Raw genomic sequence first — 57671 nt, forward strand, 5'->3', positions numbered from 1 at the left:
GCTTTTTTTAGCTCTAATAAATGCTTAGATATTGTAGATTGTGCCAATGGAATTAATTCAACTATTTCACCACAAGTTCTTTGATCTCTTTTCCAAAGAAGAGTCATAATCTGAACTCTAGTCGGATGACCCAGTGCTTTACAAATGTCAGCTATTGCTTCTGTTTCTTCATCAAATTTTAGGGGCTTGGCCATTCTTATTAATTTACAAATTCTTTTATCGTTAATTGTCTATGACAAGAGACATATTCTGTCTTTAATCAATCAACAAATCTAAATACAATGTAAACTCTATAACTACCCCTGAAAGCCGTTAGAATAAAACAATAAGACATTTTATTCACGTAAGCTTTTAGTTATTCATAATAAAAACCGCATTCTTCGGGCTATCAACTATTTTTTACGATTATAAAATACTAATTGCCAAATTTCTTTTGATATGGATACGTCTCATAAATAGTATTATCCTCATTAATTGAAAATCCTTTTGCGGCATCTTTTCTTGCTACTTCAACTAGAGCTATAGCATCATCTCGAGATTTACCTTGCTTGAGCCAGCAAATCGCTTTATAATATTTAGCATCTGAGAATTCAGGATATATTTTTAATGCTTTATCAAAAATAGCAATTGCTTCATCCCATTTTTTAAGTTCATACTTTGCAATTCCCTGATAAAAATAAGCCGTAGGATGCTCCAACTGCTGTCTGTTTTTATAAATATCATTCACATAATCATCCAAAAGATTTTCTGCTTTTTCGTATTCATTTAATTGAAGATAGCATAGCGCTTTATAAAAATTAAAAGAATGGTCCATAACATAGCTGTTTCCGTATAATTTTATAGCTTCATCAAAATCAACAATGGCCGCTTTATAATTATGTGAAAAAATGCATTTCATAAAAGCGCGATAAGAAAGCCAGCGTTCTTTATCATATAACACTGCTTTATCTAAATAAGGCATTCCAACTTCATACTTTTTGCATTTAAAATATCAATCTCATCTTGTCCTTTGTTTTTAGACACTTGCCCAAACGATAAAAGAGTAAAAAATAAATTGAATCCTAGAATAATGTTTTTCAATGGGTACGTTTTTTAGTTAGATTTATTTGAAAGAAAAATCACTCTAAATAACGCTTTAATAAATGGGATTTTTGGACACTTTAAAATAACTTTAACATCTTCAAAAAAACTAGTCTCTTCATCTAAAAATTTGAAAATCAATTTCGGATTTCCTTTTCGAAATAAGGAAGAAAAAATAGGCCTTCCCAGTTCGTTATGACGATAGAGAATATCCAAAAGCAATAAATCGTAAAACCAAAACTTAGACTTGGCATGAAAGCTTTTCATTTCGAAATCTTTCTCTTGAATGAACTCTACCAAATCTGAAGATTTTTTATCTGCGTTTTTAAAAGTATAACCTGTACTGGCTTTTGTCCAGCCGCCAGCCGTGCCAATATTCAAAACCCGCTTGGTGTTTTTCTTCCAAAAAGGATAGCAAGTCATTGGGATGCTTCCCTCCTCTTTTTCGAGAATTTCGTAGTTTTCTGTCCCTAGTTTTTTCAGATAAAGTTGAATTGCTTTTTCGTACTCTTCTTTCGGAAGGAGTTTTTCCGAAAACAAAGTATATTCAACCAAAGCCTCTGTTTTTGAAGTCGGCAAAACATACATAAAGCGTGTATTTCCTTTTTGTTCAATAGAAAAATCCATGAAAGTGACTTCTTCTGGATTGAAAACTTCCTCTTTCGTTTTTACAAACCAACCCACAAAATGCTGTTGTAAAACGGGATATTTGTTTTGCCTTTCGGCGAACGCCTTAGTATAAATGCTATTGAAAAGGCAATTACAGGTATATCGATTCTCTTCTGTTCCGACAAAAACGTGCGTTTCCAATTCATTGATGTCGGTCACTTTTTCGTTTAAGAAAGTAATGTTTTGTTGTTTTGAAATGGCTTCAAAAACAAAATTATAGAAGTCTATACCACTTACTTTGTTGTATGAATAAGGCTTAATCGCTAAACTTCGATTAAAATCTTCATTGGCAAACAAAGCCAAATCCCATTTTTTTGAAATAACCGAATTCCAAACACTTTCTTCTTTCTCCCAGAAACACCAAGTTCTGTCATTGGTTTTCTTTACATCTTGATCTAATAATAAAATGGATTTATCGGAGAATTTTCCAGACAAAACCATTTTGTAAATCGTCATCAAAGATGCGAGGCCTGTTCCTGTAAAAATGTAATCGAAATGTTTGATTTGCGAAGAGTTCATTTTCAAAAATAAGAAATTTTATCCTTTTCCTTTTTCTAAAAAAATCAAAAAAGACTGCAATTTCTTATTCTGCTTTGCCTTATTAATTTTTAACCCTGATAAAAATGCTATTCTTTCAATTTATCCAAAAGAATTTTAAAATCTTTGGTAGCCATGTAAATGTTATATTGAAAGATGATTTCGTTTTTCTCATTCAAAACGCATAAAGTCGGATAGGCGATTTGATTGTTAATTGTCCCGAGCTGCAATGCTAATTCGTGAACTCCAACATTATTTCCTGTTGGCTGATATTTAAAGGTTTGTTTAAGGAAAGTAATATCTCGTTTTTCCTCTGCATTAAAATCAATAAAATAGAAATCGGAGTTTAATTTTTCTATAATCTCCTGATTTTTGAAAGTTGTCGCTTTCATTCGCTGACAAAATTGGCACCAATCGGTATGGATAAAAACAATGATTTTTCGTTTCTGAATCTGTTGCAAACTGTCTACTTCTTCGAAAGTTCTGTTTTTTAATTGGCAAAATCCCGTTGAAGTTATTCCGAAGAAGATAATAAGTAAAACTAGCTGTTTCATTTTTTTGTTTTGTTTGCCACTTAAAGGATTTTTTTAATCTTTGACTTATAAATTTATCTAAAAGTATATCGTAATCCTAAAAATCCTCTGATTGTTTGGTTCTGTCCATAAACATAAGTCGTATCAAATGTCAAACCGTATGGATTATCTGGCGTTACTACTACTTTTCCAGCTGAATCATATTGTACATTTTTATCAAATGGATCATTCGTTCTTGAAATCAAAAACGGATTATTTTGTTTTGGCGTAAAGTTCAGCAGGTTTTTAATTCCTCCATAAACTTCAAAATCTTTCCATCCTGAATAAGTAAACTGAATGTTCTGAATGCTATACCAAGGCGAATTGGGACTTCTTGGATCGGTTTCGCTCAACAACGGCAATTTCATCGGACTGTAAACATTTCCTGTATAGTCCATTGATAAATTCCAAGGCTGAATTTTGTATGAAACACTCCAAGTTCCGGTGAAATTCTCAGTCAAAAAAGGTCTTTCTGAAATGCCATTTTCGACATTTTTATTGTCTAAAACCGTTGCTCCAACAATAAATTTTAATCCCGATGGAAAGTTAAGATCTACATTGGTGCTAATTCCTTGACTTATCGCATAACCTTCAATGTTGTCATAAATAATTTCATTTGGATTGGTTTCGTAATCTGAAATGATCTTATTACTGAATCTTGTGTAAAAAGCTGTGGTTTCGATTCCCATAAACGTTCCATTTCCGAAATTAATTTTCTGAATGTAATTCAAATTCACATTTACCGATTGTTCTGGTTTCAAATCATTTTTGATAATAACATCTCTTGAACCCGTCAATGCCGCATGATCTTCGGTAAACAAATTCACAACTCTAAAACCCGTTCCAGCATTTAATCTAAAAATGGTGTTTTCGTTTGCCTTGAATCTATAGGCAAATCTTGGTGTAAAAATAGATCCGTGAATGGAGTTATAATCGTAACGCATTCCCAACAAAACCTGACTTTTAGGAGAAAAGGTAATTTCGTCCTGAACAAAAATTCCTGGGAGCCAAGTATTTTCCGCTTCTTTGGTGGCCGGCGTGTTATCGTCATAATAGGTGTATCGGCTTGCAATTCCAGCTAATAAATCATTTCTCCCGATTTTTTTATCCCAAGTCAATTGTAAAAAACCAATTTTCTGATTGGCAATATAAGATGTTGTTCCATACCGACTGTCTTGATAATGAACATTTCCAGAAAAAGAAAGCATCAACTTTTCTTCAAACGGCAATTGATAACTTCCAATTAATTCGGCTCTTTTTGTATAAATACTTTCTCCATAAATTTCATCGCCACCACGATATTTTTTCTCCCAACGAATGTCTCCGCCCCATCGATCTTCGTACATTCCGCGTGCTGCAATGGTAAATAATCGATTATGATTTCGTTTAAAACTCCATTTATTAAAAACCGAAATGCGTTCAGAAAGCGTAACATCGGTAAAATTATCTTTGTCTTTATCTATAACCTGATCGTAGTTGAAGTAATTAATTCCGATAAGTGAAATCGCTTTTTTTCCAACATTAAATTTCGTTGCTAAATCAAGATTGCTTTCAAAGTAAGAAGTCGTAAAATAATCGGCAGAAAAAGTCGGTGCATTAGTTGGATTTTTAGTGATAATATTAATTAATCCTCCAACGGCTTCACTTCCGTAAAGAGATGACGCGGGACCTTTTACAATCTCGATTCGTTCCACCAATGAATTCGGAATTCCAGACAGACCATAAACTGTTGACAGACTGCTTACGATTGGCATTCCGTCAATCATAACCAAAGTGTACGGTCCTTCCAATCCGTTTATATGAATATCTCCCGTATTGCATACCCCGCAATTGAGCTGGGGACGAACTCCATTTATGTTCTGAAGCGCATCGTAAATACTTGGAGTTGGGTTTTTCTTGAAGAAAGTTGGAGAATACACCTCAACAGGAACAGCACTTTCTAATCGTTTTACAGGTTTTAAAGTTCCTGAAACCACAACTTCATTCAATTCATTTTGGTCTTCCTCCAATTCAAAATCCAAATTCAGATTTTCACTTTCTAAAACTGAAATTCTTTGAGTTATGGGTTTGAATCCTGTTGAGGTTACATTTATTTTATACGTGCCGCTTGGGATATTTTCTAATTTATAAAATCCCAGAGAATCGATTTGTGTTTTAAAGTTTGTATTTAATAATCGAATCGTAATTTCCTGATCAATAGGAAGTACACTTTCTACTTTTCCAGAAATATTCTGAGAGAAAATGCTTTGCGTTGAAATTATTAATATTGTCAAAAATAAATATTTCATTATTATAAAATTAAATTTAGACAAAACTAAAAATTAAATTTGACAAATGATTATTCTTAAAACAAAATTTTCAGACTGATTGAAATCAAGATGTTATATTTTTTTTAAAACCATATAAGTTATATAAGATAATTTAAGTTTGTGCTAAAATGAACTTATATGGTTTAACTACTCTTTTCTATTGACTAAAAATCCTCGTCAATAAGTTCTTTATTAATTACCGCTCCAGCGAAAGAACCTGTAGAAACCGCAATGGCCACAGATCGCATTTGCGTTGTACAATCTCCGCTAGCAAAAACTCCAGCAATATTTGTTTTCTGCATGCTATCTACTTTTAGCAAACCTTGTTCGCTACTATCACATCCTAAAGTTTCAGGAATTTTACAATGCTGTTCAAAAGGCGGTCTGGCATAAATAGCTTTTACTTCCACTTTTTCCCCGTTCTTAAAAATGATGTTTTTAATATAACCTTCATGATGCTCAAAAGAATCTATTTCTTGTTCGAAAATCTGAACATCATGATTTTTAAGAATTTGCGTTTGTTCTAAACTCAATTCCGATTTTCCGTTAGTACATAATCTCAGGTCTTTTGTCCAATTGGAGATTAATTTTGCAAATTCAAATCCAATTTCACCATTGGCAATAATGGCCGTTTTTTCATTTTTTACTTCATAACCATGGCAATACGGACAATGCAAAACCGAAATTCCCCAACAAGCTGCAAAACCTTCGATTTCAGGAAGCAGATCCTTAACTCCCGTTGCAAACAATATTTTTTTCGAAGTAAAAATAACTCCTGATTCTGTTTCAATTTCGAAACCTTGTTCCGTTTTAGTTGCTTTTACAGCAAGCCCGTTATAGAATTGAACCGTTTTATAAATATTAACTTGTAATTTGGCTTTCGCCGAAATAACTGCCGGTTTCTCGCCGTCTTGTGTAATAAAATTATGTGAATGCGGTGTCTGTCTGTTGCAAGGCAAACCGCTATCGATAACCAAAACCTGACGTAATGAACGTCCTAAACTCATTGCGGCAGATAATCCGCTATAACTGCCGCCAATTATAATCACTTCAAAATGCTTCTGTTCCATATTTCTGTTTTTAATGATTCTCTTTTCTGTGTAATTTGTAATTGATTAAATGCCCGATGATCATTCCAATTCCTCCAAAATAAATCAGATCAAGATGAATTTCGAAAAAGAGTTCTGTCAAAATACTAATCCAAATCAACGCCATTGAAACAACCAAAATGGACGATACCAAAAGAGCTGATTTTTTTATAATTTTGAGAATTGCAAATAAACCTATCGAAGCAAATAGTAAATCTATAATTGGGTTGTGACTCAAGCCTAAAGGGAGAATCGTTAAAAGAGGAAAAATCAAACAATGGACCAGACAAATGGTCGCGCTCGAAATTCCTAAAATATCGTAAAAGGATGTGCTTATTTTCTTCATTATGTATACTTTTGCTTAATGCAATTTTGTTGCAAATATATACAATTTTATCAACTGCAACATTGTTGCGTTTAAATTTTAATTTCGTAAAAAATGAAGACTACACGTAATACAGCAGCAAAAACAGCTGTTTTAGATGTTTTTGAGAAATCTAAAACGGCTCTTTCGCATACCGAAATTCACAAACAATTAAATGATTTGTGTGATCGCGTTACCATTTACAGAATTTTGGATCGTTTGATTAATGAAGATTTAATTCATAAAATTTCAAATTTGGATGGAACGGTAAAGTATGCAAAATGCAATCATTCTCATCAACGTGTACACATTCATAACCATGCTCACTTTAGTTGTGAGAATTGCCATGAGATTACTTGTCTTGAAACTGTAAAACCGAGTTATATCATGCCGCACAATTATAAAGTAAACGAAATCAATTTTACCTTATCAGGATTATGCCCGAATTGTTTAAATTCTAACATTTAACTTTTAGACTCGTCTAAAAATATTGTTTCGCGAATATAATTTTTCTCTATATTTGTGAAAACAATACTTTTACAATGACCAAATCTCTAGAAGAAGTCCACGAATCGGTTGCTACACAAAACAAAAAAAAAGGTTTTAGAAAAATTTTAGCCTTCTTAGGCCCTGCATATTTAGTAAGCGTTGGCTACATGGATCCGGGAAACTGGGCGACTGACATTGCGGGCGGAAGCCAATTCGGATATACTTTAGTCTGGGTTTTACTGATGAGTAATTTAATGGCGTTGCTTTTGCAGAGCTTAAGTGCACGTCTTGGAATTGTAACACAGCGCGACCTTGCACAAGCCTCTCGAGAAACCTATTCCAAATACATCAACTACATTTTATACTTTCTTGCCGAAATTGCAATTGCGGCCTGCGATCTGGCAGAAGTACTCGGAATGGCAATCGGAATTAATCTACTTTTCGGGATTCCGTTGCTAGAAGCCGTTTTAATTACCGTTTTAGACACCTTTTTACTGCTTTTCCTGATCAATAAAGGAATTCGTAAGATGGAAGCCTTCATTATTGCTTTGGTGGCCATTATCGGCTTTTCTTTTATTTTTGAAATGATTTTTGCAGAACCAGAAATGGGCAAAGTTTTGCAGGGTCTTATTCCGTCGATTCCAAATTCGGCTGCCTTATATATTGCAATCGGAATTATTGGCGCAACTGTTATGCCGCACAACTTATACTTGCATTCGTCTTTAGTACAAACCCGAAAATTCGATAGAACACCAGCGGGAATCAAGCAAGCTTTAAAATACAATTTAATCGATTCTACAATTGCTTTAAATCTTGCTTTCTTCGTAAATGCAGCCATTTTAATTCTTGCTGCGGCGACTTTCCATAAAAACGGAATGTATGAAGTTGCCGAAATTCAAGATGCCCATCAATTTCTAGAACCGCTCTTGGGCACTAAATGGGCGCCTGTTTTATTTGCTGTCGCTTTAATCGCCGCTGGGCAAAGTTCGACTGTAACGGGAACACTCGCTGGACAAATCGTAATGGAAGGTTATTTGCATTTTAGAATTCAGCCTTGGGTACGTAGAATTATAACACGCTTAATTGCTATTATACCAGCTGTAATCGTGATTTTGATTTATGGAGAAAGCGTGACCGGAAAACTGTTAATTCTTAGTCAGGTCATTTTGAGTTTGCAATTGGGTTTTGCGATTATTCCGCTTATCCATTTTGTAAGTGATAAATCGAAAATGAATGGTTTTCACATTTCTAGAACGACTCAAGTTGTTTCTTGGATTATTGCCACTATAATTGTTTCTCTAAACGCGAAATTGGTTTATGACGAAATTACTTCCTGGTTAGAAAGTTCAAATCATCCAATGGTTCTTTGGTTCACGGTTGTTCCGCTTGCTATCGCATTCTCCGTTTTATTGCTGTACATCGTATTCAAACCATTTATTGCCAAATTCAAATCAAAAACCATAAATCACTCTCCACACAATTTAAAATTGAAGTTTTCGCCAAGAGAAAGCCAAAGCATCAAAAACATTGCAGTTTCTGTAGATTTCTCACATGCCGATGAAGCCGCTTTGAACAAAGCCTTTGAATTGGGTGGCATTGACACCGAATATACCCTCATTCACATTGTAGAAACGGTTGGAGCTTTAATGTATGGCGTTAATATTCACGATCATGAAACTACTATCGACGAAAAATTATTATTAAAATATAAAGAAATGCTTTCCGAAAAAGGATTCAAGATTAAAACCGAACTCGGATTTGGGAAACCAAACACCGTAATCCCTAAGATTATAAACGAAGGCAACTTTGATATCCTCGTTATGGGAACCCACGGCCACACTGGATTAAAAGATATTCTTTTCGGCACAACAGTAGATAAATTGAGACATAAAATTTCGATACCTTTGTTGATTGTTAAATAAAGTGGCTAAGATGCTAAGGTTCTAAGATACTAAGTTATTTAGTAAAAAACCCTTGAAAGAAAACTTAGAATCTCAGCATCTCAGAACCTTAGAACCTAAAGAAAAATGACCTTTTCAGAAGAAAACTACTTAAAATCGATATACCATCTGACAGCGGCTTTAGAAACTGAAGTGAGCACAAATGCTATTGCGGAAATTATGGAAACGAAAGCTTCCTCTGTAACCGATATGCTTAAAAAACTGGCAGAGAAAGATTTAGTAAATTATAAAAAATACCAAGGGGTTTCTTTAACCGAAAACGGAAAACTGGCCGCGAAAATGATTGTGAGAAAACATCGCCTTTGGGAAGTGTTTTTGGTGGAGAAACTAAATTTCAGTTGGGATGAAGTCCACGATATTGCAGAGCAGTTAGAACACATTAAATCGGAGCAGTTAATTAACCGTTTAGATGATTTTCTTGGAAATCCGACCGAAGATCCACATGGCGATCCAATTCCAGATGCAAATGGGCGAATTATTAAAATCGAGAAACACCTTTTATCAGAGCTTGAAGAGAATCAAACCGGAGTTTGTGTCGGCGTAAAAGATACTTCTTCAGAATTCTTAAAGTATCTGGATAAACAAGGAATTGCTTTAGGTTCTAAAATTGAATTTATATCTAAAGAATCTTTTGACTTATCGGTTAAAATTAAAGTGAATGAAAGAGAATTGTCTATTTCGAATAAGATTGCTTCGAATTTGTTTGTGAAGCTTGTGTAATATATTTGACTAATGGATTTCGATTTACTGCTTTATATAATTTTTCAAATTCCACTGGGTTTTATTATCTCCAAACAAGATCAATTACATAAGTCTGATATTTTTCTAAAGTTCTTTTCTTTTGCATTAGTTTTATTTATAGGAGGAGCATTCTTCCTTTATGACAAACAAAAACTAGCCTATTTGGGGTCGCAAACATCTTTGATATTCTTGTTTCTTTATAAAATTATTCGAAACATTTATTATCCTATTTTCCTGAGAGAACCTGAATTTTCAAAAACACCAAAACACAAAATTGACATAATTCCAACACTATTTATTTTTACAGGAACAATAGCATTACCTTTTATAATTGACACTTTTCTCGTTCAGAAACTTATAGCTAAAACCTAAACAATCCCTTTCTCAATCATTTCCAGCATGACTGGCGAAGCATTTTTAAATGTTGGAGGTTGCTCAATAATACTTCCTGCATTCTTTTTATTCACTTTGAAAGTCACATCATCATCAGTTGTAAATAAAAGTGCCGTTAAAAAAGGATTTTTGATATGTGAGCCTAAAACCAGCAAGGCTTCATCTAAAGTATGAATGCTTTCTATTTCTTCTGTTTTATATCTAAAAGTCAGTGAAATTGAGAATGTATTATCTTCATTGAGAACCAATCGGAAATAAACATTTTTAAGTTCAGTATCTCCCATGGTTTTGGCCAAAGTCAATTTTGCGAAAGTTCCTTTTTGGATGCTTTCTTTAACGCGTTCGCAAAAAAGAGCGAATATAGGTTCGTAGGACATGATTTTTATTTATTAGTTGCTATCCAGAAGCTTCGGATTAAGTTCCTAAGTAACTGAGTTTTTTAATTACTTTGAACAGCTTTGTGTTGTTTTACCGCAGAGTTACACAAAGATTTCGCAAAGTTACACAAAGCTTTGCATTAATGTTTTTTCTTTGTGACCCTCTGCGAAATCTTTGTGTAACTCTGTGATGTAAACTTTATTTTCCTGTAAATTCAGCTTTTCTTTTTTCTAAGAATGCTGTGGTTCCTTCTTTAAAATCCTCAGTTCCGAAACATTCTCCAAATGATTTTATTTCAGTATCAAATCCATTTTTACCGTCTTTAAAGTTGGCATTGATTGCTTTGATTGCTTTTCCAATTGCGAATGGCGCATTTTTGATAATTTTTTGAGCGATTACATTTGTAAACGACAATAGTTCTTCCTGAGGCACAACATTATTTACTAAACCGTAATCTTTTGCTTGTTCAGCGGTAATCATCGCTGCGGTCATAATCATTTCCATTGCACGGCCTTTTCCAATTAATTGCGGTAAACGCTGTGTTCCTCCATATCCAGGAATTAATCCTAATGTTACTTCTGGAAGTCCCATTTTTGCATTGTCAGAAGCAATTCTGAAATGACATGCCATTGCCAATTCTAGTCCTCCGCCAAGAGCAAAACCGTTAACGGCAGCAATAACTGGTTTCTTAAGGTTTTCAATAAAATCAAATAAAGATTCCTGTCCTTCAGCAGCTAATTGTGCACCTTCAACAACAGTATAATTGGCAAATTCCGAAATATCTGCTCCAGCAACAAAGGCTTTCTCTCCGCTTCCGGTTAAAACAACAACATGAACATCATCATTTTTAGATAAGGATTGAATAGCATTACTCAAATCACTAATGGTTGCTTTGTTTAAAGCATTTAATTTAGTTGGTCTGTTAATAGTAATGGTAGCAACTTTTTCTACAATTGAAATTAAGATATTTTCGTAATCCATGACGCTATATTTTATGAGTTGGTGATAGGTAGAGAAACTGTAAACGTAGTTCCTTTTCCGTAAGTTGATTCAAAGGTAATTGTTCCTTTGTAATTTTCGATAATGTTTTTAATAATTCCGAGCCCAAGCCCCATACCGCTGGTTTTTGTAGTAAACTTTGGTTCGAAAATTCTTCCGATATCTTGTTTCTGAATACCGATTCCGTTGTCTTTTACAGCAATTTCAACATCGTTATTTCGCCTTTTTACCGAAACTACTATCGATTTCTGGAATTGACTTTCTGGAATAGCCTGAGTCGCATTTTTAACCAAATTGGTAATCACACGAATCAATTGCGTACGATCCATTTTGGAGATGATTTCTTCTTCCTCTTTTTCAAAAACAATATAATCTTCGTTGAAAATATCCAAAGCCAATTCGACAACCTCAACCACATTCAAAGTTTCGTTTTGCTGTGCTGGCATCGAAGCAAAGTTCGAAAATGCGGAAGCTACCGCCGTCATCGTATCAATCTGCTGAATTAAAGTTTCGGAGTAATCATTCATCTTTTGCTTTACATCAGGATCATTTGGATCAAATTTTCTCTGGAAACTCTGAACCGTCAATCGCATCGGCGTAAGCGGATTTTTAATTTCGTGCGCTACTTGTTTCGCCATTTCACGCCATGCTTCTTCACGTTCGCTTTGGGCTAGTTTAATAGCACTGGTTTCTAATTTGTCTACCATTCCGTTGTAAGCTCTAATCAAGAAATTAACTTCTTTGCTGTTGGCTTCCAGAACAATTTTTTCGTTTTTCTGATCCAGATTAGTCTCCTCTAGTCTCTCTGAAATCGTTTTTAATGATTTCGTGATGTATGTCGAAAGGAAATACGCCAATGCAAAAGCAACAATCAGCATAAAAGAATAAACTTGGCTCAGACGAATTAAGAAAGTATTCAATTCGTTATCGTAATAACCATCATCTTCTAAATAAGGAAGATTCAAGATTCCAAGCGGTTTGAATTTTTCGTCTTTTATTAAACTGTATGAAGATCGGTTTTTAACTCCGTCGATCGTTTTAATGTCTACAAAGCGTTTCTCGATTGAAGACCGAACCAACTTAAGAATATATTCTGGAATTGGCGGTGCAATTTTATCAACAGCAAAAGATTCTTTAGAGGATTTTAAAAGTTTCCCATCAAGACTGTAAATATTAATTTCGATTTTATGAATCTGCGCCAATTCGTGGATTTTATCTTTAAAAATCAAATCCAAATTTTGCGTTTTCAGCGGATAAGTAGTAGTTGCCAGAACATAATTGATATGTTCTTTTACGGCATTTTCTTTTCGTTCTAAACGTTCTTGGTGGTATTCTTTGGCCTCCGTTTTAAACTGAATAATCGAAATTGAAGCCAATAAAAAAGATGCCACAACAATCAATACAATCATCGACAGGAAAATCCTGGTACGAAGGGAAAGCATTGACATTTTGAAGTTCTGCATCTGTTTTTGTTTTATTTGTTTCAGGTTTCAAGTTTCAGGTTACGTTGCATTTGACAACTTGAAACTTGAAACCTGAAACTAAAAAAACTATTTTTTTTCTCTAATTCTCTTATAAAATCGAAATCCTAACATAATTAAAACCGAGAATAAAATAATTCCGATTACGCCGAAAATCCAGTTGATGGCACTTTTTAAAACTACTAAAAAAACGACTGCAAACAAAATAATCGTTGCGCCTTCATTCCACAAACGCATAAAATTATTGGTATATTTTACCTCATCGTTTTGCAGTTGTTTAAAAATTTGATGGCATTTTCCGTGATATAAATATAAAAGAAAAACGAAGCATAATTTTACGTGCATCCATGGCATTTTCATCCATACATGACCTGCATCTGTAAAAAATAGCATCCAAAAAGCAAAAATACTCGCCAAAACCGCTGACGGCCATGTAATGATATACCACAAACGGTAGGCCATTATTTTGTATTGCGCCTGTAAAATCTCTTTTTCCGGCGAAGGTTTTTCGTTGGCTTCTATTTGATACACAAACAAACGCACAATATAAAACAAACCTGCAAACCAGGTGATCACAAATATAAGATGCAGTGATTTTAAGTAATTATAGTATTCCATTAATATTTAGTTTCAGGTTTCAGGTTTCAGGTTTCAGGTTATTTCTCAAAGTTGAGCATAACTTGAAACTTTAAACCTGAAACAAAAATTTATTTAGCCCAATCATTAATCCAATTAGAAACCGTCTGGCACCATTCATCATCATCATTCAAACACGGAATTGCCAAGAATTCTTCTCCTCCTTTTGCTTCAAAATCTTCTTTGGCACGCATTGCGATTTCTTCCAGAGTTTCTAAACAGTCTGAAACGAAAGCCGGCGTTACAACTGCCAATTTCTTGATTCCTTTAGCCGGCATATTATCAATTTCAACATCCGTAAAAGGTTCTAACCATTTGTCACCCGCTAAACGCGATTGAAAAGTCAGACTGTATTTATCTTCTGGAAGTCCCAATAATTTTACAACTTGTTTTGTTGTTTCATAACATTGGTGGCGGTAACAGAATTCATGAGCCGGAGATGGCGTGTTACAGCAAGAACCGTCAATTTTGCAATGTGATTTAGTTACATCCGTTTTGCGAATATGGCGCTCTGGAATTCCGTGGTAAGAAAACAACAAATGATCATAATCAAAACCAACTAAATGTTTTTGAATAGAATCGGCTAAATTCTTAATATAATCTGGTTTGTTATAAAATGCTGGAACATCTGTAAATTTCATGTTTGGAAATTTCTTTTTACGGATTTCTTCTGCTTTTACTAAAATCGTCAAAGTCGAAGCCATTGCATATTGCGGATATAGAGGAAAAAGCATTACTTCATCTACACCTTTATCATGCAATTCCTGAAGTCCTTTTTCAATTGTCATGCTTCCGTAGCGCATTGCTAATGCAACTGGAACATTTACTAAAGGCTGTACTTTTTTCTGCATTCTCTCAGAAAGAACTACTAACGGAGAACCTTCCTCCCACCAAATTTTCGCGTAAGCGTGCGCTGATTCTTCTGGTCTTTTTCTCAAAATAATACCGCGAACCAATAATGCTCTTAATAAATACGGAACATCGATCACGTATTTATCCATTAAAAATTCATCTAAATACGGTTTTACATCTTTCGTGGTTGGACTGTCCGGAGAGCCCAAGTTTACTAATAATACGCCTTTCATTTATTCTTTGCTTTAGGCTTTAAGCTTTAGGCTTTAAGCATTTAATTTGTTTTTAAAAATTTCGTCAAAAGTAGGACTTGCTGCTTTTTAGAAATATGATAATTATTACTTTTTAATTATGTTCTTATTTATAAAATTGATGTTTTTAACTTGCTTATATGTATTAAATAATGTTGCTAACGATTCATAATCTTGTTCTGTTCCAAAGTCTTCTGTTTGAATTCCTTTTTTAGAACCAATAAAATAAAATTGCCCACACGAAAGACAAATTTTAGCAATACCTGAAATTTCGTTATTTTTCCTAAAAACCAAAATATCCCTATACTCTGGTGCGCAGGCTTTATTTAATTCAAACATCTTTAGAGAAAATTTCTCGACAAAAACATCATTTCTTAAATACTCAACGTCTTTTTGGGATAATTTAAACTTTGAAAATCCCGTAGAATTAATTGTTTTATAAAAAACATTATTATCTAATTTATCTGGAAATTCAGAGTAAACAATATTATTTAGAATAGAATCTTTAACACCTTTTCTATTATTCTCGACTATTTCTACTTCTTTATCTTTATTTAATGAATGATATTCAACACTATCAAAATCAAAAAACATTTTTTCTTCTTTTGATTTGCAAGACAGCAATAAGAAAAGTAACAATACTATTGAATATCTATTAACCATTACACATTCGCATTAATCGACATCAAATATTTTTTGGGAGTCGTGGCAAACTTTTTCTTGAAAGCCGCTATAAAGTGACTTCCCGTGCTGTAGCCTATTTTCAGCCCAACTTCGTTTACATTATAAGAACCGCTATCTAAAAGTTTTCGAGCGAAATCCATTTTGTAATCGAAAAGGAAACCGTAAACCGTATCGCCGTAAATTTGCTTGAAACCCATTTTGAGTTTCTTCAAATTCAAACCAATTTCATCTGCCAATTCTTGCAATCCTGGCGGTTCGGCCATATTGGCGATGATAATTTCTTTGGCTCTTCGAATTTTCAAAACGTTATCTTCATCAATTAGAAACGGACATTGTTCTGCGTTTGGATCTTCGGTTCTGTTAAAATACAAACTCAACAATTCGTATCCTTTTCCTTTATAATAAAGATTTTTTATCGATGGATGAAGATTGTAATGAAACAACTGACTCAAGACAATTGCCATTGACGGACTTATATTTCCTTCGTTATAATACTTTTTATCCTTATTATCAGGACTTAGAAAAGTGATATAATCAGCTTCGGCAGAAAATAACGCGTGAAATTTTTTGATGGACACAATTACAGAAATTGCCCAAGAATTTGGCGCCAATTCTAAATTAAGCGGTAATTCTTTCTGCGGATTATATAAAAGCAGCGATTTTTCTTCTTTCAATTCTAAAGCATAATTGCCTTGGTTGAACAAAAATTTGGCGTTGCCCTTTATCCCGAAGTGAAACTGTATCAGGCCAGTACCTATTATTCCATGCTGTGCATAAAAAGGTTCTGGTCCATCATTTTGAAAACGAATCAGCGTAAAGTCGTCTTCAATTTTTATAACTTCTTGAGAACTCATAGCGATATTTTTTTGAAACGAAAATCAGAACAAACTCAAAATGTTATTTAGAACGACTCTAAACTAATCACTTCAAACGAGTTGATTTTGCTACAAAAGTAGTCCTTTTTACTCAAAAACACCTATTTAGGTTTAAAAAAACATATAGCGACATAAAAAGTACTTTTAGCGTTATTTTTATCAATGCTATAGTAATAATTTTGTTGCACTTTTATGAAAGTGAATTTATGGAAAACAATAACGCACCGAAACATCTTTATTTTTACTCAGTTGGTCTGAGTTATAAAAAAGCTGATGCTGAGGTCAGAGGTCAATTTAGTTTGGATGCAGTGGCGAAAACACGTTTGCTGGAACAAGCTAAAAACGATGGAATAGAAAGTTTAATTGTGACTTCAACCTGCAACAGAACCGAGATCTACGGTTTTGCAGAACACCCATTTCAATTAATCAAATTGATCTGCGACAACAGCAACGGTTCTGTTGATGCTTTTCAAAAGGTTGGTTTCGTTTACAAAAATCAGGAAGCAATTAATCATATCTTTCGCGTAGGAACTGGTTTAGATAGTCAGATTCTAGGTGATTTCGAAATTATATCTCAAATAAAAACCAGTTTTACACATTCAAAATCGATGGGATTGGCCAATGCTTTTATGGAAAGATTGGTGAATGCGGTCATTCAGGCAAGTAAAAGAATTAAAACAGAAACAGAAATCAGTTCTGGTGCTACTTCGGTTTCTTTTGCTTCAGTGCAGTACATTTTGAAGAATGTAGAAGACATAAGCAACAAAAACATTTTACTTTTCGGAACTGGAAAAATCGGGAGAAATACTTGCGAGAATTTAGTAAAACACACTAAAAACGAGCATATTACTTTAATCAACCGAACTAAAGATAAAGCTGAGAAACTAGCTGGAAAATTAAATCTGATTGTTAAAGATTATTCTGAATTACATTTAGAACTTCAAAAAGCTGATGTTGTGGTTGTAGCAACAGGCGCACAAAATCCAACGGTTGACAAAGCGATTCTGAATCTTAAAAAGCCAATGTTGATTCTGGATCTGTCTATTCCTAAAAACGTAAATGAAAACGTAGAGGAATTAGAAGGTGTAACTTTAATTCACATGGATTATTTGTCTCAATTGACAGATGAAACTTTGGAAAACAGAAAATTACACATTCCGGCAGCTGAAGCAATCATTGAAGAAATCAAAGAAGAATTTGTGATTTGGATGAAAGGAAGAAAGTTCGCTCCAACCATTAATGCTTTAAAAGAAAAACTAAACGCTATTAAAGCTTCGGAGCTAGATTTTCAAAGCAAAAAAATTGCCGATTTCAACGAAGAACAAGCAGAAATCATCAGTAACAGAATCATTCAAAAAATCACTACACATTTCGCAAATCATTTAAAAGATGACGATACTATGGTCGATGAGAGCATCGAATGGATCGAGAAAGTCTTCAAAATAAAAGCATCTTAAATAAAATTTTAAACCATTTAAGTTATATAAGTTCATTTAAAAACTGTGTTTTACCCAAACTACTTAAATTTACTTATATAACTTATATGGTTCAAGAAACAAAACATGGCTGAAAAAACAATCAGAATTGGAACTCGTGACAGCGAATTAGCACTTTGGCAGGCACATACTGTCGAAAAGAAATTAAACGATTTGGGTTATAAAACCTCAATTGTTGCTGTAAAATCTCAAGGCGATATTATTCTGGATAAACCGCTTTATGAATTAGGAATTACAGGAATTTTTACAAAAACCTTAGACATTGCTATGATCAATGGCGATGTTGATATTGCTGTACATTCTATGAAAGATGTTCCAACGGCTTTACCAAAAGGTATCGTTCAAGGTGCTGTTTTACCAAGAGCCAATGTTCTGGATATTTTAGTTCATAAAGGAAATCCTGATTTTACAAATCCAAGTACCATTGCAACCGGAAGTTTGCGCCGCCAGGCACAATGGTTCAACAAATACCCCAATCATACTGTGGTTGATTTACGTGGAAACGTAAATACACGTATGCAAAAACTTCAGGACAATAATTGGGATGGTGCTGTTTTTGCAGCTGCAGGTTTAGAGCGCATCAACTTAAAACCTGAAAATTACATCAACTTAGATTGGATGATTCCTGCTCCGGCACAAGGCGCAATGCTTGTCGTGGGAATGGAAAATGACAATTATACATTAGATGCGCTTTCTCAGTTAAATGATATCGAAACCGAAATCTGTACGTATATCGAGCGTCAGTTTTTGAGAACGCTTGAAGGCGGATGTACTGCCCCAATTGGAGCTTTAGTTACATATAATGAAGACGAAGATACTTTACATTTTCAAGGTGTTTTACTTTCCATTGACGGAAAACAAAAACTGGAAATCAACAAAACGGTTGATATTTCAGAATGGAAAAAATTAGGTTTCAACTCTGCTCAGGAGATTTTGAATAATGGAGGAACAGAATTAATGAAACAGATTAAAGAATCGCTGAAAAAATAATGGCAAATCCAATTCAGATACTATCCACTAAAATATTATCTCCTCTTCATAAACAAGAGCTGATGAAATATGGCGTCGAATTAATCGAAGCCGATTTCATTAAAACCGAAAATAAACCTTTCGAATTAAAAGACCTCAACCAAAGTCTGATTTTCACGAGTCAGAATGCTGTTCATAGCGTTTTATCTCATCCCGATTCAGAGCTGTTAAAGAAAAAAAATGTGTATTGTGTCGGCCTTAAAACCAAAACGCTTTTAAGCGATAATGGCTTTAATGTAGTAGCTTACACAGGTTACGCATCAGATTTAGCCGAAATTATCACTTTGATTTACGCGAATGAGAGCTACACTTTTTTTAGCGGAAATCTTAGACGAGACACTTTGCCAGAAGCTTTTAAAGAAAACGGAATTAAATTCAATGAAATTCAGGTTTACGAAACTACGCTTCAACCTCAGAAAATAAAGGCAAATCCTGAAGCGATTTTGTTTTTTAGTCCATCTGGAGTTAAAAGTTATCTGAAACATAATACCATCAATAAACAAATCTGTTTCTGCATTGGCGATACAACGGCAGAAGCTTTATCAAAAATAACAAAGAATATCATCGTTGCAGATCAGCCCACAATTGAAGATGTGATCGAAGATGTGATTCACGAATATAAATAAATTAAAGCTATAAGCTTTAGGCAGTAAGCCTTAAGCAAAAATAATTTGGCAATACGCTTTAAGCTTTATGCTTTAAGCAAAAAAGATAGACAAACACCGCTTAAAGCCTAAAGCTTAAAGCCTAAAGCAAGAAAAAAATGTTAAAAAACGACCTATTTTTAAAAGCATTAAAAGGAGAAACAGTTCAGCGCCCACCGGTATGGATGATGCGTCAGGCAGGAAGATATTTACCTGAATTTAGAGAGCTTCGTGATAAATATGATTTTTTCACACGTTGCGAAACTCCAGAATTAGCGGCTGAAATTACGGTGCAGCCAATTCGCAGAATTGCTCCAGATGCTGCCATTTTATTTTCGGATATTTTAGTAGTACCGCGCGCAATGGGAATTCATGTTGAACTGAAAGATAATTTGGGACCAATAATTCCAAATCCGATTCGTTCTTTGGCAGATGTTCACAAAGTGTATGTTCCAGATGTAAATGAAACTTTAGGCTACGTTTTTGACGCTGTGAAATTGACTAAGGAAATGTTGAACGACGAAGTGCCTTTAATTGGTTTCGCTGGTTCACCTTGGACCATTTTCTGCTATGCTGTTGAAGGAAAAGGTTCTAAAAGTTTTGATACTGCAAAAGGATTTTGTTTTTCAAATCCAGCTGCAGCACATACTTTACTACAAAAAATTACCGATACGACTATTTTATATTTAAAAGAAAAAGTAAAATCGGGAGTAAATGCCGTTCAGATTTTTGATTCTTGGGGAGGAATGCTTTCTCCTGTTGATTATCAGGAATTTTCATGGAAATACATCAACCAGATCGTTGATGCTTTAGCTGATATTACGCCAGTTATTGTTTTCGGAAAAGGATGTTGGTTTGCTCTTGGCGAAATGGGTAAAAGTAAAGCTTCTGCATTAGGAGTTGACTGGACTTGTTCGGCTAGAAATGCTCGTTATTTGTCTGGAGGAAATATTACTTTACAAGGAAACTTTGATCCATCAAGATTGCTTTCTCCAATTCCAACTATCAAGAAAATGGTTCATGAAATGATCGATGAGTTCGGAAAAGATAAATATATCGTAAATTTAGGTCACGGAATTTTACCAAATATCCCTGTAGATCACGCAAAAGCGTTTATTGACGCAGTGAAGGAATACGGGCAATAATAGTTGATCGTTTATGGTTGATAGTTGTTGGATAAAAATACTATCAACCATAAACCGACAACCAACCACTCAAAAAATGCTAAACAAAGGCCTAAGAGACGAAGAAAGCATTAGAATAGAGAATACTCTAAAGACTTTGCACGCTTTGGTTTTTGTTCCAAAGTTTTGGAATGCTGAAGATACAAGTCTGATCGATGAGCAGTTAAAAAGTTTTGGATTAAGTCTAGAAAGAACAATTGAAATTCCTGAAGAAGAATTGATTATTTTGTTACAGCGATGTCATTTAGACTGGAACCAACAAGAGCAATTTGCAGATATTCTGGTGAGTTTATCTCAGGAAAAGCAATTTGATTTCTTAGGAAAATCACTTGCCATTTATCAATACATCCAACAAGAAAGCAAGGTTTTTTCTTTTGGGATAAACAATAAAATCGCTTTGTTAAAATTTAAATGAGCTATCTAGAAAAAATTTTAAACGATATTGCTGATTTTAATTTTGAAAAATTGAATCCATTGTATCAAGGTTTTTTTGTAATGGTGTTTTTTGCGGTATTTGTTAGTACTTGTTCTTATTTTTCAAATGAAGCCAAAATTAGTAAAGACGCATATAAAGAAATGTTTCATGAAAATTTCTCTGGGATAATTGTGAAAAAATTTTTAGATAAACATAACCATATGTCTCAAAAATTTATTCTAAAAGATTCGACTCCAATATATGTTTATCCTGTTCTTTGGGAAAAAGCTGAAATAGGAGATTCGCTATTTAAAAAAGTAAATTCAAGATTTGTAAAGATTTTAAAAAAAGATACTACAATAGTACTTGATATGAATGTTGCATTCAAATATCATGACACTTTACAAGAAAATGAAAAATAAAATCATGAAAGATAAATTTTACGCATACATACAACAATTACAAGATCAAATCTGCGCTGGATTAGAAGCTGTTGACGGAGCTGCAAAATTCCGTGAAGATCTTTGGAAACGTCCTGAAGGCGGAGGCGGAAGAACGCGGGTTATTGAAAACGGAAATGTTTTCGAAAAAGGTGGTGTCAACATTTCAGCCGTTCATGGAAAACTTCCAGAAACGATGCAGAAAATGTTTGGTGTTGGCGAAGCCGATTTCTTTGCCTGCGGATTAAGCTTAGTAATTCACCCGAAAAGCCCTATGGTTCCTACCGTCCACGCCAATTGGCGATATTTTGAAATGTATGACGAGTCTGGAAAAGTTATCGAACAATGGTTTGGCGGCGGACAAGATTTAACGCCTTATTATTTGTTTGAAGAAGATGCCATTCACTTTCATCAAACGTGTAAAACAGCTTGCGATAAACATAATTCGGAATTTTATCCGAAATATAAAAAACAATGTGATTCTTATTTTTGGAATGCACATAGAAACGAAGCTCGCGGACTTGGCGGTTTGTTCTTTGATTATTGCAAAGCAAATGAGCAAATGTCAATGGAAAATTGGTACGATTTTGTAACCGAAGTCGGCAATAGTTTCCTTGAAGCTTATGTCCCAATTGTGGAAAAAAGAAAAAATCTTTCATACACTCCTGAACAAAGAACATGGCAGGAAATCCGTCGTGGTCGTTATGTTGAATTCAATTTGGTTCATGACAAAGGCACTTTATTCGGCTTAAAAACCAACGGTAGAATTGAAAGTATTTTGATGAGTTTGCCTCCGCATGTGCAGTGGGTTTACGATCATCATCCAGAAGCGGGAAGCGAGGAAGAGAAGTTGATAAATATATTGCAGAACCCTATTGAATGGGTTTCTTAGTCTAAAAATTTATTTAACACATAGAAACATAGATTTAAAGACCTATCTTAGGGCTAATTTTAGAAAATTATATTTTTTTCACATAGCTCTCTTGAGAATTATTCAAATGAAACTTCTTTTAAATTATCTAAAACTATGTTTCTATGCGTTTAAAACTGATTTACATCACATTCTTTGTTGGCTTTTTTGGATGTTTCGCCCAAAACGATTCCCTGCAGAATCCGTATTTTAAATCTTATAATGATAAAATCACTGCCAGCGTTTATTATTTAGATACTTCAAATAGTTTCCAGATTGCTTCAGGCCAGGATTCGACAACGTATCTCAATCTAATTCCGAATCGGAGAGAACAGATAGGTTTTACCTTAAATTATAAAATCATTGATATTACAATTGGTTTCGCTCCCAAATTTCTAAGTCAGAACAAGGGCGATTCTCATTCTAAAAACTTTAATTTCAACACCCGTTTTTACTATAAAAAATGGATGCAGTCTTTCACTTTTATCAATCAAAAAGGATTTTACATTAGTGATGATAATATAACTGCACAGCTGCCAAACATGCGAACAACAAAAATAGGCGGATCGACAGCTTACATTTTTAATGATAAATTCTCTTTTAAAACTTTGGTAAGCCAAAACGAATGGCAAACCAAAAGCTCTGGAAGTTTTATCCCGTCATTTTCTTTTTATTATACCAATCTCGATTTAAATACTCCCGATTCGTCACCTGGGGATTTTTATGTGTTCACTTTGGCTCCCGCCTATTTTTACAATTTCGTAATCAGTGATCGAGTTTTAATTGGCGCGGGACTTGCTTTGGGTGGCGGGTTAAATATTATTGATAAAGAAACCTCAGCTTTATACCAAGCCGATTTCAATTTAAAACTGGCGTACAACAACGATCGTTTCTTTGGTTTTGCCAGTCTTAATACTGTAGGTTTTGCACAAGACGATAAAGTTGATCCAAGATTGAATGATAATATTTCTACGCTAAAACTTTCTGTCGGTTACCGATTTGATCCTCCAAAAAAAGTAAAAGAAGTCTACGACAATGTCAATAAAAAAATAGGTTTGTAAGAAATATTAACTCGAAATAAGCATGAAGCCCAATTAAAATGCTTAAATTACATAGATTTTATAAAAACTAAAATTCATTGTTATGAAAGGTATAAACAGCGAACAGTTACATCTCATGCATTCTGGAAAAGGATTTATTGCAGCATTAGATCAAAGTGGCGGCAGTACACCTAAGGCATTATCGCAATATGGCGTTGAAGAAAGTCAATATACAAATGATGAAGAAATGTACACTCTTGTACATGAAATGAGAACTAGAATTATCAAAAGTCCCGCTTTTGACAGCCAATATATTCTTGGTGCTATTTTGTTTGAAAACACAATGGATCGTAAAATTGACGGACAATGGACGGCAGATTATCTGTGGGAGAAAAAACGCATTATTCCATTTCTAAAAGTAGACAAAGGTCTTGCCGATCTTGCCAATGGCGTTCAGTTAATGAAACCGATTTCTAATTTAAACGAATTGCTTGATCGCGCTGTAGAGCGAAAGATTTTTGGAACCAAAATGCGTTCTGTTATAAAAGAAGCGAATCCAAAAGGAATTCAGGAAGTGGTGAAACAGCAATTTGAAGTTGGTCTGCAGATATTTAAGAAAGAACTTGTCCCGATAATTGAACCTGAAGTTGACATTTACAGTACCGATAAAGAAAAATCAGAACAGATTTTGAAAGATGAAATTCAAAAACAACTACATTCTTTAGACAAAGAGGTCAAAGTTATGCTGAAACTTTCTATTCCAACTATAAATAATTTTTACAGCGATTTAATGACTGATCCTCACGTGGTTCGTGTTGTAGCACTTTCAGGTGGTTATTCTCGAGAAGATGCCAATCAGAAACTAGCAGAAAATCATGGATTGATCGCGAGTTTTTCAAGAGCTTTATCAGAAGGGCTTAGCGCTGGGCAATCTGACGCTGAATTTAATTCGCAACTAGGAAATTCAATTAAAGAGATTTACGAAGCTTCCATTCAATAAAATCATAAAAAAATCCCTGAAGAGTTTCAGGGATTTTATTTTTCAATTATTTAGAAGTCATTTCTTCAGCTAAGTCTAAAGTCTGCAAAATGATGTTTTTATCAGACTTGAAAGAATTAAGCTTAAAAACAAATTTTAATTTATTATCGATTAGCTTTTTAGGTGATTCTATAGCAATATCCGAAAACTGAGAAGAAATTTTAGTCATTCGATCCAATTCTGAGTCTTTTGCATTTTTACCAAATGTTTTTACTGTTTGCGCAATATTCAGCTTTCCAGAAATATAGTTTTTGCTCAAATCTTTCTTGGTATCTTTTGTAAAAGATCCATTTTCTGCGCCAAAGTACTCTTTGGTATTGGCAACAATTACCACGTCTTTATCTTTCAGAATAAATATATTATCATATTCCTGAGTTCCAACAATAGTGTAGATATTTCCATTTTGAACTAATACTTTTTTACGAACACCCAATTGCAAAAGCTTGTCTCCAAATGTCGGATGCGTCGAAGTAAATATTACAGAAAACAGCGGAATTGATTTTTTCACTTTTTCTTCTGTCACCTTTTCTTCGTAATTTTCATCGTAACCGTATTTTTTAGTCATTACCTCAATCTCTTTCATACCATATAAAAACGCGCTTAAATCGCCATCAAAAAGCTTTGCTGTAGCTTCTTCATCGACGATTGTCGAAATTAAGTCTGTAATGATTGTAATATCTTCTTTGGCAAATTTCGGATTTTGAAATAAATCTGTCATTAATGACGGAAATTTTTCTAACGCCGCTTTTGTATTAGCATGATACGAAATGTAACCCAAAGGTTTCTGAGCAGGGAAATAATTAAAGATATTTTTATTGATTTTTCTATTGCTTATTTGGCTAACAACATTGGCAATCTCTGGAGAATATTCTACCTCTTCTTCGATTCGGGCATTATCACTATCAAAATAAAAATCCAAATTGATGCCTTTTATAAAATTCCCAAAATTATTCTGCATTGGCAAATATTTATCATAACCGCCAAATAACGAAAGTGGATAATTGTACATGGAATACAAACTCGACATCATTCCGCCATAATTTACCCATGTCGAAATATCTGCTGAAACATTTATTTTTGGAGAACTTGGTGGTGTAAATCCGTTTTCAAATAATGCTTTTATGATTGCTCGTTGTTTCTCGGCTAAATTTTTATCAAACTCTGCTTGTTCTGCAGTATACTCTTCATACGGATTTCCATCATACAAATGATCGCTTTCTGCAGGTTCATTAAATACTATTGGATCTATGTTTTTTGCAGCGGGTTCTTCAATTTTTAATGTATCAGCCATTGGAACTCCATAAACTGGCGCTTCAATTACAGCCGACTCTTCATAAGGCTCAGATATTGAAACAGAATCTGTTGCTACAGAAGTTTCTGCAACATCATAAAATTTTGAGGGAAGTCGTTTTGTCAATTCAATAACAACCAAATAATTGTCGTTCCAAACAAACGATCTTTTTAATCCATTTGGTGTATAAACTTCGTATTTTCCAAAATCTTCAATTGAACTGTTCGTTCCGTTTGCTCCCTGCTTTTCGATTAAATATTTTCTAACTGCTTCTTTGCTTTTTACCGGAATCGTAACTTGGTAAAACGGAACAGAATCTAAGAAATTCCCGTGAATGGTAATTTTTTCATTCAATTTAATAATAGCCGCATATTTACGAAGATCAAAATCAGGTTTTTTACTGATGTATTTGGTTAAAATCGGATGATTTAAAACCTCATCGATGCTGACTTTTTTAGAAAGCTGGCTTCCGTTAAACTGTACAAAATAATCGTATTTTTCTGGAACGGTCTGCCCAAAAGAGAAATACGTGGCGAATAGAAAAATTAGTGTGTAAAAATGCTTCATAAAATCAAGGCGTTAATTGGATGGTATTATTCATTAATGTTGATTTCCTTAAAACACTATACATGCTTTGCTTTAAAAAAACCGTCTTTTTATTTGTTGAAATTTTACTGTTTGCGTTATTTACCGACAGAATGTCTTTGTCAAAACTATAAATAGCGATAATGCTTGCTTCTTCAAGGTCTTTCTTTTTCTTTGGATCGTTTACGACTTTTTCTGGAATTGGATAAGAGGCAATTCGTTCAAAAGTTTTGCCGCTTCCGCTAAAGTGAATCTGATCGCGCTGATTGTTTATCGTATTGACAACAGCGTTCAATGCTTTCAAATTGGCATAATTGAGTTTGATGATAAAAACGTAATTGTCAAAATCTGTTTTTGTGGTTACATTTGAGATTCCGTCAATTTTTGAAGCTTTAGATTTAAAGTCTTCCAGTTTTTGAGTGATTTCCTGTTCGTTGGGGATTTTAACACCATCTACTTCTTCTAAAAAAATAGCCGATTTGGTTTTAAACCAAGATCGAGAAAAGTCGATCATAAGAGTATATTCGCCACTTTGATCGTCGTGGTGTTTGATTCTTTCTGTTATCTCAAAACAGCTTGTTAAGAGCAGACAGCAAAATAAAGCGAGAATTTTCTTCATTTAGCAAATTTAGATGGAATATTCTGAAAAACCATACTTTGGTTGAAACAATAAAAAATCCAAATTTTTAGATAATATTAACTCATTCTACAACAAGCTAAACGCCTTATTTTGTTCCTTTTTCTTTAACTTTGCGCCACTCATCAAAAATTGAGATAAACTTCAAAAAAAATAAAAACAACTGCAGTTTTAGAAATAGATTCTCAGTCTGATTTCAGAGAAATCAACTAAAAAATCTAAAATCTAAAATTTAAAATCTAAAATTATATGTTCCCATTACAAAGAGGCAGAAGATTAAGAGTAAATGAATCCATTCGTTCTTTAGTACGCGAAACCAGTTTAAGTCCATCGGATTTTATGTTTCCCATGTTTATTGCTGAAGGAGAAAATGTAAAAGTCGAAATTCCGTCAATGCCGGGAATTTTCAGAAGATCTATAGATTTAACGGTTGAAGAAGTAAAAGAACTTTATGATTTAGGAATTCGCGCTGTAAATATTTATGTAAAAGTAAGCGAAAACCTAAAAGACAATACTGGAAAAGAAGCTTGGAATTCTAACGGATTAATGCAACAAGCTATTCGTGCTATAAAAGCTGCTTGCCCAGAAATGATCGTTATGCCAGACGTTGCATTAGACCCCTATTCTATTTACGGTCATGACGGAATTATAAAAAATGGCGATGTAGAAAACGACAGCACAGTTGAGGCTTTAGTAAAAATGGCCGTTTCTCACGCTGAAGCTGGTGCCGATTTTGTTGCGCCAAGTGATATGATGGACGGACGCGTTTTACGCCTTCGCGAAGGTTTGGATGCTGCCGGATTTCAGAATGTTGGCATCATGAGTTATTCTGCTAAATATGCTTCGGCTTTTTACGGGCCTTTTAGAGATGCTTTAGATTCGGCTCCAAGAGAAGCTGATGTCGTTGTTCCAAAAGACAAAAAAACATACCAAATGGATTACGCTAATCGTATCGAAGCAATTAAAGAGGCTTTGTCAGACGTAGAAGAAGGTGCAGACATGGTTATGGTAAAACCAGGAATTGCTTATTTGGATATTGTTCGCGAAATAAAAAATACAGTACATGTTCCTGTAACCGTTTATCAGGTTTCTGGAGAATATGCCATGATTAAAGCAGCATCTGAAAGAGGCTGGCTTGACCACGACAAAATTATGATGGAACAATTAATGTGCATCAAACGTTCGGGTGCCAATCTTATTTCTACTTATTTTGCTAAAGAAGCAGCAATACTTTTAAAAAAATAAGATGAGAAAGGTTTTATTTTTAGCTGCTGTTTTAGCTTTTGCTTCTTGTAAAAAAGAAGGTTCTGAATCTACCAATACAGCAATAGAATCTATTTCTGAAGGCGAATCGGCGAAAGCCAAAAGTCCAGAAGAATTAGGAAAGCAACTTTTTGAAGGAGCTGGAAATTGTTTTGCATGCCACCAGCCAGATCAAAAAGTAATTGGACCAAGCATTAAAGAAATTGCGAAAATCTACAGAGACAAAAACGGCGATATTGTGACTTTCTTAAAAGGAAATGCAGAACCAATTGTAGACCCGAGTCAGTTTGAGGTTATGAAAACCAATTTTGCTATTACTCAGGCAATGTCTGACGAAGAATTAAAAGCAATTGAAACTTACATTTACAGTCAGTTGAAATAATCGTATTATGTTCCGTAGGAACATTTCATTGGTAGTAGAAAAAAAATTATATGGTTTGCATTTACGTTCGGTAGGAACGTAAATATGGCGTAAATATTTTACTACCAACCAAACATTCCTACTGAATGACAATTGATATCTCTAGTTTTAAAACCAAATAAAATAACACAAAAAAAGGGGAGGTTTCGAATTCGAAACCTCCCCTTTTTTATTTACTAATTGATTACCAGATTTTAACTCGTTTTTCTGGTTCAACATACATTTTATCCCCTTTCTTAATATCGAAAGCTTTGTAGAAAGCATCAACATTCTGAATTGGCACATAAGCTCTGTACATTCCTGGTGAGTGCGGATCTGTTTTTACTTGATTTTTGATTGCTTCATCTCTAGATTTTGTTCTCCAAACTGTAGCCCAAGAAATAAAGAAACGCTGTTCTGGAGTAAATCCGTCGATTAAACCTGGATTTCCATGAGCTTTCAAATACAATTGCAAACCATCATAAGCAGCGTTAATTCCGCCTAAATCACCAATGTTTTCACCTAAAGTAAAATTACCGTCAACGTGAATTCCTGGCAGAGGCTCAAGAGCGCTGTATTGATTTGCTAAATCTGTTCCAAGAGCAGTGAATTGTTTCAAATCATCTTCTGTCCACCAGTCAACCAAATTTCCTTCTGCATTGTAACGCGCACCAGAATCATCAAATCCGTGAGAAATCTCGTGACCAATTACAGCACCAATTCCACCATAATTAACTGCTTCATCAGCTTGGTAATTGTAGAATGGCGGTTGTAAGATTGCAGCAGGGAATACAATTTCGTTATAAGATGGATTGTAGTAAGCATTTACCGTTTGAGGAGACATATGCCACTCTGTTTTATCAACTGGTTTACCTAATTTTTCAATGCTTTTTTGGAAATTCCAAAGTGCAATATTTTTAGTATTATCAAAGTACGTTCCGCCTTCAGCAATACTTTTAATTGTTAATGCAGAATAATCTTTCCATTTATCTGGATACCCAACTTTTATGGTAATTTTATTCAACTTTTCGATTGCTTTTGCCTTAGTGTCTTTAGACATCCAAGTTAAATTGTTAATACGGTTTTGGTAAGCCGTGATAACATTATGAATCATATCAAGCGCTTTTGTTTTTGCTTCAGCAGGAAAAACTTTCTCTACATACAATTTCCCAAGCGCTTCACCAACACTACGGTTTACCACTGCAAGTGCTCTTTCATCTGCAGGAAGCTGTTTAATTGCACCTCTTAATGTTTTGCTGTAAAAATCGAAATTCGCATTATCAATTGCTGTTGTCAATTTACTTGCAGAGTTGTTTAATAAATCCCATTTTAGGTATTCTTTCCATTGTGCCACTTTGTTTTCTTTGAAAACAGTTTCTAAAGCCGTCATGTATTTAGGCTCAGAAACAATTACAGTTTCCAATTTATTAATTCCTAAACCAGCAAAATATTCGTTCCATTTGATAGCAGGAGTTAATTTTTGAAGTTCAGCAACCGTCATTGGGTTGTACTGCAAACGGCTGTCTCTTCTTTCAACTCTGTTTAATCTTGGCTTTGACAATTCTGTTTCAAGAGCTAAAACCTCAGCAGCACTTTGTTTTGCTTTTTCTGGAGATTCTCCAATAAACTGAAGCATTCTCGCAACATGCAATTCGTATTTTGCACGTTTGTCTTTAGAATCTTTATCATCAGAAGCGTAGTAATCTTTATCAGGAAGTCCTAATTGGCTTGGTCCTAAATTTACAGAGTTTTTAGAACTGTCTTTATCATCAGCTCCAATGTAAATTCCGAAGAAACCAGCATTTCCTTCTTTTTCCATTTCAACCAAATATTTCTGAACATCGGCAATGTTTTTAATTACATCAATTTTTTTCAGATATGGTTTTAATGGCTCGATTCCTTTTTTATTTCTACCAATAGAATCTAAATAAGTATTATACAGATTAACCGCTTTTCCTTGATCTGTATTAGATTTGTACTTTGGATTCTTTGAAGCGTCCTGTAAAACTGCCATAACATCTTTGTCAGTTTTCTTAATCAGTTCATTAAAACTTCCCCATGTCGTACGATCACTCGGGATTTCTGTTTTTTCTAGCCAAGTACCGTTTACATATTTGAAAAAATCCTGACTTGGGCTAATATTCGTATCCATATACGAAACATTAATACCTGGTTCTTTTGGAGCATTTTGAGCTTGGGCTGTGGTAATTGCAAACATTGCAGATATCACACCAAACACAGGTTTAGCAAATTGTTTTTTCATAAAAAATTATAGTTTAAGGGAAAATACAAACATATTGTTATTATTTCAAAAATTATGTTAAAATTTTAACTAGAAAACCTAAAAAGCGAATAAATTTCACAGATAGCGATTTAACATTGGCTATTTGTCTATAGTACCTAGTAAAAGTTACAAAAGCCTGTTAAAAAAATAATTCCGTAAACCATTTCAAACCTGCTTTTCGTATTTTTGCACCAAATTATTTTTATGAAATCGCTTTTATATAAATACCGAAAATTCTTTATTGTTCTAATAGTATTTTCGGTTGTTACCATATCTTTGTTTTATTCTGCTTTAAAACCCAAAAAAACACTTCCGATTTATAATCCAGCCGATGTTAATCCTGAATTGGTAGACAGCACTGTTCAATATAAAAGCAAGTACCACACAATTGCAGATTTTTCTTTTATTAATCAAAATGGCGATACCATTACCCAAAAAAATTACGAAGGAAAAATTTATGTTGCCGATTTCTTCTTTACCACTTGCGGATCGATCTGCCCAAAGATGTCAACCAATTTGGTTGAAGTTCAAAAAGCGGTTTTGAATAATCCGAAAGTAATGTTGCTTTCTCACACCGTTTTTCCTGAAGTTGACAGTGTTTCTGTTTTAAAAGCTTATGCCATTAAATATGGTGTTGTGGATAGCAAATGGAACTTGGTTACTGGAGATAAAAAAGAAATCTACACGATGGCCAGAAAATCATATTTGGCTGTGAAACTTGGCAGACCAGATCAGCTTTATGATATGGTACATACTGAGAATTTTGTTTTGGTCGATCAAAAGCGCCGCGTTAGAGGTTTTTATGACGGAACAAATAAAGAAGATGTAAAACGTCTTTTAGAAGACATCGAATTCCTTTCTCAAGAGTAAAAAGCCTTATTTTTAGAAACATTTAGCATTTGTGGAAGCGTTAAATATCTTGAAATAAAGAATAATTGCCTACTTTTGCAATCTAAATTCAATCTAAATAAGCTTGCAAAATACAATACACACTCTGAAAAAAGGCGAAAAAGCCATTATCAAAGATTTTGATATCGATCTTATTCCACTTAAATTATTAGAAATGGGTTGTCTGCCTGGCAGCTTAGTTGAATTACTACAGGTTGCTCCTTTTGGTGATCCGTTATATTTAGATATTAATGGCTCTCATGTTGCCATTCGTATTGAAACAGCTCGTGAAATTGAAGTTGAACTTATCAAAACCAATTTGTAATGAGTGTTCAGAATATAAATGTTGCCCTTATCGGAAATCCAAATACCGGAAAAACTTCTGTTTTTAATCAATTAACAGGTCTTAACCAGCAAGTTGGAAATTACCCAGGAATTACAGTGGAGAAAAAAATGGGTTTTTGCAAGTTGCCCAATAATATCAAAGCTAATATTCTAGACTTACCAGGAACGTACAGTTTGAACGCTAGTTCTATGGACGAAAGTGTGGTAATTGAACTTTTGCTAAATAAAAATGATAAATTATATCCAGATGTAGCAGTTGTTGTAACAGATGTAGAAAATCTGAAACGAAATTTACTGATTTACACTCAGATAAAAGATCTTGAAATTCCAACGATTTTGGTCATCAATATGTCTGATCGTATGGAGCGTAAAGGAATTTCTTTGGATATTCCCTATTTAGAAGAAAAACTAAAAACTAAAATTGCTTTAGTCAGTTCAAGAAAAGGTTTAGGGATTCAAGAATTAAAAGAACTGATTGTTTCTTATAAAACAATTCCGCACGAACCTTGCTTGAATGCGTCTGTAATTGATCCTGAATATTTTCAAAAATTGCAAAAAGCATTTCCAAACCAATTGATGTATAAATTGTGGCTGGTAATTACGCAAGATGTTAATTTTTTGAACTTAGACCGTAATGAAATACGAAGCACTTTTACCAAATCACATTCAGAATTAAAGCGTTTACAACAGAAAGAAACCATCAAAAGATATCAATTTATCAATGATGTTTTAAAAGAAGGTTTAAAGATTGATGCTTCGATGGCGAAAGATATTCGAGCAAAATTAGACCGTGTTTTAACACATAAGGTCTTTGGTTATGTGATTTTCTTTGCCATTTTATTCTTGATTTTCCAATCGATTTTTAGCTGGTCCACTATTCCAATGGATTTCATTGACAGCACTTTCGCTTCTTTGAGCAGCTGGGTTGCGGCAGAATTGCCAAGTGGTATTTTGACCGATTTACTTTCACAAGGAATTATTCCAGGAATTGGTGGAGTTATTATTTTTATTCCGCAGATTGCTTTCTTGTTTTTATTCATTTCGATTTTAGAAGAAAGTGGTTATATGAGCCGTGTTGTATTCTTAATGGATAAAATCATGCGCAAATTTGGACTTTCAGGAAAAAGTGTTGTGCCTTTAATTTCTGGAACTGCCTGTGCCATTCCGGCAATTATGGCTACTCGAAATATTGAAAATTGGAAAGAACGCCTTATTACGATCTTAGTAACGCCATTCACCACTTGTTCAGCGAGATTACCTGTTTATGCTATTATCATTTCGCTTGTAATTCCGAGCAAACGTGTTTTTGGAGTTTTAAATCTTCAAGGATTAACGCTTATGGCGCTTTATGTCTTAGGTTTTTTTACAGCCATTTTATCGGCATATATCTTGAATAAAGTTTTAAAGTTAGATTCTAAAACGTATTTCGTTGTTGAAATGCCAAGTTATAAAATGCCTCTTTTGAAAAATGTTGGAATCAACGTTGTAGAAAAAACAAAAGCTTTTATTGTTGGTGCAGGAAAAATTATCTTGGCCATATCTGTTATTCTTTGGTTTTTGGCCTCATACGGACCTGGAAAAGAATTCAATGAAGCAGAAACTATTGTAAAAGAAAGATTTGCCAATACCACTTTGGATGAAACTCAGTTTGAAAATGAAGTTAATTCTCAAAAACTAGAGAACTCTTATATTGGATTAATGGGACGCGCTATCGAACCAGCAATTCAGCCTTTGGGTTACGATTGGAAAATCGGAATTGCCTTAATCAGTTCGTTTGCAGCCCGTGAAGTTTTCGTAGGAACGTTGGCAACCATTTACAGTGTTGGAGATACCGATAACGAATCGACCATAAAAAGCAAAATGCAGGCAGAAGTTCGTCCAGATACAGGCAAAAAAGTATTTGATTTTGCAACCGGAATTTCTTTATTGCTATTTTATGCTTTTGCGATGCAATGCGCCAGTACATTGGCAATCACCAAAAAAGAAACCAATTCTTGGAAATGGCCTGCAATGCAACTATTTTTAATGAGTGGTCTCGCTTATTTTACCGCATTAATTGCGTATCAACTTTTAAAATAAAAAGTTATGTTTCAGGAAATAATAGCCTTTGCCATATTAGGATTTGCAGTTGCCTTTTTGATTAAAAAGTTCTTCTTTAAATCGAAAAAGAAAAAAGACTGCGGTAGTGGAACCGATTGTGGATGTCCTTAAAAGGGGCAAAAGAGCAAAGTTTCATAGGTACGAAGTAAAAAAAGCTGTTCAAAATGAACAGCTTTTTTTGTGGCCAAAAATACCTTATTATGTTACTTTTAAAACCTATAATAGCTTATTTGTATATTTTCTAAAGCTATTTTTGTCTTCTAAATTTATTAAAAAATGACACCCGAAGATAGAATGGAAGTAATACGAGACAACAGAGTTGCTCGATTATTATGGTTTGCAATAGGTTTTTTCTGTGCAACAATTATTACTTATTTGATAATGAAACATTCTCATTAGTTTTTTCTCTGCTGTTTTAATTATACTTTTATCTAATTAAAACATCCGAAAAAAGACTTTCAAAATGAATACAAAAAAAACTTTACTTTTCTTTTTATTTATATGTTTCTCGCTAAGCGGAATTAGTCAAACACCAACAGATTTAAAACGAGAAACAAATAACACTTTTATAACTTCAGATGGAGTCCCTTTATTTTTGAAAGTTTCTGGAAAAGGCGAAGTCTGCATTTTTGTGCATGGAGGTCCTGGCGCTTGGAGCAAATCTTTTGAAGAGTTTGGAGGAAATGTACTTGAAGATAAACTAAAAATGTGTTATTATGATCAAAGAGGCTGTGGCCGATCTGGATCTTCGACAGATAATAATTACAGTTTGGAGAGAATGATTGATGATATTGAGGAAATTCGAACTTATCTTAAAGCCTCAAAAGTATTTGTAATCGGGCATTCTTTCGGCGGAATTTTGGCTAGTAAATATGCGGAAAAATATCCTCAACGTGTAAAAGGTTTAATTCTGTTGAATGCTACTCTAGACATAAACAATTCCCTTTTGAATCAAATCGCTTTTATGGGAAAAACTCTTGGACAAGATTTTAGTGTAAAGGACAAAGATTCAATTCTAAGCACTTTCTTTGAAGCTAAAAAGAAAATTAAAAAAGCAGATTTGGATTATAAAATACTATCTGACAACAGAGTAAATGTCGAAAAACTGGACAGCATTGATAATAGCGAAAAAAGAAATTCTTCTTTTGCAAAGCACGCGTTAAGTGGTCCATTGTATTTTAGTGATTTTACAAAAGAAACCAGTTCGATTAAAGTTCCAACTTTAATAATCTCTGGGACAAAAGACCATAACATTGGTCCAGAACATTATCATTTATTTAAATTCCCAAATCAAGAAGTTCAAATTATTGATGGTGGGCATATTTTGTATTACGAACAGAATAAAGAGTTTAAGAATGCGGTTGAGAGATTTGTTCATGCTAGAAAGTAAAGATAAAAGAAGCAATAACAAAGACTTTAACTTTTACTGAGACAGAAAATGGTAATTGAAAAATGTCTTATAATAATGGTTTAAAAGCCTTTCGAGGCACAATCATACCTTAAGTAAAAATTATTTTTGAATTATTAAAAATACATTTGAAATGACAAGGTTTGAAAAAAGGGAAATGATTAGAAATATTAACATTACTAGGTTACTATGGTTTTCAATTGGGTTTTTATGCGCTTTTGTAATAATGTGCCTTTTAAAATCCCGAATATAATCCTGTATCAATTATCTCAAAATAAAAACAGCTCTAATCTAGAGCTGTTTTTATGTTTATAATCTGAATGAAATTTCTACTTTAACCCTTCCCATTCTGCATAGAATTGAGCAAGGAAAGTTTCCATAAAGTGATGTCTTTCTGCAGCGATTTCTTTTCCTTTTACTGTGTTCATTTTATCTTTCAAAAGCAAAAGCTTTTCGTAGAAATGATTAATCGTTGGAGCATTGTTCTTTTTATACTCCTCTTTTGTCATATTGGTAACAGGAGCAATTTCTGGATTGTACAAAGCCCTGTTCTTAAATCCGCCATAATTAAAGGCTCTTGCAACACCAATGGCACCAATTGCGTCAAGACGATCAGCATCTTGAACAATATCCAATTCAACAGAAGAGAACTTTCTTTCGAAATTTCCGCCTTTATAAGAGATATTTTCAATGATATTGACAACATGGGTAATTATGTCCTCAGAAACATTTTCGTTCTCTAAAAACACTCTTGCTGTTTTTGGCCCGATTGTTTCGTCTCCGTTGTGAAATTTACTATCGGCAATATCATGTAATAAAGCGCCCAATTGTACAATTGTAAGGTCACACTCTGTTTCTTTCGCAATCAAAATTGCATTTTTAAAAACGCGTTCTATATGAAACCAATCATGTCCACCTTCGGCATCATTTAGTTTTTCTTTGACAAAAGCAATGGTTTTAATAATCAGTTGTGAATCGCTCATATAGAGGTTTTTAAAGTTTATAAAAAAATGTTGATTGTCAAAGATTTTGAATCTCCAACAATCAACAAATATATTTTAAAGCAACATTGTTGCTATTTTGAAATTCCAAATTCCAAATTCCAAATTCCAAATTCCAAATTCTAAATTCCAAATTCTAAATTCTAAATTCCAAATTCTAAAATCTAAATTCTAAATTCTAAAATCTAAAATCTAAATTCTAAAATCTATATTCTAAAATCTATATTCTAAAATCTATATTCTAAAATCTATATTCTAAAATCTAAAATTTAAAGTCTCGCAGGTTCCACCCATTTAAAGATGTGAGATTCTTGCGGGATCACAATTCTTTCAGAAATTTTAGCCATACGAGATGGTAATTTCATTAAGTAGTCACGCGCTTTTTCTGCTTCATCTGTCAAATTAGAAATCTTATCAATTTCCCATTTGTTGATTAATTTCTGCATGATTTCAACATAATCGTTTGCTGTATAAACCCCTATACGTTGTGCAGAATCTGAAAACTGTTCAAAAGCAGTGCTTATCTTTTGACCAGATTCTCTCAAGAAGTGAGCAGGCATAACAATTTTCTGCTTCATCATGTATTGAAAAGCAAGCATCATTTCGCTTGGATCTACTTGGAAAATTCTAGTAACAAACTCGCTATAGGCATGGTGATGACGCATTTCGTCTCCTGCAATCATTTTGCACATTTTAGACAACTTGTTATCGCCAAATTTCTTAGCCATTTGCGCTACTCTATTGTGCGAAACATAAGTTGCTAATTCCTGAAAACTGGTGTATACAAAATTTTTGTATGGGTCACTTCCAGTTCCAATATCAAAACCGTCGTTGATCAAGTGTTGCGTAGTCATTTCGATTTCACGCATGTTCACACGACCAGACAAATACAAGTATTTATTTAAAAGATCTCCGTGGCGGTTTTCTTCTCCAGTCCATTGACGAATCCATTTCGACCAACCGTTTCCACCATTTTCTACTTGGTTTACCCCTTCTACATCCATTAACCATGACTCATATGTAGGCAATGCTTCCTCAGTGATTGTATCACCAACAAGCGTAACCCAGAAATCGTATGGAAGTTCTTTTGCAATCTCACGTAATTCTTTTACCTCTTCAAAGAAATTTTCTCCTTCAGAATTAGGCAAGAAATCAGATGGCTGCCAGATTTTTTCCACTGGAATTAAATACTGTTCAACGAAGCTATCCACGTTTTTTTCCAAAAACTGCATTACTTCTAATCTAATGTTTTTTATAGACATTACTTATTATAGATTTGAGTTGTACGTTTTAGCTCGGACTAAAACTTAAACTTGTTTATATTCATTTATTCCTTCTTTAACTGCTTTTTCAGTAATCTCCATAAGCTCTTCAAACTTGTAATCTTTGACAGCTAAAGCTTTGTGAGCTGTAAATTTTAGGTGATTTCCTAAACCAACAGGAAAAAAACCAAATTTTACCATTTTCCAAGAATTATTGATACTAACCGGTACAACATATGCAGATGGTGCATATTTGCATAAAATTTTTAAACCGCTTTGCGCAAATTCTTTTGGTACACCCGTTTTACTTCTTGTTCCTTCCGGAAAAATAACGGCAGATCTTGTGTTTTTTTCGATATATTCAGACAAGCTTTTAATAACGGGTATTGCTTGTTTAGGGTCTTTACGGTCAATTAAGACAGAACCGCCGTATTTCAAATTAAAAGAAACACTCGGAATTCCGCTTCCTAACTCCTTCTTACTTACAAATTTACAATGAAAACGTCTAAAATACCAAATCATTGCCACGATATCGTACATACTTTGGTGATTTGCCACAAAAATGATCGGCACACCTTTCGGAACGGTATCTGCGCCTTCAATCGTATATCTTGTTCCAACAAGATTGGTACATTTTAAAAGGCAGAAATTTAAATAATCAACACTTTTTTTGTGAGCTTGGTAGCCAAATACATTTAAACAAATCCACTGAATTGGGTGAAAAACAACCAAACATAAACCAAATAATAAATAGTAAATTACCGATATTGGATAAGAAATAATTTTTTCCATGCTTCAAAAATTAATGCGCAAAAGTAGTAAATAAATTTTTAGACTTATTAAAATTGAAAACAATAACTGTTTTTATGGTTTAATTGTACCTTTGCGTTAGAATTTGCAAATCTTTTCTGAATTAAATGAACTTTACTTACCCTAAAAATGAGCGTTTAAAAAGCAAAACGACAATTGGATTACTGTTTTCTAATGGAAAATCGGTGTCCAAATATCCGCTTCGTTTGGTTTACCGTCAAGCGGAAGCAAATTCAGAAGAACAAACCAAAATTGGCGTTTCAGTTTCTAAGAAATATTTCAAGAAAGCTGTTGATCGAAATTACTTCAAAAGAGTTTTGAGAGAAACCTATCGATTAAACAAACATTTGCTTTTGGACAATTTGGATCAGCCGTATTCGATAATGCTTTTTTATCAGACCAAAGACCGTTTATCTTACGAAGAAATCAATACTAAAATGATTCAATTGTTTGAGAAATTTACAGCTCAAATCAACAAACCTTTAGATTCTGAACCAAAAACCGAAGCGTAAATTTCAAAACGTAAGATTATTAATCAAGTTAGGCAAAAAAATCGTAGTTTTAGCTCTAAATTGAAATTTTATGCGATATATCTTTTCTTTATTTCTGTTTTTAGTTATTACACTATCTGCTTGCAGTAAGGCATCTGATGATAAAGTATATAACAGTTCGGTTTCTGCCATTACAATGTCAGCACCAGCATCAGTAGACGGTCCGCAAACAATTCCTCAAAAAATCATTAAATCAGCTAATCTAAAATTTGAGACAGCTGATATTGAAGAAACTTTTCAGCAAATTCAAAAAGCAGTTAAAGAAAGTCATGCATCCATACAATCTGATTCTGAAGGTAAAAACGATATTTCACTTTACAGAAACATAACTGTAAAAGTTCCGAGTCAGAATTTTGATGTTTTTTTACAATCAATTACAAAAGGTGTTTCTTATTTTGATCAAAAAGAAATTTCATCAGAAGATGTTACAGATCAATATATCGATCTGGATTCGAGATTAAAAACAAAACGTAAACTAGAAGAACGTTATATAGAGATTTTAAAAAAGGCAACTAAAGTAAGCGAGATTTTAGAAATTGAAAAACAGATTTCTGAGATACGAGAAGAAATTGAATCAAAACAAGGCCAGTTAAAATATTTAGAAAGCAGAATTTCTGAGAGCAGGGTTTTTATTCAATTTTACAAACCTATTGCCGAAAAACAAAGCGTAAAAGTTTCGTACGGATCAAAGTTGTTAACCGCCGTAAAATCTGGATTCAATGAATTGTCCGGCTCATTTATTTGGTTAATCAGCATTTGGCCGTTTATCATCATATTTTGTGTATTAGCCTATTTTATTAGAAAAAGATTTAAAAGAAGAAAAAAAGAATAATCATGTATCCGTATTTCAAGAAGAAATTTATTATACCAGTCGCTGCGGCGGGAATGTTATTTGTTGGAACCAGTTTTAAAGAAGATTTTTTTGAAATTGCCAAACAGATCGAGATTTTTACGACTTTGTTTAAAGCCGTAAATACCAATTATGTTGACGAAACCAATCCGGGAGATTTGATGGATAAGGCCATAAAGAGCATGTTGGCAAGTCTAGATCCGTACACGGTTTATTTTAACGAACAAGATGTTGTCAATTTTAAAATCAATAATACCGGAGAATATACAGGAATTGGTGCTTTGATTTCTAGAAAAAAAGACCGTTTAATTGTTCGCGAGCCTTATAAAAATTATCCAGCAGACAAAGCTGGACTTAAAGCAGGTGACGAAATTATCCAGATTGGCGATGTTTTGATTGCTGATTTTAATGATGATGCTTCTCAACTTTTAAAGGGAACAAAAAATACGAAAATCAACATCAAATATCTTCGTCAAGGAAAACCAAATACTACCGTTTTAGTTTTGGATGAAGTTGATATTAAATCGGTTCCCTTTTATGGAAAAATTGATGATAAAACGGGTTATATTGTTTTGGCCCATTTTAGCAGAAAAGCTTCTGCAGAAGTAAAAGAAGCGTTGGAAAAACTTAAAGCCGACGGTGCCAAACAAATAGTTTTGGATTTGAGAGGAAATCCTGGTGGTTTATTAAACGAAGCCATTGATATCTGTAATTTATTTGTTCCAAAAAATGAAGTTATTGTAACAACAAAATCTAGAATTGAAAAACACAATAATACTTATAAAACACAAAAAGAGCCAGTTGATACGGAGATTCCATTGGCCATTTTAGTAAACGGAAGAAGTGCCTCGGCATCTGAAATTGTTTCTGGCGCTTTGCAGGATTTGGATCGTGCTGTTATTCTTGGAAGCAGAAGCTTTGGAAAAGGTTTGGTGCAGCGTTCTGTCGATTTAACTTACGGAACACAATTAAAAGTTACCATTTCAAGATATTACACGCCTTCAGGAAGATGTATTCAGGCTCTTGATTATGCACACAAAGATAAAAATGGTGTCGCGCAAAAAACGGATGCCAAAAACTATAATGCTTTTAAAACTAGAAAAGGCAGAACGGTTTATGACGGCGGAGGGGTTTTACCAGATATAGAATTGGAAGAAGCAAAAACCAGTGCAATTGCTACTGCTTTAATCAAAAATGATGGTGTTTTTGATTATGCAACAACATACTATTACAAAAATCCAAATTTGGGCGATAAGATTCCGACTTTGACTGATACAGATTATACTGCTTTCAAACAATATTTGAAAACTAACAAAATCACTTTTGACACAGAAACCGAAGTGGCTTTGAAAAATACTTTAGCTGCAGCTAAAAAAGAAAAAATAGACGAGACCATTACTGCCGAATATCAGCAATTGTTAAATGCTTTAGAAAAAAGCGAAACTACTTTACTGGATAAAAACCAAAAAGAGATTAAAAACATGATCTTGGAAGAATTGATTAAAAGATATCAATATCAGGAAGGTTTGTATCAGTATTACTTAAAAAACAATTCTGAAATTAAAAGAGCAGTTAGCGTATTAAATAACCAAACAGAATATAAGACGATTTTAAAAATGTAGTGAATGAAGATAACTTTAGCCTTGGTTCTTTTTTCATATTATACAGTAAACGCACAACAAAAACCTGTTGAAACTATTTATTTTGAATTCGACAAGTATGATTTGACAGAAAAGCAAATCAGTGTGGTTTCTAACTTTATAAAAAGCATAGACACTTCTAGAGTTGAGTCTATTCAGATTTATGGCTATTGTGATGATCGTGGAAATGATGAGTATAACTTTAGATTGTCAAACAATCGAGCCAATACCATTCAGGATCTATTGATCAAAAAAGGATTCAATCAAAGTAAAATTGTTATTCTGGAAGGAAAAGGGCGTGTTGTCGTAAAAGCAGATACGATAGAAAATCTGTACGAAACGCGTCTCCGAAATCGGCGGGTTGACTTAATTGTTGTTAAAAAGAATAGTTTTGGAAAAGGAATTCACACTTCTTTCAAAGATAAGTTAAAAGTAGGCGATAAAGTTTGTCTAGAATCCATTTTATTTGAAATTGGAAGTGCCAAATTAACTCCCAATTCTAAAAAAGAATTGGATAAAATTGCAATAACGCTTCAAGATCATCGAAACTTAAACTTTGAAATACGTGGACACGTTTGCTGCACACCCGAAATTTACAGCGACGGAATTGATAAAGACACTAAAGAAAGGAGACTTTCTTGGAATCGCGCCAAAACTGTTTTCCATTATTTAATGTCCAAAAAAGTATCCAAAAGCCGCATGACCTATATTGGATGCGGCAATAAATATCCTTTAGGCCGAGGCGATAATTACGATCGGCGGGTAGAATTTGTCATTACTAAGATTTAGTTTTTAAAGTCTCTAAGATGCTGAGTTGCTAAGATTCTAAGATTTCCTCATTTTTATTATTCGAGAATCATTTCTATATGCGGAATATCATCTTCTAAATACATTTCGCTGGTTTGCACAAAACCGTGGCTTTCATAGAATTTCTTCAAATACAATTGCGCTCCTATGGTAATTTTATCTTTCCCAAAATTGGATTGAATTTGTGCAATAGCTTCTCGCATTAATTCGTGTCCCCATTTTCTGTCTCTGTAATTTTGATCTACAACGACTCTTCCGATCGAAGCATTATCGAAACTAATTCCAGCATCAAATAAGCGCGAATACGCTACGATTTTACCTTCAAATTCTCCTATAAGGTGCAATGCTTTCTTGTCTTTGCCATCAAGGTCTAAATAAACGCAATTTTGCTCCACTACAAAGATTTCACTTCGCAATCTGAGCAAATCATATAACTCATGAACCGTTAGTGCCTCAAAAGGCTTTATTTTCCATTTTAATTCCATTATTCTACTTTTTGCCACCAAGGCATGAAGGCGCTAAGTTATATTTTAAAATATAAAAGCACAAAGTTAAATTTCAGATAGATTTGAAAAAACTTTGCGCCTTTGTTGCTTTGTCACTTTGTTTCTATAGAAAACTACTTCTTCGTCATTACGATTTCCATGCTTTTATATTCTGTTCCATTTTTTGTATCGTACATTTCCATTTTTCGTGTTTTAGCATCTACGATAGTGTAAACTTCTCTGTACTTTGTATTTTTTGCTGTTACTGGATCGGCCATTTCTCCGTCAAATTCTATACTCTTGGCACTTTCATTATACTTTCCTCTGCCTATCATCATCCCAGTTCCCATATTATCAATAAATGTAGAGATGTATTCTTTACTCGCATTATTATAGCCTACTGTGCCTTTACCATCAAATGGCTGTCCCATCATAGTTCCTTTGTAAGTTGCCTCTTGAAAACGTCCGCCTAATATCATTTTGATTTCGGCTACACAAGTTTCTTTTTCAGGTTTTGCGTTTGCATCCGACCAAAATGTCATATCGCAGTTCCAAGTTCCAACTTCATCAGCCAGTATTTTATGTGGATTTCCTGGTGTTGCATATTCTTGCCAGGCTTTCATCTGCGCCGCAGAATCTAATGGCGCTTCAGCAACTGGTTCTTCTGTTTTAATAGAATCTGTCGCCGTTGTAGGCGTGGCTTCTTCCTTCACTTCTTTTTTACAAGAAATAAAACATAAGGTTATTATTGCTAAGGTTGCGGTTAATTTTTTCATAACTAATTGTTTTTATGTTTGTTATGAATAAAAGTACGAAAAATTTTGTTACAAGTTTAAAGTTTCAAATTTCACGTTTACACGCTGAAAGAATTGAAACTCAAAGAACTTGAAACATGAAACAAAAAACCTATCGTTTGTCTATTTTGACTGTTTTAATAATGGCTTCAAGTTCTAGCATTAGATCGCGTTCTTGATGTGAGGGCGAATAAGAGAATCCTTCAATAACCAAAACACGATTAAAGGTTGGGTCTATAATTGCATAATTGATAAATGGTCCTGTCATGAAATCATTTTTCAATTCCCATGTTCCTTTTGTTTCGAAGGCTTCTTTATTGTCCAATATTATTTTTGAGAAATAGGGTGCATAAGCTTCACTGGTAATCATTTGTGTATTGGGTTCACGGCCCTGAATGTATTTACCTATTGAATCACGCATTTTGACAATAGCATTTACAACGTCTTTTTTCTTCTTGAAATTATATAGCGGAATCTGATAAATTAACAGACTAGTATTACCACTTATAATTTCCTTCTTAAGCCAGATGAATTTCTTTTTATGCAACATGTATTCATATCCTGTCGGGATTTGAATATTGATGTGAAACTTGTTCTTAATAATCGCTTTATTTAACAATGAAGCACTGTTATCTTCTTGAATTTTCTGAATTTCGGCATCGTGAATAATTTTGATTATTTGCGGTGCGTTCAATTCTAGACTGCATATAATATCGTCTACCGATTTTCCGTAAATGCGAAAGGTATTGTGAGGAAGAGTTTTGCTTCGAATGATTTCGAATTTCTCTGCGTTTGTTTTTTTAACTACAATGATGCTTCGGCTATCTGTAACAAAACCTTCAAGCAACCTAGCAGGATATTGATTAATGGTAAAAAGCGGTTCTTCTTGAGTAAGTCCAAGAACCGGTGAGGCAAATTTATTTCTAATACTATCGCCTACTTCTCCGTACCACAACTGATCATCAATTATGACCGATATGGTATTGGTTTTTCCAGAAACTGTTTCGCTTTGTTTTTCACTCTTGAAACAAGAAGTCAGGAAAAATGGAACTAATAGCAATAAAAAATGGGTTTTATTCATTTTTTTAATTTATGAAATAAAACCCAAATTTAATAAGATTTTTCTATTATCCGTTTATTTTAAGTTTCATTCCCGGTTTAATATCTTCATCTTTAATGCCATTCCATTTTTTAATATCTGAAATTGTTACTCCAGGATATTTTTTAGAAATGCTGTATAAAGAATCTCCTTTTTTAACGTAATAATCTTCACTAACGTTTTTAGAAGGTGCTTTTTTCTTGAATGTATCAACCGAGTTTGATGCAATTGCTGTTGAAGCCGGCTCTTCTATAACTATTGCTGCTTTAGAAATAATAAGTGTTTTTCCTAAACCAATGTTATTTGAAGTTAAATCGTTAAGTTCTTTTAACTCCGCAATAGTCGTACCGAATTTCTTTGCAATGCTACCTAAATTGTCGCCAGCAACTACAACATAGTCCATATCGACAGCTGTTTTCTCTTTATTTTCAGCAGATGCGATTGCTTCTTCTTTTTTATCTACAATTGCATTTGCTTTAATAGCTGAAGGTGAAGACTCTTCAGGTTTAATTTTTAAACTTCTGCCAATTGCAACTGCATTTGTTTTTAAATTATTCCATTTTTTAATCTCGCCAATGCTCACATTATACTTGGAAGCGATTGCACCTAAATTATCTCCTTTTCTAACTTTATAAAATTCGAAATCTCCATTATCAATAGCCGCAGGTTTAACTGTTGCTGGTTTTGCTTTCGGAGCATATTTTACAGCTAATCTAGAAGAGGTCGATCTAAATTCTGTATTGTGTTTTACGTAAGCATAAATTTGCTCTTCGTTTGATACAAAAGTTGCTACTTTATCTTTTGGAAGTCTGATAAAATGCTGTTCTCCTTGATAAAAAGGAACAACTCCCATTTTGTATGACGGATTTAAAAGCTGAATTTGTGATTGTGGCATGTCTAACAAATCGGCAATCTGTTTGAAAGACATTTGATTTTTGATTGCTACAGTATCTGTTTCAAAGTTTTTAACCACAGCTCTTTCCGGATTGATTCCGTGTTCTTTGTGGTATTCAAAAAGGTACATTGTGGCTAAGAAAGCGGGTACGTAACCTTGAGTTTCTTTTGGAAGATAATTACGAATGTCCCAGTATTTTGTTTTTCCGCCAGAACGACGAATCGCTTTGGTAACATTTCCTGGACCTGAGTTGTAAGAAGCTAAAACCAGTTCCCAGTCGCCAAAAATATTGAACATTTTGGTCATGTACTCAGACGCTGCAGCCGTAGCTTTAAGAGGATCACTTCTTTCGTCGATATAAGAATCGATTTTTAAAGCGTATTGTTTTCCGGTTCCGTACATAAACTGCCAAAGTCCCGTAGCGCCCATTTTAGAAACTGCTTTAGGATTTAAAGCAGATTCTACAACGGCTAAATATTTTATTTCCAAAGGAACATTTTGTTTGGCAAAAGCATCCTCGAACATTGGGAAATAATATTCTGATAAAGCCATTAATCGAGAAAACGATTTTTTACGGTTCTTAAGAAATGACTTTATTATATTTTCTAAACCTTGATTGTATTGTATCTCAAAAGGTGATTTCTGATTCATTGCCGCCAAACGCTGTTTTAGCAGTTCGGTTGGGAGTTCTTCATCAACAGTAACATCTTTGTTAATGGTTTGAATGTCTTTGGTCAGATCATCATAAATATCTAGACTTACTAATTCATTCATCCAAAGACTGTCTACTTTTGTAGCTAAATGGTCTTTTTTGAATGTGCTTTTAATAGAGTCTAAATATGAAAGCTTAACCTCTGGCTTCAGTTCTAAATCTGCCTTTGCCGTTTCCTGTGCACAGACAGCTAACGAAAAGAAAGCGGAAACCACTAATGATAATTTTTTTACAATCATATAACATTATTTTAAAATTCTGTAATTCAATCTATTACAAGAGTTGTATTTTTGCAAATCTAAGCCCTTTATTGAAGAAAACTGTTTAAAAAAATGTTAATTGTGATATTTTAGTCTAAAATCGCAGCGATTCCAGGTAAAATTTTTCCCTCTAACATCTCAAGCATTGCCCCGCCACCAGTAGAAACGTAGCTCATTTTGTCTTCAAATCCGAACTGTTTTACTGCTGCAACAGAATCTCCACCACCAACTAATGAAAATGCTCCATTTTGGGTAGCTTCTGCGATATAATCTCCTAATGCAATTGTTCCTTTAGAGAAAGTTTCCATTTCAAAAACTCCTAATGGACCATTCCAAAGAATTGTTTTTGACTCTAAAATAACTTTTTTGAAGTTCTCTAAAGATTTTGGACCTGCATCTAAACCTTGCCAACCATCAGGAATTGCAGTTACGTCTACAACCTGAGTATTTGCATTATTTGAGAAATCGTCTGCAGCAATAACATCAACAGGAATATGTACCTGAACTCCTTTTTCTTTTGCTAATCTTAAAATTTCAAGAGCCAAATCTAATTTGTCGTCTTCGCAGATAGACTCACCGATTTTTCCTCCTTGAGCTTTAATGAAAGTAAAAGTCATTCCTCCTCCAATAATCATGTGATCTACTTTATCTAAGATATTTTCGATAACGGTGATTTTAGAAGATACTTTAGAACCTCCAAGAACAGCAGTTACAGGTTTTTCACTGTTTTTAAGAACTTTATTTAAACTGTCAATTTCTTTTGCCAATAATGTTCCGAAACATTTTTTGTCTTCAAAGAATTGTGCAATAATTGTAGTAGATGCGTGCGCTCTGTGAGCAGTACCAAATGCATCGTTTACATAAATATCTCCAAGAGAAGCTAATTCTTTAGCGAAAGCTACATCTCCTGCTTCTTCTTCAGCGTGGAAACGTAAATTTTCTAATAAAAGAACTTCGCCTGGTTTTAAATCTTTTGCTGCAGTTTGAGCTGGTTCTCCAACGCAGTTTTCAGCAAATTTTACTTGAACTCCTAAAATTTCAGAAGCTGTTTTTAAGATATGTTTTAGAGAGTATTTCTCTTCTGCTCCTTTTGGTCTTCCAAGGTGCGACATTAAAATCACACTTCCGCCTTGAGCTAAAATAGCATCAATTGTTGGCTTTGCTGCTTCAATACGTGTTGTATCTGTTACATTAAAATTCTCATCCAATGGCACGTTGAAGTCAACACGGATAATTGCTTTTTTATTTTTAAAATCGAAATCGTTTAAAGTTTTCATCTGCTAATTTTTTTAATTTTTTGAAAGAATAACAAATATAGAACTTTTACAGTAGTCTAAATTTCAAAAAAGCAAAAATAATCCATTAATAAAAACGAAAACGTTGTAAATTATGAAAACAAACAAAATAATTCTCAAAAATGATAAAAATTACTTGTCTAATCGTGAACTGGACTTTGTGTACAAGGACAGTTACTGATAGATTGTAAGAAATCGAATCCAATGGTGATGGAATGAGTTCCTGTGTTATACGTTCCAAGTCCGTTAAACATTAACTGATAAGAGTATGCAAAATAGAATTTAGATTTCATAAAACCGGCCATTGGTCCCATTGCCAAAGGTTTTGGGAACTGGTCATTTAAGAAACGGTAAGACACTCCAATCCAATAGTAATCTTCGTAACGATTGTAACGTCTGTATTTGAAGTTAAAATCGGTTGTCGAACGCTGGTCATTTGCAAAGTACTGTAAGAAAACCGATGGTTCGTATTCGATACGTCTGTTTTCACCATCTTTAAAAGTGAATCCAGAATATACCTGAAAGTTCGATAAAAGATCTGGTTCGTTTGTTCTTTCAAGACTAATATTCTTTTTCAATACGTTATTGGCATTGAAACTAAAATAAAATCCTCTGTTACGATACAAGGCACTAAGATCAAAGTTGTTGTTAGATGTACGACGATCGTCTGTTATCCCTCCGTCAGTCCCCGTAAAATTGTTGGTTTCTAAACGAAAAGTATTGATGTTATACGAAATACCAAATGAAAGGTATTGTTCTGTACGATAATCTAAGATCAAGTGGTGCGCAAATGAAACTTTGGCTCCTGTTTGTCTTGTATTACCATTGCTATCATTATACAATGACAAACCAACTCCAGAACGATCTAAAACACGAAAATCTGCATACAATGACTGGTTATCTGGTGCGTCTTTAATTCCGACCCACTGTGTTAAACCATTGGCTCTAATACGGAGATTATCTCCAATACCAGCATAAGCAGGAGAAAGAATAAAAGGGTTATCAGCTAAATACTGGGTAAACACCGGTAGGTTTAACTCTTGGCTGTAACTTGTTGTTACAGCCATGAGTACTAAGGATAAAATAAGCTTTTTCATTGTAATAATATTTTTAGATAACATCATTGGGGCTATAATTTTGTTATCTGTATAAAGTGAAATGTCCAACAAATTCTCTTGGATCTTTAGGATCATTTAATTTAAGAACATACCAGTAATCTCCTGTTGGCAATTCGTTTCCATGATATCTACCATCCCATTTTTGACCTACATGGTATTTCGCTACTACTCTACCATATCTATCATAAATATCGAACGTTAGTTCTTTGTATGCTAATGCACCACAATCTGGACCAATAGTATCGTTTTGTCCGTCACCGTTTGGAGTAAAGTAGTTTGGCAGACAGAAGTCATAGAATGTACCTTCAACATCGATTGTTGCCTCACAACCATTTTTATCTCTCACGATTACTTTATAAATACCTGTTTTATAGATTCTATAGCTATTAGATGATGAGAATGATTCACCATTGAAGCTATACTCGTATGGAGCAACTCCACCAGAAGCTTTTACAACAATTGTGTTGATGTCTTTGCTTTGGTTTGTAACGTCTATTAAACTTACTGGATCAACAGCTGCTACTTCAAATAAGTCAGTTGGCACCTCACATCCGTTAGTATGTCTAGCAACAATAAAGTGGCTTCCTGGAGCAACATTTGTGAAAATGTTACTTGGTTGGAATGTTCCATTATTGTCAAGAGAGTAATCCACCTCTACAGGGTTTGTGATAGAAGCATCAATTGTTACTACTACCATATTTGCCTGTTCATTGTTAACACAATCATATGTTACTTGTGCAGTTGGATTAAGAATTACAGCATTTGGCATATTCTCTTCAAAATCTACTGGACAGTTGTTTGCATCTTTCACATAAACTTTATGTGCTCCACCTTTAAGGTTTGTAAAGTCAAACACTGTTTGTGTTGCAGTACCTAGAGTAAATGGTCCGTTTGGAGCATCTAAACTAACGCTGTAAGGCAAAGTACCACCTTTAATTTCGATACTAAATGCACCATCTTTATCTCCGTCACAAACTTCTGGTATCATTGAGTTTGGAACTTCAGTTACAATTACAGGTCTTGGTTGAGAGATTGTGAAATCGTACAATACAAAACATCCGTTTTCGTCCTGAGCTATAGCTTGGTAATCACCAGGCGCTAATTTCTCAAATAATACTTTAGTATCAAACTGGTTCAGATTTGGAGAAATTGCATATTTAATAACTCCTGTTCCACCTGAAGCGATTACCTCCAGTTTACCATTGTTCTCACCGAAACAAGTAACATCAGTTGGTTTAAATTGGGCTTGTAAAGCTTCTTTTGGTTCATTAATGACAACCAATTCTGATACATCATCACAATCTACACTATTAACTGCTACTCGATATGTTCCAATTGGAAGATCAGCAAATACTCCATTGTCTTGAGCTGGACGAACAATTCCTCCTGTTCCGTTTAACAATGTATAAGAATAATGACCTAAACCACCCACTGCTTCTGCAGTGATTACCCCTGTAGCTTCTCCTGTACATTTTACAACTGCACTTGAAACATCCAATTTAACATCTAATGGAGTTAAAGCATAGATTGTAACTGTATTAGAGATAACACTTCTACATCCGTTAGCATCAAAAACAAAATACTTATAAGAACCTACTGGCACTTCAAATGAAACTGAAGATGTGAATGAACCTAATGGTGTTGTTCCATCTGCACTATAAGTATATGGTCCTGTTCCTCCTTCTGCACTTAGCGTAAGCTGAGTTAAAGTGTCACAAGTTTGTGCTCTAGATTCTACTAAAGTAGCTAATACTTTAAGTGGATCTTTTATTTCAACTTCATTAGTTGTAAACTCACAAGCAAATCCATCTGTAATTGTTACACTATATCTTCCTGCACCTAATCCAGAGAAAACTGGAGATGAGAATGGTCCTGATGAAATTACAGGATCTTCAGAAAGTATATTTAATGTATACATATAGTTACTTCCTTGACCACCTGTTGGAGGGCTCACGGTAACTACACCAGATTTATCTCCAAAACATGGTAACGTTGTAACGTTTGCACTTGCTGTAGCATTAATAGGAACTGGTACTATTAAAGTCTGACTTGTAGATGCCATACAACTTTTAGCGTCTTTAACGTTTATAGTGTAAACACCTGCTGTTAGACCTGTATAGTTAGTCTTACCTGAATAATTTTCTACAACATTTCCATCTTTTACTAATTCATATTGGTAAGATGTGTTCCAACCTCCTGTTGCACTAACAGAGATTTCACCGTCATTATTACCAGCAATACATGTAATATCCACTTTTGCTGATGTTGCAACTAATGCTTCGCTTGGTTGACTGATCGTAAATAATGTTTCTACTGAACATCTAGGATCACCTACTAAGGTAGCCACAACTTTGTATAAACCAGCTTTCAAATTAGAAACTCTTTCTGGACCTACAGATGCTGATCGATCTTTAGCTACTTCCGCTGTACTTGGCAATGGTCCAGTCACTACATAATCAAATATGCCTGCATCATCTGGATTTAATTGATTGTCTACAAAAGTTAAATCTACACTTCCATTATCAGCATCGAAACAAATTTCTCCATTTACTGCAACTGCTTGAATACTGAATGTATTTGGATCAAACACATTGTGAACTTTCTGTAATAAACAGCCAGTATCTTTATTCAGAACTGTGATGATATATTCACCTATTCCTAAATCTGTAAATACTCCATTTGCATTTGGCGCATTTCCTGGTACAGTAGCACCAGAAGAATAAGCGATTGAATATTCTAAGTTAGTTGGTGTACCTCCTGTTGCATCTACTAATACTGTAATGTTTTCTTTAGTAGGACAAGTGATTGCATTATCAACTCTTACATTTACTTTATCTAAACGGATGAATGGATCAATTACCCATGTTGTCGGATTAGTACCCTCACAACCATTTTCGTCATAAACTTTTACTACGAAATTTCCACCTGTAAAATCGGTTTGAGTATACACATTTCTTTCTCCTTTGTAAATGCTTACACCATTTCTAATAAACTCATAAGTGTACTTATCATAATTTTCAGAACCTCCAGTAACACCAGTTACTGTGATTGTTGCAAAATTGCTAGTGTTACCGCTAGTACATAAGTACTGCACCACAGCTGGATCTGGAACCACAATTGCTTTAGGTCCTCCTACTGTTATATCTAAAGAAGCTGGACAACCTCTTCCTGAGAATACTTCAACTTTGTAATCTCCAGCTGCTAATCCTTCAAACAATCCGCTTTCTTGAAGTGGACCGTTGTTGATTCTATATTTGTATATAGGGTTGTCGTTTACTCCTGGAGTAATACTTGCTCTAATTTTACCATCTGTATAACTGAAACATGTCACAGGAGTAGGAACTGCTTTGAAACCATCAATTTTAGTTGCTGGAGCAATAACCACCGTTGTTGAAATTGGACAGTTAGTCGTTGTGTCAATCACATCAATTGTGTGAGAACCAGAATTTAAACCTGCAAATATAGCTGGTGTAGTTGTAACTGCTGGTTGCCCATCAATTGAATAACTGTAATTTCCTGAACCACCAGTTGCTGTAACGCTAATTCTTCCATCTCCTTCATCACATGTTGTGAAATCTAAAATTTTAGTATCCAATTCTAGAGGCTGTAAAATAGTTACCAATGCTGGGAATTTAGTCTCACAACCAAATTTATCGCGTACTGTGATATCGTAAGCTTTTGCTACGTTCACTGTAAATGATTTAGAAATTTGGAATCCTCCACCAATACTATATGTAAATGGACCTACTCCAATAGCAGCAGAATCGTCTACTATAATTTCATAATTTCCATTACTATCCGCACAATGAGCTTTAACTTTAGCAGTAAAGTTATCTGGCAATGGCTCAGTTGCAATGTTTACTGTTATAGGTAGAGAGATACATCCGTTTTTGTCTTTTGCATATACATACCAACTAGGCGTAAGTGGATTTAATTCTCTTGTAGCTTCTGGTTCAAATGTACCATAAGCTGCACCTGCTACCACAAAAGAATAGGTATAATCTCCAGCTCCTCCGTGACCTAGAACTGTAACTACAGCTCCTGTCTTACAGTTAGCATTAACGTTATCTTCTTCTGTAACTGTTACAGCTATAGGATCTTTAACCTCTACACTGAAAGTTGTTGGGCAGGTTGTTATATCATCAACAACACTAATCTCATAAACTCCTATTGCTAAGTTAGCTAAAGTAACCTCTGTATTAGAAGTTATAACTGGTCCAGCGAAAGCAGCACCATCTTTAGTTACTGAGTAAGTATAAGTTCCTTTAAAATCAGACATTGTAAAGACTACTTTTCCGTCGTCTGTACCGATACAAGATTTCGCGAAAGCGTCACCTGTAGCTTGGATTTTAACAACGTCTTTTATAGTCAATATGTCACTGAATGAACAGCCAAAACTATCTGTTACTTCAAATTTGTATTCACCAAATGGCAATCCAGCGAACACTGCAGGAACTGCGCTTCCAGCTGTTGAAACTGGAGGGTAAAGCGTAGTTGCCACACCGTTGAATTCTATAATTTTAAATTCTAACGCACCTACACCGTTTGTAGCTGTTACTGTAACAGTACTAGTCGCGTTTGCAGGATTACAAGTAATAGCAGTTGCATCGAATGCTAAAGCTGTCGGTTTGTTTAATGGAACAATCGGAACAGTTACCGGAGCTGTTTCACATCCATTCTCATCTTTAACAGTATATGTAACTGATAAAACTGAACCATCGTTAGGTACTGAAATACGATCTAGAGAATCATATCCTTGACCATTAAAATTATATTGGTAATTAGTTCCTTTACCACCTTTACCTGTAACTACTATTTCAGTAGATGTACTACAGCTTGTATTTTGTGTAATTGCATATTCCTCTTCTAACAATGGTGGCTGAACAATTGTAATATCTATTTCAGCTGTACAACCTTTTACATCTGTTGCCACAACTTTGTAATCACCTTGAGGTAAACCAGTATAAATACCAGTTGTATCTCCTGAGTTGTTTGCACCAGTACCTGTACTTGTAAGTACAAATGTATATGGAGCAGCACCACCAGACGGTACAACAGTTAAGCTTCCGTTGCTATCTTTAAAACATATTACATCAGTTTGTGATGGCGTAAGAACAATTGTTCCTGGTATACTAACTGTTACAGGAACTGTTGTAAATGTACATGGTACGTTACTGTCTGAGATCTCAAAAGTGTAATCTCCTGCAGCAGTTACAAATTCTGTAAAGTCACCTGTAGCAGGTTTTACAGTACCTACTGCAACACCGTCTAAGTACATTTGATAAGTGTAGTCTTTTACACCACCCTTAACTTCAACAACAATTTTTGCTGCTTCATTACCTACTTCACAATAAAGATCTTTCTCTACTGTTGCAGCAGCTGTTAAACGTTCTTGGATAATATAAACTTTCTCATCTGAACAACCATGCTCATCTGTTAAAACAATTTTATATGAACCTGCTTTTGTAAATGTCGCTATAGGACCCGTTGGCAATCCATCAATCGTAAATGATTTCACGTTGTTGTACGTTGTAGAAAGAGCATCAAGATCTACAGTCAAGTCTACATCTACAAAACACTGTTGTGCAGGCATGTTAAGAACTGGAGCTGCGTCAAGATCAATATCTACTGGAATTGGCGCTGAAATACAACCATTCGCATCTTTAATATAAACATCCCACAATAGGTTTGTCAAATCTGTATCAACCACTAATGGAACCGAAGACGCTGTAAACGCTGTCGGAGCCGGTTGATTTCTTATAACTGCTGCATAAGAATAATTTGGCGTTCCTCCTACAATGTTTGTAATTGTAATTGTAGAGTTATCCTCAGAACAATATACATTGCTACCAGTTGCAGCAAATACAATCGGCGCAGGCATTGTAATGGTAACATCTGCAGATTTTGAACAATTTGTTTTATTATCTGTTACTGTCACAGTGTAAGTTCCTTCAACAAGACCTGTTACTGTAACTACATCACCTACTATTGTAGGAGGGTTATAAGCTAATCCAGTTGCACTTGTAACAGCAACGGTGTAACCAGCAGTACTAAAGTCAGAAACTGTGAAAGTTGCCTCACCGTTGTCATTTGTTCCGTTTGCTGAATTACAGCTTACATTGATTTGTGATGCTTTAACAATATCAATTTTATCTAATTTTTCAATTGTATACGGTCTTTCGATAGCACATCCTCTCGCGTCTGTTACTTTAAATATATAAGTTCCAGCAAGTAAGTAATCAAATACATTTGAAACTCCGTTATCTCTAGCGAATGGTGAAACAATTTCATATTTATCAATTGTATAACCACCTATTACTGTTAAAGTAACTTGTGTTTCTTCATCTGGACATGTTGCCTCTATCGTTTGATCGAAAGTGATATCATCTAATTTCGTAAACGGATTAACAATTGTAGAACCATTTGTTTTACAACCATTCTTATCGATTACATAGTAATTTACCGTATGAGGGTTTCCGTCATTTGGAATCGTTACTTTATTTTCTTTCGTATAATTTGCACTTCCATCAAAATTATATAGATACGGTGCTGTACCTCCCGTTCCAGTAATTGTAACTTCTGCAAGTTCTGGATCGCTTCCTGAAAGACATCCAAAATCTTTTAGAGCAACATCAGCTCCTAAAGCAATAGTTGGTCCTCCAATAGTATAATCTTTATATAATGAACATAATCTCTTAGAAGTCACCGTAATTCTATAATCTCCTTTTGGAAGATTGCTAAATACGTTATCTGTCTGTACAATACCTACTGGTAGAGGCGCTCCTGATACTAATGCTATTTCGTAAGTATACGGAGGTTCATTATTACCTGTAAGTAAATTTACTGTAATAGTTCCGTTTGCATCACCAAGACAAAGTACATCTGTAGTTACAGCATCAAAAGTAACTGGAGTTCCAGCCGGCAATTCAAATTCTGTTGTAGTAGAACATCCAACATTTACGTTGTCTATCATTGTTACTACATACTTACCTGCTTGTAATCCTGTAATTGTATTGCCAACTATAGATACACTTGGAAAACTTGGCAAAATACTATAGCCATAATCTCCTGATCCTCCACTTGGCACTAACGTTACTCCACCATTATCATCATTACAATCTGGCAGAACAAGATTTGAAGCTTCAAGTTTTAATGGAGCATCAATTGTTATCTTCTTAACATCAGTACAGTTGTTTTTGTCTTTTATCGTAATTTCATGCTCTCCAGAGTGTAAATTTTGTATGGTATACGGGAATGTTCCAGTATATGGTACAAAAACTCCATCGTCAACTTTTATAGAATATCCAGGCATTCCTGCATTAGACAATGTTACCACGATTCCGAAAGTATCCTCGCTAACACATTTGTTATCTACATCTAAACTAATTTCTGGACTTGGGTCTTTAGAAATTATTTGACCTAATTCTTTCTCACATCCATTAGCATCTATTACAACAATATTATAGTTTGTAGTGGTTAGAGAATAAGGCAACTCTAAAACATTACCACTTCCAAATGTTGCTGGTGCAGTAGCTGGTGCAGTATAGAAACCATAAGCATAAGGTCCTGTTCCTCCACCTGCGCTAACTGTTACAAAAGCATTTTTATCGCAAGTTGCATTCACCACTTTAGTAATACTAGCATCAAGTTCTGAAGCTGGCTGCTTAATTTGGAATTTCGTTGTAGTAGAACATTTAGTTCCGTCTATTTCTTTTACATAAAGAACATAGTTACCTGGCAGTAAACCTGTAATCGTTCCCGTGTAAGGAGCTGCAGTGATATCACCAAATTTAGGGCTTAGAATTGGCAGATTAGTCAAGTTATCTCTCACTTCATAATAGATATGAGTAGTTCCTACACCTAAATCTTTAACTTCAAACCTTAATTCACCATTTCCTGCATTAAAACATGTTACATCTTTTGGCGTAACGTCTGCCGTAATATCTGAAATCTTAGGTGTAGTATATTCTAAATACGATGGACATCCGTTCGCATCTACAACCATAAAATTATAAGTCGTATTTTGCTCTAAATGAGTAAATGTATACTCTCGATCTGGTATAGAACCTGATGACATACCAAGTCCATAAATAGAATATGTAAAGTTTGGCACACCTGAACCTGTTAACAATTCTAGTTTAACAGAAATTCCATCATCACAAGTTGCACCAATCACTTCAGCACCAAATTCCAAATAAGGAGGTGGTGCTATTCTTAATGCTGTGCTTTCAAACTTACATCCTTTAGCATCAACAATATTAATATAGTAATCACCAAAAAATAAATTAGGGAAATTATGTACTGTGGCTGCATCTGCTGCTGTAGCTGCAGTGTA

The 57671-nt window shown here is 34.2% G+C and carries 50 protein-coding genes (2 of these 50 running past the window's edge); 23 read left to right on the forward strand and 27 right to left on the reverse strand.

Features of this window, described 5'->3' with window-relative positions; genetic code table 11:
- The 7 genes from M0M44_RS04820 to M0M44_RS04850 all read right to left on the reverse strand — a co-directional run.
- Positions 1 to 194, reverse strand: partial view of an ArsR/SmtB family transcription factor gene (locus tag M0M44_RS04820; RefSeq protein WP_248728750.1) — the beginning only. 253 nt of this gene lie to the left of the window's left edge; only the first 194 of its 447 coding nucleotides appear in the window; the start codon lies at positions 192 to 194; the stop codon falls past the left edge of the window.
- Between the two features lie 221 nt (positions 195 to 415).
- Positions 416 to 961, reverse strand: a complete 546-nt coding sequence (locus M0M44_RS04825; protein WP_248728751.1) for a tetratricopeptide repeat protein — start codon at positions 959 to 961, stop codon at positions 416 to 418.
- Between the two features lie 131 nt (positions 962 to 1092).
- Complete coding sequence (locus tag M0M44_RS04830) at positions 1093 to 2268, reverse strand: lycopene cyclase family protein (protein ID WP_248729987.1); 1176 nt, start codon at positions 2266 to 2268, stop codon at positions 1093 to 1095.
- Positions 2269 to 2375: 107 nt separating this feature from the next.
- Positions 2376 to 2840 carry a thioredoxin family protein gene (locus M0M44_RS04835; RefSeq protein WP_248728752.1) on the reverse strand — a complete coding sequence of 155 codons (465 nt, stop codon included), beginning with the start codon at positions 2838 to 2840 and terminating at the stop codon, positions 2376 to 2378.
- A gap of 53 nt (positions 2841 to 2893) precedes the next feature.
- The gene (locus M0M44_RS04840; RefSeq protein ID WP_248728753.1) at positions 2894 to 5146 is read right to left on the reverse strand and encodes a TonB-dependent receptor; all 2253 of its coding nucleotides are present in this window, start codon (positions 5144 to 5146) and stop codon (positions 2894 to 2896) included.
- A gap of 185 nt (positions 5147 to 5331) precedes the next feature.
- Positions 5332 to 6237, reverse strand: a complete 906-nt coding sequence (locus M0M44_RS04845; protein ID WP_248728754.1) for an NAD(P)/FAD-dependent oxidoreductase — start codon at positions 6235 to 6237, stop codon at positions 5332 to 5334.
- Positions 6238 to 6247: 10 nt separating this feature from the next.
- The gene (locus tag M0M44_RS04850; protein ID WP_248728755.1) at positions 6248 to 6601 is read right to left on the reverse strand and encodes a MerC domain-containing protein; all 354 of its coding nucleotides are present in this window, start codon (positions 6599 to 6601) and stop codon (positions 6248 to 6250) included.
- A gap of 93 nt (positions 6602 to 6694) precedes the next feature.
- On the opposite strand from M0M44_RS04850, the gene M0M44_RS04855 reads away from it, so the two are divergent.
- From M0M44_RS04855 to M0M44_RS04865, 3 genes are all read left to right on the forward strand, one after another.
- Entirely contained in the window at positions 6695 to 7087 is a 393-nt protein-coding gene (locus tag M0M44_RS04855) for a Fur family transcriptional regulator (protein ID WP_248728756.1), read from the forward strand.
- 74 nt (positions 7088 to 7161) lie between these two features.
- On the forward strand, positions 7162 to 9030 hold the full coding sequence (locus M0M44_RS04860; protein ID WP_248728757.1) for an Nramp family divalent metal transporter: 1869 nt from the start codon (positions 7162 to 7164) through the stop codon (positions 9028 to 9030).
- 105 nt (positions 9031 to 9135) lie between these two features.
- Positions 9136 to 9789 carry a metal-dependent transcriptional regulator gene (locus M0M44_RS04865; protein ID WP_248728758.1) on the forward strand — a complete coding sequence of 218 codons (654 nt, stop codon included), beginning with the start codon at positions 9136 to 9138 and terminating at the stop codon, positions 9787 to 9789.
- A 389-nt stretch (positions 9790 to 10178) separates the two neighbouring features.
- Here M0M44_RS04865 and M0M44_RS04870 read toward each other — a convergent pair whose 3' ends face one another.
- The 7 genes from M0M44_RS04870 to M0M44_RS04900 all read right to left on the reverse strand — a co-directional run bounded on the left by M0M44_RS04870 (position 10179) and on the right by M0M44_RS04900 (position 16338).
- The gene (locus M0M44_RS04870) at positions 10179 to 10580 is read right to left on the reverse strand and encodes a hypothetical protein (protein ID WP_248728759.1); all 402 of its coding nucleotides are present in this window, start codon (positions 10578 to 10580) and stop codon (positions 10179 to 10181) included.
- Between the two features lie 199 nt (positions 10581 to 10779).
- The gene (locus M0M44_RS04875) at positions 10780 to 11562 is read right to left on the reverse strand and encodes an enoyl-CoA hydratase/isomerase family protein (protein WP_248728760.1); all 783 of its coding nucleotides are present in this window, start codon (positions 11560 to 11562) and stop codon (positions 10780 to 10782) included.
- Positions 11563 to 11573: 11 nt separating this feature from the next.
- Positions 11574 to 12989, reverse strand: a complete 1416-nt coding sequence (locus M0M44_RS04880; RefSeq protein WP_248729988.1) for a sensor histidine kinase — start codon at positions 12987 to 12989, stop codon at positions 11574 to 11576.
- A 141-nt stretch (positions 12990 to 13130) separates the two neighbouring features.
- Complete coding sequence (locus M0M44_RS04885) at positions 13131 to 13679, reverse strand: CopD family protein (protein ID WP_057115399.1); 549 nt, start codon at positions 13677 to 13679, stop codon at positions 13131 to 13133.
- Between the two features lie 89 nt (positions 13680 to 13768).
- Positions 13769 to 14782, reverse strand: a complete 1014-nt coding sequence (gene hemH, locus M0M44_RS04890; protein ID WP_248728761.1) for a ferrochelatase — start codon at positions 14780 to 14782, stop codon at positions 13769 to 13771.
- Between the two features lie 105 nt (positions 14783 to 14887).
- Positions 14888 to 15394, reverse strand: coding sequence for a hypothetical protein (locus tag M0M44_RS04895; RefSeq protein WP_248728762.1), 507 nt, complete (start codon positions 15392 to 15394; stop codon positions 14888 to 14890).
- 68 nt (positions 15395 to 15462) lie between these two features.
- Positions 15463 to 16338, reverse strand: a complete 876-nt coding sequence (locus tag M0M44_RS04900) for a helix-turn-helix domain-containing protein (RefSeq protein ID WP_248728763.1) — start codon at positions 16336 to 16338, stop codon at positions 15463 to 15465.
- Between the two features lie 227 nt (positions 16339 to 16565).
- On the opposite strand from M0M44_RS04900, the gene hemA reads away from it, so the two are divergent.
- From hemA to M0M44_RS04945, 9 genes are all read left to right on the forward strand, one after another.
- Positions 16566 to 17816 (forward strand): glutamyl-tRNA reductase, encoded by a 1251-nt coding sequence (gene hemA, locus M0M44_RS04905; protein ID WP_248728764.1) that lies wholly within the window; start codon positions 16566 to 16568, stop codon positions 17814 to 17816.
- Positions 17817 to 17921: 105 nt separating this feature from the next.
- Entirely contained in the window at positions 17922 to 18845 is a 924-nt protein-coding gene (hemC, locus tag M0M44_RS04910) for a hydroxymethylbilane synthase (RefSeq protein WP_248728765.1), read from the forward strand.
- Positions 18845 to 19510 (forward strand): uroporphyrinogen-III synthase, encoded by a 666-nt coding sequence (locus M0M44_RS04915; protein WP_248728766.1) that lies wholly within the window; start codon positions 18845 to 18847, stop codon positions 19508 to 19510. The genes hemC and M0M44_RS04915 overlap by 1 nt, the downstream gene beginning before the upstream one ends.
- Before the next feature lie 137 nt (positions 19511 to 19647).
- Entirely contained in the window at positions 19648 to 20673 is a 1026-nt protein-coding gene (gene hemE, locus M0M44_RS04920) for a uroporphyrinogen decarboxylase (RefSeq protein WP_129053423.1), read from the forward strand.
- Between the two features lie 76 nt (positions 20674 to 20749).
- On the forward strand, positions 20750 to 21127 hold the full coding sequence (locus M0M44_RS04925) for a hypothetical protein (protein ID WP_248728767.1): 378 nt from the start codon (positions 20750 to 20752) through the stop codon (positions 21125 to 21127).
- Positions 21124 to 21549: a hypothetical protein gene (locus M0M44_RS04930; RefSeq protein ID WP_248728768.1), complete on the forward strand. Its 426-nt coding sequence runs from the start codon at positions 21124 to 21126 to the stop codon at positions 21547 to 21549. Before M0M44_RS04925 ends, M0M44_RS04930 begins: the two co-directional genes overlap by 4 nt.
- Positions 21550 to 21553: 4 nt before the next feature.
- Entirely contained in the window at positions 21554 to 22459 is a 906-nt protein-coding gene (gene hemF / locus M0M44_RS04935; RefSeq protein WP_248728769.1) for an oxygen-dependent coproporphyrinogen oxidase, read from the forward strand.
- A gap of 143 nt (positions 22460 to 22602) precedes the next feature.
- Positions 22603 to 23538, forward strand: a complete 936-nt coding sequence (locus M0M44_RS04940) for a DUF4421 family protein (protein WP_248728770.1) — start codon at positions 22603 to 22605, stop codon at positions 23536 to 23538.
- A gap of 91 nt (positions 23539 to 23629) precedes the next feature.
- Positions 23630 to 24517 carry a fructose bisphosphate aldolase gene (locus M0M44_RS04945; RefSeq protein WP_420842775.1) on the forward strand — a complete coding sequence of 296 codons (888 nt, stop codon included), beginning with the start codon at positions 23630 to 23632 and terminating at the stop codon, positions 24515 to 24517.
- Between the two features lie 46 nt (positions 24518 to 24563).
- Here the strand turns inward: M0M44_RS04945 and M0M44_RS04950 are convergent, their stop codons facing one another.
- Together M0M44_RS04950 and M0M44_RS04955 are read right to left on the reverse strand one after the other, a co-directional pair.
- Positions 24564 to 26414 (reverse strand): hypothetical protein, encoded by a 1851-nt coding sequence (locus M0M44_RS04950; protein WP_248728772.1) that lies wholly within the window; start codon positions 26412 to 26414, stop codon positions 24564 to 24566.
- 4 nt (positions 26415 to 26418) lie between these two features.
- A complete protein-coding gene (locus tag M0M44_RS04955; RefSeq protein ID WP_248728773.1) occupies positions 26419 to 27051 on the reverse strand; it encodes a hypothetical protein in 633 nt (210 codons plus the stop codon).
- 267 nt (positions 27052 to 27318) lie between these two features.
- On the opposite strand from M0M44_RS04955, the gene hemB reads away from it, so the two are divergent.
- A complete protein-coding gene (gene hemB / locus M0M44_RS04960) occupies positions 27319 to 28314 on the forward strand; it encodes a porphobilinogen synthase (RefSeq protein WP_248728774.1) in 996 nt (331 codons plus the stop codon).
- A 1-nt stretch (position 28315) separates the two neighbouring features.
- On the forward strand, positions 28316 to 28714 hold the full coding sequence (locus M0M44_RS04965) for a c-type cytochrome (protein WP_248728775.1): 399 nt from the start codon (positions 28316 to 28318) through the stop codon (positions 28712 to 28714).
- Positions 28715 to 28937: 223 nt separating this feature from the next.
- On the opposite strand, the gene M0M44_RS04970 is transcribed toward M0M44_RS04965, so the two are convergent.
- Positions 28938 to 30995, reverse strand: coding sequence for a M13 family metallopeptidase (locus tag M0M44_RS04970; RefSeq protein ID WP_248728776.1), 2058 nt, complete (start codon positions 30993 to 30995; stop codon positions 28938 to 28940).
- A 225-nt stretch (positions 30996 to 31220) separates the two neighbouring features.
- Between M0M44_RS04970 and M0M44_RS04975 the strand changes: the two genes are divergently transcribed.
- The 5 genes from M0M44_RS04975 (at position 31221) to M0M44_RS04995 (ending at position 35739) form a co-directional block, all read left to right on the forward strand.
- Positions 31221 to 31886 carry an SCO family protein gene (locus M0M44_RS04975; RefSeq protein WP_095930204.1) on the forward strand — a complete coding sequence of 222 codons (666 nt, stop codon included), beginning with the start codon at positions 31221 to 31223 and terminating at the stop codon, positions 31884 to 31886.
- 103 nt (positions 31887 to 31989) lie between these two features.
- Positions 31990 to 32229, forward strand: coding sequence for a FeoA family protein (locus M0M44_RS04980; RefSeq protein WP_008465698.1), 240 nt, complete (start codon positions 31990 to 31992; stop codon positions 32227 to 32229).
- Complete coding sequence (feoB, locus tag M0M44_RS04985) at positions 32229 to 34328, forward strand: ferrous iron transport protein B (protein WP_248728777.1); 2100 nt, start codon at positions 32229 to 32231, stop codon at positions 34326 to 34328. The genes M0M44_RS04980 and feoB overlap by 1 nt, the downstream gene beginning before the upstream one ends.
- A gap of 6 nt (positions 34329 to 34334) precedes the next feature.
- The gene (locus tag M0M44_RS04990; RefSeq protein ID WP_248728778.1) at positions 34335 to 34460 is read left to right on the forward strand and encodes a FeoB-associated Cys-rich membrane protein; all 126 of its coding nucleotides are present in this window, start codon (positions 34335 to 34337) and stop codon (positions 34458 to 34460) included.
- Positions 34461 to 34812: 352 nt separating this feature from the next.
- A complete protein-coding gene (locus M0M44_RS04995; protein ID WP_248728779.1) occupies positions 34813 to 35739 on the forward strand; it encodes an alpha/beta fold hydrolase in 927 nt (308 codons plus the stop codon).
- Positions 35740 to 36086: 347 nt separating this feature from the next.
- On the opposite strand, the gene M0M44_RS05000 is transcribed toward M0M44_RS04995, so the two are convergent.
- From M0M44_RS05000 to M0M44_RS05010, 3 genes are all read right to left on the reverse strand, one after another.
- Positions 36087 to 36740, reverse strand: a complete 654-nt coding sequence (locus M0M44_RS05000) for an HD domain-containing protein (protein ID WP_248728780.1) — start codon at positions 36738 to 36740, stop codon at positions 36087 to 36089.
- Positions 36741 to 37027: 287 nt separating this feature from the next.
- Positions 37028 to 38020, reverse strand: coding sequence for an acyl-ACP desaturase (locus tag M0M44_RS05005; protein ID WP_248728781.1), 993 nt, complete (start codon positions 38018 to 38020; stop codon positions 37028 to 37030).
- 45 nt (positions 38021 to 38065) lie between these two features.
- Complete coding sequence (locus M0M44_RS05010; protein WP_248728782.1) at positions 38066 to 38812, reverse strand: lysophospholipid acyltransferase family protein; 747 nt, start codon at positions 38810 to 38812, stop codon at positions 38066 to 38068.
- A gap of 125 nt (positions 38813 to 38937) precedes the next feature.
- Here M0M44_RS05010 and rnpA point away from each other — a divergent pair, with 125 nt between their 5' ends.
- From rnpA to M0M44_RS05030, 4 genes are all read left to right on the forward strand, one after another.
- Positions 38938 to 39342, forward strand: coding sequence for a ribonuclease P protein component (gene rnpA / locus M0M44_RS05015; protein ID WP_248728783.1), 405 nt, complete (start codon positions 38938 to 38940; stop codon positions 39340 to 39342).
- A gap of 70 nt (positions 39343 to 39412) precedes the next feature.
- Positions 39413 to 40213 carry a DUF4349 domain-containing protein gene (locus M0M44_RS05020; protein ID WP_248728784.1) on the forward strand — a complete coding sequence of 267 codons (801 nt, stop codon included), beginning with the start codon at positions 39413 to 39415 and terminating at the stop codon, positions 40211 to 40213.
- Between the two features lie 2 nt (positions 40214 to 40215).
- The gene (locus tag M0M44_RS05025; protein ID WP_248728785.1) at positions 40216 to 41853 is read left to right on the forward strand and encodes a S41 family peptidase; all 1638 of its coding nucleotides are present in this window, start codon (positions 40216 to 40218) and stop codon (positions 41851 to 41853) included.
- 3 nt (positions 41854 to 41856) lie between these two features.
- Positions 41857 to 42660, forward strand: coding sequence for an OmpA family protein (locus M0M44_RS05030; protein WP_248728786.1), 804 nt, complete (start codon positions 41857 to 41859; stop codon positions 42658 to 42660).
- A gap of 56 nt (positions 42661 to 42716) precedes the next feature.
- On the opposite strand, the gene M0M44_RS05035 is transcribed toward M0M44_RS05030, so the two are convergent.
- The 7 genes from M0M44_RS05035 to M0M44_RS05065 form a co-directional block, all read right to left on the reverse strand.
- A complete protein-coding gene (locus M0M44_RS05035) occupies positions 42717 to 43163 on the reverse strand; it encodes a GNAT family N-acetyltransferase (protein ID WP_248728787.1) in 447 nt (148 codons plus the stop codon).
- 134 nt (positions 43164 to 43297) lie between these two features.
- Entirely contained in the window at positions 43298 to 43939 is a 642-nt protein-coding gene (locus M0M44_RS05040) for a DUF1579 domain-containing protein (RefSeq protein WP_248728788.1), read from the reverse strand.
- Between the two features lie 130 nt (positions 43940 to 44069).
- On the reverse strand, positions 44070 to 45038 hold the full coding sequence (locus tag M0M44_RS05045) for a DUF4837 family protein (RefSeq protein WP_248728789.1): 969 nt from the start codon (positions 45036 to 45038) through the stop codon (positions 44070 to 44072).
- A gap of 46 nt (positions 45039 to 45084) precedes the next feature.
- Positions 45085 to 46902, reverse strand: a complete 1818-nt coding sequence (locus M0M44_RS05050) for a LysM peptidoglycan-binding domain-containing protein (protein ID WP_248728790.1) — start codon at positions 46900 to 46902, stop codon at positions 45085 to 45087.
- A 110-nt stretch (positions 46903 to 47012) separates the two neighbouring features.
- Positions 47013 to 48200 (reverse strand): phosphoglycerate kinase, encoded by a 1188-nt coding sequence (locus tag M0M44_RS05055; RefSeq protein ID WP_248728791.1) that lies wholly within the window; start codon positions 48198 to 48200, stop codon positions 47013 to 47015.
- 158 nt (positions 48201 to 48358) lie between these two features.
- Positions 48359 to 49315 (reverse strand): PorP/SprF family type IX secretion system membrane protein, encoded by a 957-nt coding sequence (locus tag M0M44_RS05060; protein ID WP_248728792.1) that lies wholly within the window; start codon positions 49313 to 49315, stop codon positions 48359 to 48361.
- A gap of 43 nt (positions 49316 to 49358) precedes the next feature.
- Positions 49359 to 57671: the 3' portion of a T9SS type B sorting domain-containing protein gene (locus tag M0M44_RS05065; RefSeq protein ID WP_248728793.1), read on the reverse strand. 9321 nt of this gene lie beyond the right edge of the window; only the last 8313 of its 17634 coding nucleotides appear in the window; the start codon falls outside the window, past its right edge; its stop codon occupies positions 49359 to 49361.

It is taken from the genome of Flavobacterium humidisoli (genome assembly GCF_023272795.1).
Lineage (GTDB): Bacteria > Bacteroidota > Bacteroidia > Flavobacteriales > Flavobacteriaceae > Flavobacterium > Flavobacterium humidisoli.

Excerpts from the sequence above, each read along its gene's own strand:
- M0M44_RS05040 (WP_248728788.1), bottom strand. The coding sequence starts at position 43,939 with ATGAAAAAATTAACCGCAACCTTAGCAATAATAACCTTATGTTTTATT.
- M0M44_RS05035 (WP_248728787.1), bottom strand. The coding sequence starts at position 43,163 with ATGGAATTAAAATGGAAAATAAAGCCTTTTGAGGCACTAACGGTTCAT.
- M0M44_RS04860 (WP_248728757.1), top strand. The coding sequence starts at position 7,162 with ATGACCAAATCTCTAGAAGAAGTCCACGAATCGGTTGCTACACAAAAC.
- M0M44_RS05005 (WP_248728781.1), bottom strand. The coding sequence starts at position 38,020 with ATGTCTATAAAAAACATTAGATTAGAAGTAATGCAGTTTTTGGAAAAA.
- M0M44_RS04975 (WP_095930204.1), top strand. The coding sequence starts at position 31,221 with ATGAAATCGCTTTTATATAAATACCGAAAATTCTTTATTGTTCTAATA.
- M0M44_RS04865 (WP_248728758.1), top strand. The coding sequence starts at position 9,136 with ATGACCTTTTCAGAAGAAAACTACTTAAAATCGATATACCATCTGACA.
- M0M44_RS05025 (WP_248728785.1), top strand. The coding sequence starts at position 40,216 with ATGTATCCGTATTTCAAGAAGAAATTTATTATACCAGTCGCTGCGGCG.
- M0M44_RS05050 (WP_248728790.1), bottom strand. The coding sequence starts at position 46,902 with ATGATTGTAAAAAAATTATCATTAGTGGTTTCCGCTTTCTTTTCGTTA.
- M0M44_RS04965 (WP_248728775.1), top strand. The coding sequence starts at position 28,316 with ATGAGAAAGGTTTTATTTTTAGCTGCTGTTTTAGCTTTTGCTTCTTGT.
- hemF (WP_248728769.1), top strand. The coding sequence starts at position 21,554 with ATGAAAGATAAATTTTACGCATACATACAACAATTACAAGATCAAATC.
- hemE (WP_129053423.1), top strand. The coding sequence starts at position 19,648 with ATGTTAAAAAACGACCTATTTTTAAAAGCATTAAAAGGAGAAACAGTT.
- M0M44_RS05010 (WP_248728782.1), bottom strand. The coding sequence starts at position 38,812 with ATGGAAAAAATTATTTCTTATCCAATATCGGTAATTTACTATTTATTA.
- M0M44_RS04895 (WP_248728762.1), bottom strand. The coding sequence starts at position 15,394 with ATGTTTTTTGATTTTGATAGTGTTGAATATCATTCATTAAATAAAGAT.
- M0M44_RS05000 (WP_248728780.1), bottom strand. The coding sequence starts at position 36,740 with ATGAGCGATTCACAACTGATTATTAAAACCATTGCTTTTGTCAAAGAA.
- M0M44_RS04850 (WP_248728755.1), bottom strand. The coding sequence starts at position 6,601 with ATGAAGAAAATAAGCACATCCTTTTACGATATTTTAGGAATTTCGAGC.
- M0M44_RS04840 (WP_248728753.1), bottom strand. The coding sequence starts at position 5,146 with ATGAAATATTTATTTTTGACAATATTAATAATTTCAACGCAAAGCATT.
- hemA (WP_248728764.1), top strand. The coding sequence starts at position 16,566 with ATGGAAAACAATAACGCACCGAAACATCTTTATTTTTACTCAGTTGGT.
- feoB (WP_248728777.1), top strand. The coding sequence starts at position 32,229 with ATGAGTGTTCAGAATATAAATGTTGCCCTTATCGGAAATCCAAATACC.
- M0M44_RS04870 (WP_248728759.1), bottom strand. The coding sequence starts at position 10,580 with ATGTCCTACGAACCTATATTCGCTCTTTTTTGCGAACGCGTTAAAGAA.
- M0M44_RS04915 (WP_248728766.1), top strand. The coding sequence starts at position 18,845 with ATGGCAAATCCAATTCAGATACTATCCACTAAAATATTATCTCCTCTT.
- M0M44_RS04830 (WP_248729987.1), bottom strand. The coding sequence starts at position 2,268 with ATGAACTCTTCGCAAATCAAACATTTCGATTACATTTTTACAGGAACA.
- M0M44_RS04885 (WP_057115399.1), bottom strand. The coding sequence starts at position 13,679 with ATGGAATACTATAATTACTTAAAATCACTGCATCTTATATTTGTGATC.
- rnpA (WP_248728783.1), top strand. The coding sequence starts at position 38,938 with ATGAACTTTACTTACCCTAAAAATGAGCGTTTAAAAAGCAAAACGACA.
- M0M44_RS04825 (WP_248728751.1), bottom strand. The coding sequence starts at position 961 with ATGCCTTATTTAGATAAAGCAGTGTTATATGATAAAGAACGCTGGCTT.
- hemH (WP_248728761.1), bottom strand. The coding sequence starts at position 14,782 with ATGAAAGGCGTATTATTAGTAAACTTGGGCTCTCCGGACAGTCCAACC.
- M0M44_RS04835 (WP_248728752.1), bottom strand. The coding sequence starts at position 2,840 with ATGAAACAGCTAGTTTTACTTATTATCTTCTTCGGAATAACTTCAACG.
- M0M44_RS04995 (WP_248728779.1), top strand. The coding sequence starts at position 34,813 with ATGAATACAAAAAAAACTTTACTTTTCTTTTTATTTATATGTTTCTCG.
- M0M44_RS04880 (WP_248729988.1), bottom strand. The coding sequence starts at position 12,989 with ATGATTGTATTGATTGTTGTGGCATCTTTTTTATTGGCTTCAATTTCG.
- M0M44_RS04875 (WP_248728760.1), bottom strand. The coding sequence starts at position 11,562 with ATGGATTACGAAAATATCTTAATTTCAATTGTAGAAAAAGTTGCTACC.
- M0M44_RS04845 (WP_248728754.1), bottom strand. The coding sequence starts at position 6,237 with ATGGAACAGAAGCATTTTGAAGTGATTATAATTGGCGGCAGTTATAGC.
- M0M44_RS04930 (WP_248728768.1), top strand. The coding sequence starts at position 21,124 with ATGAGCTATCTAGAAAAAATTTTAAACGATATTGCTGATTTTAATTTT.
- M0M44_RS05030 (WP_248728786.1), top strand. The coding sequence starts at position 41,857 with ATGAAGATAACTTTAGCCTTGGTTCTTTTTTCATATTATACAGTAAAC.
- hemB (WP_248728774.1), top strand. The coding sequence starts at position 27,319 with ATGTTCCCATTACAAAGAGGCAGAAGATTAAGAGTAAATGAATCCATT.
- M0M44_RS04940 (WP_248728770.1), top strand. The coding sequence starts at position 22,603 with ATGCGTTTAAAACTGATTTACATCACATTCTTTGTTGGCTTTTTTGGA.
- M0M44_RS04900 (WP_248728763.1), bottom strand. The coding sequence starts at position 16,338 with ATGAGTTCTCAAGAAGTTATAAAAATTGAAGACGACTTTACGCTGATT.
- M0M44_RS04925 (WP_248728767.1), top strand. The coding sequence starts at position 20,750 with ATGCTAAACAAAGGCCTAAGAGACGAAGAAAGCATTAGAATAGAGAAT.
- M0M44_RS04855 (WP_248728756.1), top strand. The coding sequence starts at position 6,695 with ATGAAGACTACACGTAATACAGCAGCAAAAACAGCTGTTTTAGATGTT.
- M0M44_RS04950 (WP_248728772.1), bottom strand. The coding sequence starts at position 26,414 with ATGAAGCATTTTTACACACTAATTTTTCTATTCGCCACGTATTTCTCT.
- M0M44_RS05045 (WP_248728789.1), bottom strand. The coding sequence starts at position 45,038 with ATGAATAAAACCCATTTTTTATTGCTATTAGTTCCATTTTTCCTGACT.
- M0M44_RS05055 (WP_248728791.1), bottom strand. The coding sequence starts at position 48,200 with ATGAAAACTTTAAACGATTTCGATTTTAAAAATAAAAAAGCAATTATC.
- M0M44_RS05060 (WP_248728792.1), bottom strand. The coding sequence starts at position 49,315 with ATGAAAAAGCTTATTTTATCCTTAGTACTCATGGCTGTAACAACAAGT.
- M0M44_RS04955 (WP_248728773.1), bottom strand. The coding sequence starts at position 27,051 with ATGAAGAAAATTCTCGCTTTATTTTGCTGTCTGCTCTTAACAAGCTGT.
- hemC (WP_248728765.1), top strand. The coding sequence starts at position 17,922 with ATGGCTGAAAAAACAATCAGAATTGGAACTCGTGACAGCGAATTAGCA.
- M0M44_RS04990 (WP_248728778.1), top strand. The coding sequence starts at position 34,335 with ATGTTTCAGGAAATAATAGCCTTTGCCATATTAGGATTTGCAGTTGCC.
- M0M44_RS04970 (WP_248728776.1), bottom strand. The coding sequence starts at position 30,995 with ATGAAAAAACAATTTGCTAAACCTGTGTTTGGTGTGATATCTGCAATG.
- M0M44_RS05020 (WP_248728784.1), top strand. The coding sequence starts at position 39,413 with ATGCGATATATCTTTTCTTTATTTCTGTTTTTAGTTATTACACTATCT.